Below are 57,671 nucleotides of genomic sequence, written 5' to 3' on the forward strand. Positions count from 1 at the left end.
CGATCACTTAGCGTAAAAAGAGGGTTATGAAAAAGAACGGCTAACAGGTGATCGGATAACTCCGGAATCGCTGTTCGGAATCACCGAAATACGCAATTATAAGAGCCTCCTGAAGAATGAATTGAGCTGTTCAGTTTTCCATGGATGCTACTGGCTCCTAAACTGAGACATCCTTAATTAGAGATTTCTTCAATTATTAATACAGTAAGTGACGATGAAAAAATCATGTTTTACTCCGATAATGTCGTACATCTAGTATCCTTATTGATGAATCCAACCAAGTCCGTATAGTAAAAAGTAACTTAAACGTATTTATCTACCAGCAAGTTAACCCATGACTTATTACAACAAAAAAATCATCTTTACGGCTGCGAAGTTATCATTTATCAACCTGCTTTGGTTAATGGTGGTGATCGGTATTCCTATGCTTGTGTTCGCCGATGGGTTAAATTACGTCGAGCGAATATTGCTTTTTGTTTTGTTCACGCTCACTTTTTGGTCTTTGCTCTTCGGGTTCAGTCTTTTCTTCCACCGCTTGAGCCTCAGACATCCTAAGAATCGGCAGCTTTATTTAGCGCTAGGGGATGTCGATAAGGCAGAAAGTATCATAAACCACCTCAAGGCTTTTTAACCATGCCCCCAAAACACAAACACACCGAACGTGACATTATTCGTGTGCTGACCGAGGTCTGCGAGGATGCCAAAGTTGGGCATGAGGGTTTCGTATGGCTCACACACGAGGTGAACTATCAGCGCTTTCCACAGAGCTTAGTAGTGACCTTGGTGTTTGATGAGTATGTCAGTGAGTCGGCGATGTTGTCGGCTTTGGCCGCGTTAGTGCCCGAGGTGCAGCGCGCGTTGAAGCCCATCGTGGGTGTTGAGTTGCCTGCACGTCAGATAGAGGCGCGCTACGAACACACAATGCATTAAAACCGACTATACTCATCCCGGTTGGTGCCGCCGCCAGCGCAGTTGCGTTGACACCTCCTATTGTAAAGGTTATTAAGTTGTACAAACTTAAAGGAGAAAAACGATGTTCGAATATAAAAAAATCGCCTTAGCGGTGTCGGTGGTATTGATGACCACTGCGTGTTCTGACAACACAAATACCAGCACTCAGTCGACTTCGGCTGAGCAGCAAACGGCGTCGGCTGAATCGGCTCAACAAGAAACACAACAAACCGAGTCTGAAAAGGCGAATCAGCTGTTTGAAGATATCTTTATGGCGAATGTCATGCGCAGCCCGATGTATCAGTCTTACTTGGGTATTAAAGATGACCAAGATAAGTGGGACGACATCTCAGAGGAGCAGGCGCAAGAGGACTTGGCGCTCAACAAAAAGCATTTAGAACAAGTCAAAGCGATTGATGAATCGAAGCTCGATGAACAGACTAAAATCAGCTGGATGCTCATGAAGCAGCAGCTTGAAAATGATATTGCTGATTTTAAATGGCGTCATCATAACTATCCGGTTAACCAGATGTTTGGTTTGCACTCGAGCGTAGCTTCGTTGCTGATCAACCAGCATGGTATTAGCTCAGTGGACGACGCTGAGGATTACATCGCGCGTTTAAATGGTCTGCCGGCGCTGTTTGAACAGTTGGCTGAGAACCTCGAATTGCGTGCAGACAAAGGCATCATTGCGCCTAAGTTTGTGTACCCTTATGTGATTAGCGATAGCAAAAACATTATTACTGGTGCGCCGTTTGATGACGGCGAGGCAAGTGCGCTTTGGGCTGACTTTAATAAGAAGGTTGAAGGCTTAGAGATTTCGGATGAAGAGCGCGACCAGTTAATTGCTTCGGCTAAAACGGCGTTTTTAGAATCGGTGAAGCCAGCCTACGAAAATTTAATTGTTAAGCTGGAAGGTATTGAAGAGCAAGCGACGACCAAAGATGGCGCATGGAAGTTTCCTGATGGCGAGGCGTTCTTTAATAATGCCTTGCAACGCACGACAACAACGGATCTCACCGCAGATGAAATTCATGAAATTGGTTTGAGTGAAGTTGAGCGAATTCATGACGAGATGCGCGGTATTATTGAAAAGGTCGGTTTTGACGGCAGCTTGCAGGAGTTCTTCGTACACATGCGTAACAATGAGGACTTTATTTATCCGGATACGGAAGAAGGTCGTCAACGTTACTTAAGCGAGGCAAAAGCCATTATCGATGATATGCGCGGTCGCTTAGATGAGCTCTTTATTACTAAGCCAAAAGCCGATCTCATTGTTAAAGCGGTTGAACCGTTCCGCGAGAAATCGGCCGGTAAAGCGTTTTATCAACAGCCTTCGATGGATGGCTCGCGTCCGGGTACTTACTACGCGAACTTGTACGACATGGGCTCGATGCCAACGTATCAGATGGAGGCATTGGCTTACCACGAGGGGATTCCAGGCCACCACATGCAAATTGCTATTCAGCAAGAGCTTCAGGGGATTCCGAAGTTCCGTCGTTTTGGTCGCTATACCGCGTACAGCGAGGGCTGGGGCTTATACACTGAGAAACTACCGAAGGAAATCGGCCTGTATAAAGACCCATACTCTGACTTTGGTCGTCTAGCGATGGAGTTATGGCGTGCAGTGCGTTTGGTCGTAGATACAGGTATTCATGCGAAGCAATGGACGCGTGAAGAGGGTATCGATTTTTACGTAAACAACACGCCAAACGCGAAAGCGGATGCGGTGAAGATGGTTGAGCGTCATATTGTGATGCCAGGTCAGGCGACAGCGTACAAGATCGGCATGAACAAGATCTTGGAACTGCGTGAAAAAGCGAAGACCGAGCTAGGCGACAAGTTCGATATCCGTGAGTTTCACGATCGTGTACTCGGTAATGGTCCGGTGCCATTGAACGTGCTTGAACAGTTCATCAATGATTATATTGAAGAGAAGAAAAACGCTTAATTAAGCTCAATCAGCAGCGTTGCTGGCTATACAGCAACGCTGTTTCCTCCCCGCCGTTTGGCGTTATACATGGCTTGATCGGCGTGATGTAGCAGTTGCTCAATGCTGTGACCGTGCTCGGGCCACATGGCGACGCCAATACTGGCGGTAATTGGCAGCGATACGTGTTTCATGGTGTGAGGCGTTCGCAGCGCCGCCTGAATTTTATTGACTACCTTATCAATAGCGCGGTCAAGATGACGGGTGTGCGAAGCGTCAACCAATACAACAAATTCATCCCCACCGATGCGTGCCGCGGTGTCAGTATTGCGTATTGCTGATTGAATGCGGTTAGCCACTGCCTTTAACAATTCATCGCCTGCCGCATGACCGTATTGATCGTTTATATATTTGAACTTATCGAGGTCGATATACAGTACACCCAGTCCGCCGCCATCTCGTTCTGCACGCGCTTGAGCAGTACGAACACGATCATAAAACAACGCTCGGTTAGGTAGGTTTGTCAGTGAATCGGTGAGCGCCATATGCTCAAGGCGCTTAATGAGTGATTCGCGCTCGTGCTCTAAGGCACGTTGTGCGGTAATATCGCGTGCTACACCAATACGCATTTTGTCGCGCGCTGACCAACGCGCTGTCCAATGTAGGTGGATTACTGATCCATCTTTATGAATATAGCGATTTTCAAAGTGCAATACGTCGACACCCCTGTTAACTTGTTCGGCGCGCGCAAGTGTTTCTTCATGATGGTCAGGGTGCATAAAATCAAACATTGAGCGGCCAATCATTTCTTCGGGTTCGTAGCCGAATACTCGTTTTGCGCCAGGGCTTAGATAACTAAAGCGATGAGCCGGATCGACAACACAAATGGCATCTAGGAGTAGATCCATGTACTCGGCTAGGGCCGCAAATGCAGGTTTGTTCATAAGCCGCCTTAGGTTTTGTTAGTATGATTACTCTAAAACCTTATGTTTGCTTAGATTAGCTCGCCTGTCTATGTTTTCCAGTTTTTATTAATGAGTGACAAACGTTTATGAATATTTGGGTGGACGCCGATGCGTGTCCGACGGTAATAAAAGAGATTTTGTATCGCGCCGCTGAGCGCAAGCAGGTGCCGCTTATTTTGGTCGCTAACCAAGCGTTGCGCGTGCCGCCCTCTAAGTTCATTCGCTCAGTGCGCGTGGAGTCGGGTTTTGATGTGGCGGATAACGAAATTGCTGAACGCTGCGAGGCCGGTGATTTAGTGATCACCGCAGACATTCCGTTGGCTGCGGATGTGATCAAAAAGGGTGGGCAAGCGCTGAGCCCACGGGGCGAGCTTTACACCACAGAAAACATTGGCGGGCGTCTTAATATGCGTGATTTTATGGATACCATGCGCAGCAGTGGTGAACATACGGGAGGTCCTCCCCCTTTGCATGCCCGCGATAAAATGGCATTTGCGAATCAACTCGACCGGATTTTGACACAGCTCACTCGCTAATCTATTTCGACTGGCTTTAAAATACATTTTAAATGTATGATTACTCTATGGGGCTTAAGTAGCCAAACAAGGAGTAATCCATGCAAGTGACACACATGGAAGATGAAATGCGCCTAACGCCTTTGCTTCGTCAGGCGTTTCGACCGTTCTTTCTACTCGGCGCTAGCTTCAGTATCATCGCCGTTGGCTTATGGGTCGCTATGCTCGGTGGCTGGTTATCGCTTCCGGTCTACGGCAATATGTTATTTTGGCATGCACACGAAATGCTATTTGGCTTTGTCACGGCAATTATCCTCGGTTTTTTGCTAACCGCGGTGCAAAATTGGACGGGACAGCGAGCTACCCATGGTAAGACACTGTTGGTGCTCGTCATGCTTTGGAGTTTGGCGAGACTCGCGTTGCTGTTTGGTGCCTATTTGCCTGCACTTGCGGTCGTCATTATTGATTTAAGTGTATTGCCAGTAGCCGCACTGTTGTTTGCTCGTCTACTGCTTAAGGCGAATCAAACCCGTAATCTATTCTTTGTACCCATTCTGCTGTTGCTGACCGCAACGAATGCGATGATGCACGCCGGACTGTGGTTTGAGCATTATGCATGGCAGGTACAGGGCGCTTATGCTGCGATCTTTCTAATCACCCTGTTGATGAGTGTGATCGGCGGTCGCGTCATACCCATGTTTACCGCTAGTGGTATAGGTACTGCCCGAGTGAATTCGCTGCTTTGGTTAGAGCGCGCAGCACTGGGTTGTACGTGGTGTATCGCAGCGGTGTTTTTGTTCAGCCTAGATACCGTATTGCCGGGTTCTGTGCTGACGTTATTGTTTGCAGTCGCCTGTGTGTTCCACACTATCCGCTGGCTGCGCTGGCGCCCATGGATAACTTGGCGCGTGCCTCTGGTATGGTCTCTTCATGGAGCTTATGCGTTTATTCCTATTGGGTTGGGGTTGCTTGCTATCTATTACGCGCAAAGTGCAGGTTTATTGGTGACTCATATGCTTGTGGCGAAGAGCACAGCGCTTCACGCCTTAACTGTTGGTGCGATGGGCGGCTTGATCTTGGCGATGATGGCGCGGATTTCTCTAGGTCATAGCGGACATCCTTTAAAACCTAAACCGATGATGTCGCTTGCGTTCTTGGCGATTTTACTGGCTGCGTTAGCGCGTGTTGTTGGTATTGTATTGTTGCCTGAGGCAACGTTTAACTGGCTGCTCGTTGCGGCATTGGGGTGGGTGTTCAGCTATGGATTATTTGTGGGCGTTTATCAGAACATTTTACGAAGTCCCAGAGCGGATGGCCGCCCTGGGTAATCACTCTTAATTGGCTTGTTTAGCCGCGCGAGAGTGTTTTAATGAGGTGGTAACCAAATGCGGTTTTAACGGGGCCATGTACCTCAAGTGTTGGTTGACCAAATACGACTTTGTCAAAGGCGGGAACCATCTCACCGCGGCGGAACTCGCCTAAGTCACCACCATTTTTGCCCGACGGACAAAGTGAATGTTTACGGGCCAAGTCCGCAAACTTTGCACCGTTAGCGAGCTCTTTTTTTAGCCCCTCGGCTTCTGACTTTGTTTTAACCAAAATGTGTAATGCATGCGCGCGCGCCATGACTTTTCTCCTCTACTGATACTGTGATGAGTTTATCACATCTCATCAAAGTAGCCGCGAATCTTCATTTTACCTTCTTGCATGGCTAATTTGCCTTGATACCAGACGTGGCTTAACGCCAGTGTATCGGGGCAGAGCAAGTTAAGATCAGCATCCTTGCCAACAGCGATTGTGCCTTTAGTGCTAAGTTTTAAACGCTGCGCCGCGTTTTGGCTAGCAGCCATCAATACCTGATCGACGTCAACACCGTCACGAATCGCCTCTTGCACTGACTCAAGTAAACTGACCGCTCTGCCCACCTTTAGGCCGCGTAGTTTTCCGTGGCTATCAAAATCAGGCAAACTGGCATTGGCGTCGGTGCTGAGACTAATTTGTGTGGCTTGTACACCTTCACTCAGTAATTGAGCTAAGCATTTAGCTGCGGGAATCTCGCCCTCGGCAACTAATTCGGGGGTTGTCGAGCAGGTGAGATCGAGCATTAAACCGTGATTGGCGAGTTCAGCACCTTGTTCCATCAATGATTGATGCCGGTTCATGTGGGTAGGGTAAAACTGGTTTAAGTCGACATCATGATCGCGGCAACACTGCTCGATGATATTGAGCTGACTCGCTTCATCACCTACATGTAAAAAGGTGATGCCAGCTTTGCCACTAATCAGTCCACCCACTTTGGCCTCACTTGCGACACGAGCGAGTTCTGCGGCATTGAGCTGTGAGCCTCGCTTATCAGCAATCGCGAGCTCTCCGATACCAATGAATTTATCGATTAGAATAATATCGTCGCGCACAGTTCCCGTGACTGTGCGCACAGGGTATTCGTATGAGCCGGTGTAACAATAGGTGCTCAGCCCAAGGTTGGATAAGCCTCGGGCATTGGCAAGCATATCGCTGAGAGAACGCGTAGAGGCGTCTGTCCCAAGTCCGGATACCATGGTAGAGATACCTGCTTGGATCGCATCGGTTATCGGCATCACCGGTGTACGGGTGTGAAAGCCGCCTTCTCCGCCGCCACCATTGAAATGCGCGAGTGGATCGACAAAACCTGGCACTAACCAGCGTCCTTGAGCATCTATTTGGGTAACCGGTACAGCTCCAAATGAACCTTCGATCTGAGGTTCAATAGCGGCGATGCGTTTATCGGCTATTAGTACGTCACAGATGCCTAATTCTGATGGGCTCCATACGTGAGCGTTCTTTATCAACGTGAGCATGATTAGTTAAATCCTATTGATACAGCGGTAATAACGGTGATGAGCGCCAGTGTCATTATGACCAGTTGGAAGCGCCAAATGATTTTAATCCACTCACTCCAGTCGAGTTTTACGGCACCTAAACAGCCGATTAATGAGGCTGACGTGGGAATGATGATGTTAGTTAATCCATCACCCAACTGAAAGGTGAGTACGGCGACTTGCCGGCTAACTTCGACCAGATCCGAGAGTGGCGCCATCAGTGGCATGGTAAGAGCCGCTTGACCCGAGCCAGACGCGATGAAGAAGTTAAATACTGACTGAAACAGCAGCATTAAGCTGGCGCTCGTTGCGGCAGAGGCATCACCAATGAGTTCACTGGCATGGTAAAGCAGAGTATTGAGCGTAGAGGCTTGGCTCGGGTCATCGCCACCTAATAGCAATACTAGACCTTTAGCAAATCCAACGATTAGAGCCGCTGGCAGCAGATCTTGTGAGCCCTGATTAAAGGCGCGAGCCACGCCATTGGCACTCAGACGTCCTGCAATAATGGCGATGATGCCGACGCAAATGCCAATAACAAAAAATTGTGCGGCAATTTCTGGGATATAGTAGGCGCGCGCGGTTACGCCCCAAATGACCCAAATTAAGCCGATAAAAAACACGGATAAAATCGCACTATCGGTTTTGCCAAACTTTGATTCGATTAACGCGGCCTCAGACCGCGCTTGAGTATCTTTTGTGCGCTCAGCGTAGCGAAGCGTAAATATAAGCCCTACCAATGTGAAGATGAGCCAGGTGACCATGCGAAAGCTTGCCCCTGACATCAATGGTACCTCGGCGATACCCTGTGCGATGGCAACGCTGAATGGATTCATCCATGACGTAGCAAAGCCAATTTGTGTTGCAACATAGGTAATTAACACGGTTGTAGCGGCGTTATACCCGAGTGATCGCATCACCGGGTAGAGTACGAGGCAGAACGCGATGGCTTCTTCACCCATACCAAAGATAGCCCCCGCGAGGGAAAACATTAAAAACATCGTCACTAAAAACACGCGGTCAAAGCGTTGAGTTTTTTGTATTAAGTTAAGCACACCATGTTCGATAGCGGCTGTCTTTAGCACAATGCCAAAAGAACCACCAACGATTAAAATGAAGGCAATGACGCCAATTGCTGAGCCCCATTTAGTGCCCGAAACTAACCCTTCAAAAGCAACGTTTGCGAGACCGATTTCGCCCTTTTCAGCAAACAACGGAAGGTCTGTTTTCTCGCTTGTTTCATAACTAAAGCTGCCCGGTTCGATTGCTTGATTTTCGGGGTTTATCTGAAAACTCCCCGCAGGCACTAGCCATGCGGCTAGTGCTGCCAGTAAAGCGACGAAAAATAAGATGACCAAGGCATCGGGCATGGTCATCTTGATACGACGGTTCGACATAGTTTCGCCTATTAAAAGCTAACGGTATAGCGTAAACCGACCTCACGTCCCATCCAGTCATGGATTGACGAGGCGTAGCCGTTAGTGGGTGATGAAGCATAAGGTGGCTCCTCATCCAACAAATTACTGACCGTTAATAATAGCTTGTGATTCTCCATGACTTGGTAACCAAAACTGGCGTTCCATGTGAGCCATGAATCGACGGTATCGTTACCACCCCACTGAAAGTCGCCATCCCCCATACTGCTGACATAGTGACCGATCAGGCTGGCATCTATCGCGCCTTGATACCATTGAATGCCAAAGTCAGCGACAAAGTCGGGACGAGCGATTTCTGCGGCACCACTTAAGCGTCCTAGAAGATCTTCGGGCTCAGAGTCGGCAGTTGCCTTGCGCTCGTAGCTGAAGGTTTTGGTGGCGCTCACAAACAGCTTATACTGGCCCCAACGGTCGGTCTTTAGGTCGTAATCGGTGCTAATATCAACGCCGTCAGTGGTTTGTTCGCCAACGTTAAAGTACCCGGTACGCATATAGAATATGTCGCCATCCGCATCAACAACACAGCCAAATGCACCATTCAGCGCTTCGATGCTGTTGACGACTGGCGCACTTCCATTCACACAGGCATCGAGCGTTGTATTCGCATCGATATCAACAATATCCTCGTGGTCATAGCGCCAATAGTCGGCAGTAAACTGCCAGTTGTCCGTGATATTCCACGATACGCCCGTGTTATACGCAGTGGAGTTTTCGGCTTTGAGATTTGGGTTACCAATGGTTTCTTGATCGAGTTCAAGTTCACCCAAGGCTGCGCCGTTATCGCCGCACAAACTGGCGTATTGCGAACCCGGTTCGCAGTCAACATAAGCTGCTGACAGTGATGTACCTGCACCGAGCTGATTAAGCGATGGCGCTCTGAAACCGGTGCTCGCCGATGCTCTGAAAACGAGATCATCAGTTGCACGCCAGCGCACCGAGAGCTTCGGATTTACGTCGCCACCAAAGTCCGAGTAATGGTCATAGCGCAAGGCAAGGATAGTATCTATCGAGCTTGTGATAGGTACATGAAACTCACCATACACCGCATACTGATTACGATCGGCTTCGGCCTGACTTGCGCCGAGTGCGAAAACACCGTTGTTGGCGGCAATATCAGCAGGATTGTCGCTGATTTCCTCGGTACGGTATTCACCGCCGAATACAGACTTCACATAGCCAGCAGGCATTTCGAATAAGTCGCCGCTGAGGTTAAAGTCGATAGAAGCCAACGTCGATTCACCGCGGCGAGGTGCTAATGTGCGCAATGAAGCCAGTTGCTCTTCGCTATTATCGCGTCCTAGATTAAATGGATTGAACTGTCCCGCATTTGTCGCTGCTTCAACGGCCGCGACGGAATAAAATCCCGAGGTGTGTAAAATCTCATTCTCGGTTTTGCCGTAGGCTAAGGCTGTTTCCCACTGCCAATAACCGAGTTCACCACGCAAGCCTGTTAATACTCGATATGACTTGTCGGTGTAACTTTGAGTGCGTCTATCTGGGAAGCGAGAATCTACGTAAATTGGATCCGCGCTACCATCCTCTTGGTCTATTTCTTGTGCCCAAGCAGGAATCACCGATGAACCTGCCGGTACCGTTACGCTAAAGGCTGCGCCTGAATCATACGCATGGCCTTCGTTATGCTGATACATCGCTTCAGCAAAGAATTCTGTCATATCACCCAAGCGGTAGGTGTGGCTGACAGTCGCCCCCATATTATCGTAGTCGGGTTGAATCGCACGTTGGATTACGTAGTCGTAATCGCAGCGTTCCCCCGCTAAAGCCTCTCCGCCGTTGCAATAAGGTTCGGCGTACTCGGTGCCGTCGATATCCACAAAAGTGTTGGACTCATAAGTGACATCAATTGGTCTATCTGAATTGAATAATGCGTTTTGTTTTACCACGTCGAGAATGACAGTGGTGTTTGAGTTTTTGGTATTAAAGCCGCCGACATAGGTGGCGTTCACACGGCTAGCGTCTGAGCTTGCTGTGTCATCACCGTACATTAACGAGATTTCATGGCCCTCAAAATCATCACGTAAGATGAAGTTGATAACGCCGGCAATGGCATCAGAGCCGTAGATGCTTGATGCGCCGTCGGTAAGCACATCAACGCGCTCGATAGCAGCCATTGGAATATTGTTCACGTTAACAAATGAGTCTGAGCCATTGGCAAACGAACTGACGTTAACGCGACGACCGTTGACCAAGACCAGCGTTGAGCTGCTACCTAAGCCACGTAAACTCACGCCGGCTGAACCGGCCGGGGCGCCATCGGCACCGCCGACGTTGCCATTTGTCGTGAATGTGCCTGCAGTGGCTGCCTGAGGCAGATCGCGTAGGAATGAGCCTATGGTCAAATGACCGCGGTCAATGATGTCTTCTTGACTGAACATTTGGACAGGGTTTGCACCCTCCATATCAACGCCTTTCAAACGCGAGCCAGTCACTTCGATGGTTTCTAAATCTTGTTGTTCTGATTGCTGTGCCTGCTGCACAGCCGTAGCGACGGGTGATAGACAGAGTCCTGCACCGGCTAAGATTAAGCTCCACTTGGACATAAGAATCTCCTTTGTGGTTTTAATTATTGTTTTAGCCTGCCTGTTAGGCAGAAGAAATTTATGTCACGAGACCTGTCGATTGGACAGACTGCGGCTCATGAATAAGTTTACAGGGACCTTGAGTTAAGGTCAGATACGGAGGAGGTGATTTGACACACGCTCGCCGCAGTAACCGCTGGGGCTACCGTGGCCTACTCGTCAAACCATTCTGATAGGTAGAAACTATCGTAGTGATAGCTTGCTAGTTGATATGCTTTCTTTAACATAGTATTTATTATTTAGTCTTTTGTCGCAGTTGACGTTTACAGGGATAGCACCCGCAATCAGCGCTGTCAATTTTGCTAATTGTCATAGTGACTGTTCCAGAACGAGCTCATTATCTTATCGAGGCTGTGACATGAAGTTATCCAAGGCTTGCTTAAATTATCTCATAATCACTACGCTGACTGCGCTTTCTCTAAGTGGTTATGCAAGTGAAAAAAACGACGATTATCGCCATCTTCTACTGGCGGGTGGGGCGTTAAAAATTTGCTCCAATTATAGCCCTTCCAACTGCAAAGAAACCGACTGGATCGATACTCTTAGCAACAATAACCTGAAAGATGGCCGCGAGGTTGTGCGTGTTGATTTATCTAAAAGCGCGCAGTCGGTGGCGATATTTCAGCGTTTTATTACGATGGCGAAACAAACACATAATGCAGGTGAACAACCACTTATTTTATTTTCAACATCGGCTTCTGTTAACCCTTACGATGCCGTTATTTTTTACCAATCGGTCTTTCAACAACTCGGCGCAAAAAGTATGTGGTTGCCGTTAGATGTTGCTGTGGTAAAAGCGCGTTCGGAGGGGCGCTGTGAAGATTTAAGTCAGGTACAGTCAGAACTACTGAACAACAACGATCTTGATGAACGCTACCCCGAGTTATATCAGCAACAGGTCAATTTCTGTAAAAGTCCCCAACAAACCACTGATTTATTAGCGCAAGCTAATGGCCTATTTTTTAATGGCGGCGATCAAAATTTGACGCGCCAAGCTTGGGTTCGAGCTGATAATAGTCCTTCACATGCCTTAACTTTATTATCCGAACGCGTAGCGAACCGACAAACCGTTGTTGGTGGTACGAGTGCAGGAACCGCTGTACAAAGTGCAGGGCCTATGATCTCGAATGGCAGTAGTAAAGCAGCCATGCAGCAAGGGAGTTTTGCAGTAGAGCCTCCCCCGCGCGATTGTGATTTAAATAACCGTTGTCCGGCGGGTTTAAGTGTCGACTCACTGACTTACAATCCGGCCGGAGGCACCGGGTTATTTCGTTTTGGTACGCTCGATACGCATTTTTCTGAGCGTAGCCGGCAAGCGCGCTTGATGAGTTTAGCTGCGGATACATCGACTGCTTTAGCGGTGGGTGTCGATGAAACGACCGCGTTGGTCGTTAATTTGGACAATGGGGCGTTTGATGTCATCGGCGAACATGGTGTGTTTATTGTGCGTGACGCAACAGTACAAGACGATGGCGTCGCCGCGCAGGTGTCTTATCTTTGGTCGGGTGCACATGGCGACTTTAACATGCGCTAGCGAGCGGTTCGTTGCTTGTTACGGTTGAACAGTTGAGCGGGCGTAATGCCCGCATGGCTAATCAACGCGTACCAAAAATCTTATCACCCGCATCACCCAAGCCTGGGATGATATAGCCGTGTTCGTTGAGCTTTTCGTCCAGCGAGGCGGTAAAAATGCGTACGTCGGGATGCTGTGCCAGCACTGCTTCAACACCCTCGGGGGCGGCAACTAAAACGAGTACGCGAATGTCCTTACAACCTTGTTGTTTAAGCATATCGAGAGTGGCGATCATACTACCGCCGGTGGCGAGCATTGGGTCAATGACCAGGGCAATGCGCTGGTCGATGTCGTTAACGAATTTATCGAAATAGCTGACGGGCTCGAGCGTTTCCTCGTTGCGATATAAGCCGACAACACTGACTTTGGCACTGGGAATAAGTGTGGTAACCCCATCCAGCATACCCATGCCAGCCCGCAGAATCGGCACCACGGTCACCTTTTTACCGCGCAGTTGTTCCACTTCGATGGGTGTTTCGTTCCAACCCTCAATCGTATGGGATTCCAGCATAAAGTCGCTGGTGGCTTCGTAGGTAAGTAACGTACTTATTTCATTGGCGAGTTCGCGAAAACTTTTAGTTGAAATACCGTGCTTGCGCATTAACCCGAGTTTGTGTTGCACAAGCGGGTGCTTAATAACCTGTAATCCCATGGCGATGCCCCTTTGTTCATGTTCTTGGCGGCAAAGCATAGCAAATTTCGCTGTTTTTTACTTGCGGATATCAACCGCGTCGACAGGGCAAACGGCGTAACAACTCGGTTCTGGATAGAAGCCTTCGCATTCGACACACAGCGATTGATTAATTTGGTAATGCGCTTCACCCATGTCGATCGCCTCGACAGGGCATTCGGGCACGCACATGTCGCAATTAATACAGTCTTCGTTAATGCTGATCATCTGAGCTCCTTTTTATTAGAAAGCACATCGGCTTATCCGCTGAATCGATAGTGACGTCTGCAGGGACATAAACTTGATAGCCAGAGCCTGGCGCGCGCACAAGTGGCATACCTTGTTTATCCACAAGCTCGGTCACTTTAAGTGGATAATTTCCTTTGGGGGTTATCAGTAGCAACTCGTCGCCCACCGAAAACGCATTTTTAACATCGACAAGATAGGCATCTTGATGTTCGGTATCGAGTAATTGACCTACGAGTTGTTCTTGGCCTTCACTGTGCGCGCGTTCATAGTTTTGCAGTGACTGTGCACTGTGACGTTGCAAGAAGCCATGAGTAAAACCACGGTTTGCCATACCATCAAGCTCGTTAAGTAGTTTTGGGTTGAATGGCTTGCCCGCTACAGCATCATCAATGGCACGTCGATAGACTTGCGTTGTGCGAGCCACGTAATAGTCGGATTTGGTTCGGCCTTCAATCTTCAGTGAGTGAACTCCCATTTGCGTCAGTGGTTCGACTAAATCAACGGCACGGAGATCTTTGGAATTCATCAGATAACTGCCATGAATATCTTCATCCAGTAGCATGGGCTCATCGGGACGTTGTGGATCGGCGACTAAGATGGGGTCAGGAATATATTGTCCGACTTCGTCTTGCTGTGCAGGTTGTGTGTGGTACTTCCAGCGACATGCGTTGGTGCATGCGCCTTGGTTGGGATCACGTTTATTGGTGTAACCGGAGAGTAAACAGCGGCCCGAATAGGCCATACACAGTGCGCCGTGCACGAACACCTCAAGCTCCATATCAGGCACGTGCTCGCGCATTTCTTTGATCTCTTGCAAAGACAGTTCGCGTGAAAGGATAACCCGTTCGATACCTTGTTGTTGCCAAAACTTAAGCGCTGCCCAGTTAACGGTATTGGCTTGCACAGATAAGTGCAGTGCTTGCTTGGGGAAGTGCTGGCGCAGCAACATCACGATACCTGGATCCGAGACAATGAGTGCATCGGGCTGCAGCGCGACAACCTGTGCCATATGCTCAACAAAATGTGCGAGCTTAGCGTTGTGCGGTGCGATGTTAACCACGACGTAAAAGCGTTTACCCAACTGGTGGGCGTATTTGATAGACTCACCTAAATTTGCCAAGGTAAAGCTGTTGTTTCTTACCCGTAAGCTGTAGCGTGGCTCGCCCGCATAAACTGCATCTGCACCGTAAGCAAAAGCAATCTTCATGGCGGTGGGGTTACCGGCTGGCGCGAGTAGTTCGGGGCTTCTATACATCGACATAATTGAAGGTTCTGGTCCAGTTGCATGCGGAGCTGAATGCTCGCAGGTTACTGCTAAACGGCTTATCACGCGTTGACGTGAATCAATAAACTGCCGATGTGAAGTGCTTGAGGTGGGTTCAAAAGAGTGCTAATGATAAACAAAATAAATAAACTTTGGTTATTTGTAATGAGACGTTTTGTTCCGTTCTTATTGGTTGGTGTTTCGACAAAAGCTATGTTGAAGTGAATGTCGAGGGCTTATGCCCTCGACCTAACAACGCTGAAACTACCGACTAATCCGATAGGTAATACTCGACCGTTGAAACAACGCGCACTTTTTTCAGGTGTGGGTTATGACGATCACGTTCTTGAATACTGAATAGGCCTTGGCTGGCGTCTTTTATTTTTCCTAGTTCGCTGTTGCTGTCTGCGGCAAATTTCTCAGCCACTTCGCGTGCATTCTTAGTGGCTTCTTCTATCATTTCGGGCTTCACATCGTTTAAGCGAGTGAATAGATACTCGGGTTGCGCTTGGTAATCATCCGTTGATAGCACGATACCTTGCTTGCCCAATTCAGATACAGAACTCATCATATCGCGTATGGCTTTGACCCGTGTTGAGTATACGGTGATGGTTTGGGTTGCGGTATAGCGAAACTCAGCCGGCTGTCCAGAACCATAGCGTTGCGCAGACTTATCGGTGATAGACGGGGCTGCAACCGAGATCTCATCAGCTTTAACGCCTTTTTCTTGCAAAAACGCCGTGACCTGTTGTTTGCCTTGCTCAATGGTTTGATAAATATCCGAAAGTTCATTGCTGGCAGCGGTAAATTGAATCGGCCATATAACGGTGTCGGCAACATACTCGCGTTCAGAGAGCCCTTTCACAGTGACACTGCGATCCATCGACCGAAAGTCGGTTAAGCCTTTTGAAAAGAATGTTCCGAGTACCAAGCAACTGATGATCAGTCCGGTTGCGATGATAATACTATTCTTGGTCTGTGACATGAAGCCTCCGATTCGAGTTCCACCCAATTTCTACCTGCTTCCTTGCCACGATAGAGTGCGTCATCCGCACGTTTTATTAAAGTATTGACCGAGTCATCGGGTTTGAGTTCACTAACGCCGATGCTTGTTGTTAAGCGAATCTTCTCATTAAGCACGGTATGCCAGGGATATTTTGCGATAGCTTTACGAATGCGCTCAGCAACTTGGGCTGCGTGATTTAAGTTTGTTCGTGGTAAAAACACCAAAAACTCCTCACCCCCCCAACGAGAAACTTTGTCATGGTCGCGTACGGTGTCGCGAAGAATGTCCGCAGCTGCTTTTAGTACGGTATCTCCTACTTCGTGCCCATAAGTGTCATTAATTGACTTAAAGTGGTCGAGATCGAGTAGTAATACCGAGACCAGTCGCTGTTCTTTTTGATAGCTCTCCACGGCACGTTTCAGTAATTCCGACATATGTCGGCGGTTACGCAAACGAGTTAGAGGATCGGTAGTGGCAAAAAATCGTAACTTATCGTGCGTGATGTTGACCTTATTAAGATAATAGAGCGCAAGGTAGGCAAACATTGCAAAAACGACGGTTAAGTTAAACAGGTGCACAAGTACCAGCGCATCGCCGTCTATTGGTTGGAGTGGGGGGTAATACCAACCAAAAAGATCCAGTCCTACGTAGTAACTCCACAATCCGACTAATGAGGCTATCGCAGGCTTTAAACTCATACTGACAAAAATCGCAGGTACAAACATCAGTAAAAAATAATGAAATCCGCTGTCCCAACCCAATAGCAGCGTGCCTAACGCCGAGTGATAGAGTACTTCGGTCCAGATCAGGATGGTCGCTAGTTTATTCTTACGAGTTGAGTAGGCGACATAGGCGGTGAGGTACATCGCAATACTTAACAAATTCACCCATGCCAATATGGGCGAATCAAGCACCATAAAAATTGCAAAGAACGCAACATCGATGATGGCTGCTAATATGCAACACCGCTTGGCGACCTGCCAAAACTGTGGGCGCTTGGGTGAAAGCGCACTGAATGACGACAATTCCATATGTCGATCAACATCCTTTTATGCGTATGGTAATAATTTGATGTTTAATTATCTTAGTTGTAATAACATATTTCAATGCAAATTTTGTTATACATTATGTTGTCCAGCGCTTTAAATTAGCGCTCTATCGTAAAAACATCTGTTTATCGATGGTTATATTAAAAACCTGATGATCCGCTTATTGGCTTACCGGTTTTATGCTTTATAGTTTTTATAAAGCCATCATCTAGAACAACAATGCTAAGAGCGATTTCAAAACAGGAATTTATAGCCATTTTTTCTTGGGCACAGACGGCCCAAGATCGCCTTTTTTGGCTTGGGCCTCATGTTAATGCAGATAGTCCAACCGAAGATGTGTGGGCACGCTTAAAAGGGGAGGAACGCCCCTCACTTGGCTTCTGGCATAACAACAAACTGGTGGGCTTTGCGCAATGTTATGAGAAGCATGAAGGGGCAAGGCATATTGCATGCTTAATTGTGAACCCAGAATGTCGTGGTCAAGGCATAGGGCGTCGTCTAGTAAATGCACTGTTAGAGCACGCATGGCAATATGACGATGTTGCCTATGTTACATTAAATGTGTTGCCAGAAAATACGCGCGCGCTCAACCTGTATCGCAGTTTAGGCTTTGTGGAACAGTCGAATAATGACCCCAGTATGGTACCCATGACGTTGATGCGCGAGTAATCATTTATTAAACGCAGAGACGGATATGCATGTAGAACAATTTGAGTTAAACCTACCCGCGTTCACGCGTGGCTTTCATTTGATTACGGATCGTATTGAGCGCCTGCTCTCTGAGCGGTCTCAGTTAACGACAGGCTTAGTTCATGTGTTTATTCAACACACTTCTGCTTCGTTGACGTTAAACGAGAATGCTGACCCGACGGTACGTGGTGATTTCGAGCGGCATTTTAACGAAATGGTGCCTGAGAATGCGCCCTACTATGAGCATACCTATGAGGGGCCAGATGATATGCCAGCACACTTAAAATCGAGTATTTTAGGTGCTTCTGTGACTATTCCGCTGACTCACGGACGTTTAAATATGGGAACTTGGCAGGGTCTTTACTTATGTGAGCACCGCGACCACGCGGGTGGTCGCAAATTGGTGCTCACTGTACAAGGTATTTAACGGCTACAACACGATTTAGTAGCGCTCAAGCCAGTGCGCATAAGGTGCTGGTAATACCCAAGATGGCTTCTCAACACGCAACGCTTTAGCGGTATCGTAAGGCCAGTGTGGATTCGATAAATGTGCACGTCCAACCATCACTAAGTCTAACTGACCTTGCGCGACGGTATGCTCTGCCAACTGCGGTAAATCGATTCCCCAAGCCGATGCGACTGGAATATCGGCCGCGTTACGAATGCGCTCTGCGATAGGCGCCATAAAGCCCGGCCCCCATGGGATATTGGCCTGTGGGGTTGAGAAACTGATGCTGACGTTTAGAAAGTCCAACCCTTCGGCTTTGAGTAGTTCAGTTAATTTAATCGACTCTTGTAACTGCTCTTCGTCATTACCATCAAATTCGATAACGCCAAAACGCGCAGTTAACGGGAAGTTGTCTGGCCACACCGCTTTTACTGCGCGCACGGTTTCGACTAAAAAGCGTGCTCGGTTCTCGAATGACCCGCCGTATTCGTCGGTCCGTTGGTTAGCGTGCGGAGAAAAGAAACTTTGACCGAGGTAGCCATGAGCAAAGTGCAGTTCTAACCATTCAAACCCTAAGTCGCGAGCACGCTCTGCGGCAGCAACAAAGTCATTTTGCACACGCTGAATGTCGTCGAGAGTCATCTCTTTGGGCTGGCGCGGCAGATTAGCGCCGAACGCAATGGGTGATGGGGAAAGGGTTTCCCAGCCTCGGTCATCATCTTCGGCAATATGATCGTCACCGTCCCACGGACGATTAGCGCTGGCCTTGCGACCGGCATGACCAATTTGAATACCCGCTACCGCACCTGCGGCTTTGATGTTGTCGACAATCGGTTGCATGGCTTGTGCTTGCTCGTCATTCCATAATCCGGTGCAGTTAGGGGTGATCCGCCCCTCCGGTGATACGGCGGTGGCTTCAACAATAACAAGGCCTGCACCACCACGTGCTAAGCTGGTGTAGTGGCTGAGGTGCCAATCGTTTACCACGCCTTCCTCTGCCATGTACTGGCACATCGGAGGTACGGCAATACGATTACGTAAACGAACATCTTTTAACTCAAATGGTTGAAATAAAGCTGACACGCTAAGTACTCCTTGTTGATTACTGCGCTTGTTCTAGTTGCTTGATTAACGCTTCTGCTAGAACTTTGTCGGAAAATGGGTTCTGACCGGTAATAAGTTCGCGGTCGACAACGACATTGGGCTGCCACGCTTCGGCTTGTTCGAGATTCGCGCCCGCGGCCTGCATCGCAGCGGCTGGGTAGTAACGGATCTGTTTGCCATTAAGTGAGCCCTCGAAAACTTGCTCTTCTGGGGTCGAGAATATAGTCATCTGATAACCTTCGTAGATCCAGTCTTGCGCTTGTGATTGACCTTCTTGTGCAAACTGGTCAATAAACTGTGCCGGCATTTGCTGTGGTGACAGCAGCGCAATAGGACCGTGGCAAATTGCAGCGGTAGGCTTTTGTTGGTTGTGGAAATAGGTCAGTAGCTCACCGACTTCTGGATTACCGACCAAGTCAATCAGAGGTGCATGCCCGCCAGGTATGAATAGACCATCAAACTGGCTCAAATCACCTTTAAGTACGTCGGCTAATTTGTGGGTATCGTTGATACCATCGAGGTTAGCGATGACTTTTTGAATACGTTGCATTTCTTGCTCATCGCCGCCGAAATATTGTGTATCCACAGAACGTTGATCGACCCGGGGCGCGTTTCCCTTTGGTGTTACCAGAACCAGCTCGTAGCCCGCCTGCTGCAGCGCATCAGCAGGTACACCAAACTCGTTTAAGTAGTAACCGGTTGGATACTGACTGCCATCAGCAAGTTCCAGTTGTGTTTCACTGGAGAGTAAAACGAGCACCTTGCCCTTACTCGCAGCCGCTGCTTGGCTAAACAGCAATGCTGCGCCCAAGGTAGCGGTGATTATGAGTGACTTGATAAAACCTGTTGCCATGAAGCCTCCAATTAAGGCGTAAATTTTGATGCGCTTATAGTAGCGTGTGTACTATCATTCGATAATAAGAAAAAATCTATTTAACCCATCGAAAAAATGAATAACACATGAATTTATACACTAAGGATATTAACCTTCTGTTGGTTTTTTATACACTGTATGAAGAGTTAAATGCTACTCGGGCGGCGCAACGCATGTCACTGAGTCAGCCCGCGCTAAGTCACAAGTTAAATAAACTTCGCCACGAGATGGGCGATTCATTGTTTGTGCGTGCCGCGCGAGGTTTGACAGCGACACCGCGTGCCCATGAACTTGCGCGTCAGATGCAGCCGCTTATTCATCAGCTTCGAAATTTCTATGAACAAACCGAAGGGCATGATTATCTGAGCAGAACAGAGTCGATACGGATATATACAACAGATTATATGGAGCAGGCGCTATTGCCTCATTTACTGCCTGTAATACGGCAAGCCGCACCTAATGTCACCTTAGTGACGCAAAATACGCGAGGTCGTCTGCCACGTAACGAATTGGAAACGGGCGAATGCGATATTGCTATCGCAGGCTTTTACAATGACTTGCCTGATACGTTGCGTCAGCAACGCTTAATTGAGGAACCATTTAAAGTATTAGCGGCTAAGGATAACCCTCATATCATTGGCGGTTTGTCACTTGAAGATTATCTACAGTGTGAGCATTTACTTACAACCTTAACCGGCGATTTAAAAGGGTTGGTCGATCAAAAGCTGGCCGAGTTGGGACGTGAACGCAGTATCGTTGCAGGTTTATCCAGTTTTATTGTGCCAACTCGCTTATTAACGGGGACGCGGTGGTTGCTGACTTGTTTGCGATCAATAGCTGAGCAGGCGACCGCATTGGATGATAATTTAGTCATACTTGAACCACCGCTTGACCTTCCGCATGTGCAGGTGATGCAAATTTGGCATGAACGGACAGACGCTGATCCGTTGCGTCGATGGTTAAGAAACACAATACAAGAGGTACTCCAACGTGTCTGTAGAGAGCACTCAGGCTAACCAACTTTTTATGATTTATATTGGCGGCAGTGCGCCAGGCGCACATATCGAGCTGCATGATGTACGGTTTGTCGTCGCGCCAACGATTGAAGCCACTTTTCCGGCACTACGACAGCAGTGGTTCGGTTCGCAGAAGGGTATCCATTTGGACAGTTACGTTGCCTTACATCACGTCGATGGGTATCGCATCTCATTGACTCAGCAGGCGGTCGATAACCAGGGGTTATCCCTGTATTTTGTCAACTTTGGGGGTTATTTCCCTGGTCGTTTGGCGGAGTTCCATGACTTTACTGTCGTGGTTGCCAAGTCTGCTGCTGATGCTAAGCAACGTGCACGGAGTCAGGTGTCTGCGCGAGGACTCGCGGGCGCGGAGCAATTACACAAGGATGATTTGCTCGCAGTCGATGATTGTCTCAAGATTGATTTGCTTGATGGTTATGCAATTAAGCTCGATTACGATGGTATTAAGCAACCTTTAGCGCCCGACTGGATGGGCTATCACCCTTTACCTTAGGACTTTCCAATGGCCGATAAACACCCTTTGCACCAACGACACCATGCTTCGGCTAAGCAGTCAGAAGAGGCGATCGCACGGTTGCAAAATAATGACAGTTATAAACTAGCATTCGCTGACAATGACTTTTTGTTAGAGGACGATTTGCGTCATGTGCGGCTACAACTTGAGTATTTAAAGCCTGAGCGTGTGCTTGAGCAGCATCGTATTGATGCGACAGTGGTTGTGTTTGGCAGTGCCCGATTCTTATCACCCGAGCAAGCGCATTATAATCTAGATATTGCACAAGCTGAGCTGGATAAAAATCCCGAGGATGCAACCACCAAAGCGCACTGGATTAAGGCTAAGCGAGACTTAAAAAACAGTCGTTACTATGCTGAGGCGCAAAAATTTGCCCACTTAGTTACTGAGCATAGTCAAAACTATCCAGAGCACCGTGTTGTGGTGATGTCGGGCGGAGGTCCTGGGGTCATGGAGGCAGCTAATCGCGGTGCAACGGAAGCGGGGGGGGACAGTATTGGTCTTAATATTGTGCTACCCAAAGAGCAGTATCCAAACCCCTACATAACGCCTGAGTTTTGCTTTCAGTTTCATTATTTTGCGATTCGCAAAATGCATTTTTTAATGCGCGCACGTGCGCTTGTCGCATTGCCTGGCGGATTCGGAACTCTGGACGAGTTGTTCGAAACCTTGACCTTAATCCAGACAAAGAAGATCGACCCTGTCCCTATCGTGCTAATTGGTAAAGGCTTTTGGTCCAAATTAATCAATTTTGACTTGTTGATTGAGGAAGGTTTGATTGCACCTGAGGATGTGAAGCTCTTTACCTTAGTGAACACCGCTGAAGAGGCGTGGGCGCATATTTGTCGCTTTTATGAGTTAAGCGAGGGAGGTGAATAATGCCATGGAATGCAATTGAGACTCCGTATCTACGTGTTGATCAGCCTCGGTTTGATAACAATATTCAGCGTTTAAATTGTCACTTAAACGCTCTCAATACGCCGTTACGACCGCACGTAAAGACGGTAAAGTCATTGCCCGCCGTGAAAGCGATTTTCAACGGTGGCACCGGACCTATCACGGTATCGACGCTTAAAGAGGCGGACTTCTTCGCGCAGCATGGGTTTGATGACCAGATATACGCGGTCGGTATTGCGGAGAATAAGTTGCCGCATGTAAAGCGGTTGATTGAACAAGGTATCGATTTAAAAATCATCTTAGAAAGCGAAACACAAGCGTGTAACGTGGTCGAATTTTGTCGTTTACATGACGTTGTAATCCCTACACTGGTTGAAGTGGATTGTGATGGCAGCCGAGCAGGCTTAACGCCTGATAGCCAAGCATTAATGGCTGTCAGTCAACTACTCGCTGATGCGCAGTTATTCAAAGGTGTATTGCTCCACGCTGGGGGCTCATACGGGTGTAGCACGCGAGCAGAAAAAGTGGCAGCGGCTGAAAATGAGCGTGCCACCGCTGTGCGCGTGAAGGATCAGCTCGCCGGCGTCGATATAGCGTGCCCAATTGTGAGTATTGGCTCTACGCCGACGGCACACTTCGCGCAAGATCTCTCGGGTGTGACAGAGGTGCGAGCGGGTGTCTATGTGTTTTTTGACTTGGTGATGGCGAACATCAACGTGTGCTCACTTGATGATATTGCCTTATCGGTCGTAACGACGGTGATTGGTGTTAAGCCTGAGAAGGGCTGGATTTTAATCGATGCTGGTTGGATGGCGCTTTCGCGTGATCGGGGGACCGCTCACCAAGCGATTGACTATGGTTACGGTATGGTACTCGATGCTGCGGGACGTCCATTGGATGGCTGGGTTGTCGAGAGCACGAGTCAAGAGCATGGGATTATTAAGCATCGTGCTGGGCTAACCGATATTCCAAGCGATATACAGGTGGGTGATCAATTGCGGATTCTGCCAAACCATGCCTGTGCTACGGCATCGCAGTTTGATAAGTATTATGTCTCGAACGCAGAAGATGAGCTTATCGACGAGTGGCCGCGGTTTAACTATTGGACTTAATAAAAAAGGAGCCAGTTAGGCTCCTTTTTTTACACCCATGCGGTTTATACCATCGGCTTGGTTCCTTTACCGCTGGTACTATCGCGACGCCAGAGGCTAGTGATACGCGCTGAGCGTACGATTAACCATGTGAGCCCGAATAGTGCCACAGCAAGCCCGAAAGCAAGCAACCGACTATAGGTGCTTGAGGAATAGATACCGCCATTACCGACAGGCACGGCCTCAAGTGGTGCTATGGGAAGACCGTAGCGCTCCGCCATGTTCTTGATGCCGATAAAATGGATGCCCGGGATATTCTCTTGAAGGAAGTATCCCATCACGGTATCCACCGCGTAGGCGCGCGACGGTGCATCGTACTGTAGGCCTGACTTAAACATATCGTCGATACCGGGAGGCCCCACGATCGTTGCACCACCGCCTACGTTGATGAAGGCTTTATAATTACGATCCGAGGCGTACTCGCGGAAAATCGCAATACGATCGGCGACGGCTTCTTGGTAGTTGGCGGGTTCGATGATCGGCAAACCAGCACGTTCAATGGTTTGACGAATCGATTGAATACCCGCTTGTGGGATGCCAATGCCGCGGTCTTCGATACCACCAATTGAAGCGTATTTGGGTTCGAATGAAATCACATCGGCCTTTTCCAATGCTCGCGCCATGTCCAACCACAAGAAGCCGGGTACATTTGCACCCCATTGCGAAGAAGAGGCTGAAGCGATAATAATCGGCTCCGCTTCCATGGCTTCTAATGCCGAGTAAACCGCTAGGTTCAATGCTGGGAATGAACCAGAAACGGTCACAGCCACTAAATCACCCTTTTCGACACCCGCTTTAGCTAATAGCTTTACCGCTACGGCTGCCCAGTTTGGGTTTACAGTGGTTTGTTTAGACTCACGTCCACCATGGTTGGTTGTAACGATACTGTTGTCGAGCCCGATAAAGCCAGAGCGTTGTGGATCAAACTCAGGATTAATCGGTTCTTTCTCGGCGCGCAGTGGACGAATGACCTCCATACCTTGGCGCATGATTTTTGCCGCAGTCACCATGGTGGCATAGTTCTTATCCACGATAGGGTCGGTCTCTTTCACGTTCTCGGCGGCTAGTAAAGCCACTAACGCTGCGATAATCAGTACAATCAGTCCCCAGGCGGGCACACCTGAAGAACGCCAATAAATCTTAGTAAAACTACTCATTTGGAATTCTCCTTACCAGCCTGGCATTTGAAACGCGCTGCTTGCTTCGTACATTTGCAACGCTTCGGGCATGATGACGATAAGCGCGAGACGCACCAATACAGCGGTCACCGCTAAGCCACATAACGTCTGTAAAACGCCTTGGCGCTCAAACCAAATCGCTATCAGTCCGGGGATGATATAGCCGATGATATTGCTCGACATCACGGCCATCATGAAGGATGACTCCAGTGTTGCGACTTGCGCTTGGGCGTCATCACCACCTGCCACCATTTGTAAGTCGACCCAGTTCACTAAGCTACCGAGGAACAAATCCATTAAGCCAGCGATAAGGTAACCCGTTAGGATCATAATGATGGTCTGGCGACGGCCATAGATAATAGCAAAGCTCGATATGATGCGGACGATCAAGAATGTGAGTAAGGCAGCCACCAACGTGATCACCAAGCTCATGGGATCGGTCAGTTGCAATGCTACGTAACCTGGCACAACCAAGCCGCCTGCGGCGAGTCCGAGTGTTTGTGTGAGCAATAGGGTAAAGAACAATCCGATGCCAATGGCAACGGCTAGAATATTTAAAGCGATCACAGGTCTTCCTCCTTCAAGGAACGGTTTTGGAAGAACCGAGCGACTTCTTCGCCGCCACCATGAATATTACACATGCCGACAACAAGTGCACTGTTGCCAGCTTCTTCCAGCAAGGTTTCGGTAATGTCAGTAATGGCAGCGTTTTCCATTACAAGAATTTTTTCTGGGTCGAGACCATATTTAACGGCCGCGCGAACAAAGATAAAGGTGCCTGAACCCATCAAAATGTAGCGGTCTGCTTGGGTCCACTCGATCGCTGCCTCTGCCATTTGTTGAGAGCGATGCGGGCGGTCCGCACGACAGTTGATTAACACGATACGTTTGCGCTCTTTACCGTGCTTCTCCAACATGTTTTCCCAGATTTTGCCCGTTGACTCTGGGTCGTTGGCGGCAAATGCGTTTACGAAAACGATTTCGCGACGGAAATAGTTTACGTGGAGCACTTGCATCGCTCCCGCTTCGGGTTCAAGCCCTATCATGCCTTGCAATGCCTGTTCGCGATCGACACCGAGGTGTTCGCACACTTTTAGTGCAAGGGCAACATTCTCGGCGTGTTCCGAGTACTTGAATTGTTTCAGAATATCATCACCGATCGCATCGACTTCCTCTTCAGTCACCCCATGCAATTGACTGTTGCGATCTTTGGTCGAGTGCTCGAAAACACCCAGTAGATCGCGTTCTGCGGTAAACAGGTTACCTTTTACAGGTGTACTACCCGCTAATGCGAGTGCTACATCCTCTTCACCGGGTCCCATCACATCGAGGTGGTCCGCACGGGCATTGGTAATAACACCCACGTTAGAGCGCACCATGCGAAGTTCACTGAGCGATTGATAATGCGGTTGCAGTGCCATGCATTCCATAACAACAATCTCGGGCTTGAGTGCAGCCATGCGCTTGAGCGTACGCATTTGCTCGATAATGTTGGCACCGCTAATGCGGTAGATAGGAAACTCTCTTCCTTGAGGGTCAGTGATAGCGGCTGCAGAGCCGGTGGTTTTAGCGCAAATACGCTTGCCACCTGATCTTAAGCCCGCTGCGATAAGCCGGGTGACACTGGTTTTGCCGCGGGTCCCATTAACGTGCACTCGTACTGGAATTTTATCGACCAGTAATTTGTGCCGGAACGCTTCAAACGCCGCAGCAATAACCAGTAAAAGCCAGATCGCAGCGACAATTCCGAGCAGGGTAGGAATATCGTTCATCCAATATCCCTCGGCCCAATACTGTGACGAGAGTGTCTCTGCCATAATTTAAATAGCCTTTTAGGTTATGAATATACATACGAACGTGCATGTATATATTTAGCGAACTGCAAAGAAAAATACCAAGTATTTTAGTAATCTTTACAATTCGCTCGGCTATTTAAAACAGATCACTCGAAGGCGAATTAATTATTTAAAATAGGTTTTAAAACAGCTATTTCGCCATCAATTTTGGTCATTAATTTAAGATCTAAAATATCCGCCATTAGTGGATATATGTGAATATTTTCAAACCGATCGATAGTCATCCCGTTTTTAAACGCTGGACCCACTGCGATAAATAAACCGTCCATGTCACGATTGTTGTAATAGCCGTGCGTGCCACCGTCGGAGCGCTCTTCGATAGGTCGAGTTGCGAAACTCACCGGTGCATCCGTTGAGAGCACGATGGCGGGCTTACGTGGGCCATCACTGACATGTAATTGTTTAAGCTTGTCATCGGTTTCAACGCGATAGCCAAGGTCGCTACTGTCCTCTAGTTTTGTTCGAAGTGCCGCAATATCATCAGCGCTGGTGTCTTCGTTAGCATAAATGAGATAGCGTGTTTGCGAATTTACGGTGGTAAACTTTTCTTCATCAATGGCTAAGTCATCTGCGTCGATCATGGCATCTGCTTTAATCGGCGCCATGCCGTGATCGGAAACCACAATTAAGTTAACTGAACCTTCGGTTTCGTCCTGAATACGCTGCCACAGTTGTCCTATAAGCTTATCGACTGCTTGAACTGCGCCTTTCGTTTGCTTCGCATCCGGACCAAATCGGTGGCCCATCGAGTCAACAATTGAAAAGTAACCGGTGATCATCCGAGGGCGACTTTGTTCCGGTAGCTGCAGCCATTGAATAATTTGGTCAACACGCTGTTGATTGGGCGCAAAGTGGCTATAGGGATAATAATAGGTCGGTGTGCGACCGTTGATACGGGCGCTGGATTCAGGCCAAAAGAAGGTCGCTGACTTTACCCCTTGAAACTCAGCTAAATTCCAAATGGGTAAGGTATGTAACCAGGTACTATCTTCTGTGCCATCGGCCATTTTGTAATGTTCATTGCGCTCGGTATCGTAAAAGTTGTTATCAACGATACCGTGGTGTGACGGATATTGACCGGTCACAATCGACAAATGGTTCGGGAATGTTTTAGAAGGGTAAACAGGCATTAGACCTTTGGCGCGCACTCCGTGTTCGGCGATTTTTTTAAGATGTTCGGCTTGGTGTTGCTCGATATAGTTGTAACGAAAACCATCGATAGAAATCAGCACGATAGTTTGCTGTTCAGTCTTTGCGTGGGCTGACGTTGCGGCTACTAAACTGCTCAAAACCAATAGCAGAGAGGCAAGAAAACGTTGCATGGAAGATTCCTTTGTACGGTTTATCAGACCTTTTTAACAAACTCAGATTTCAATTTCATTGCGCCTACACCATCAATCTTGCAATCGATATCATGATCGCCATCGACTAGACGAATGTTTTTAACTTTTGTGCCGACCTTAACAACTAACGAAGATCCCTTTACTTTTAAGTCTTTAATAACGGTCACGGTATCGCCATCGTTGAGCTCATTGCCATTCGCATCGCGAATCACTTGACTGTCTTCATTGCTCTCGTCATGTGGTGACCACTCATGCCCGCATTCAGGGCAGATTAATACGTTACCGTCTTCGTATGCGTATTCGGACGAGCATTGGGGGCAAGCAGGCAATTGATCCATCGAGAGACTCCTGTCTAAAAAGCGCTAAGTTTACCTGAGTTTGCTTACCAGAACATTTGATTTAGACCAAAACCATGACAATTGCGGTCGTTACAAAGGCGAGCAAGATATTCAGCACAACCCCGGTGCGAGCCATGTCACGAATGGTGATGCGGTTGGATGCAAAAACAATCGAGTTGGGCGGTGTGGCTACGGGCATACAAAACGCACAGCTACATGCAATCACGGCTGGAATCATCAAAATCTCGATGGGCTGATTAATCGCTTGCGCGGTCGCCGCTAAAATAGGCATAAGCAATGTGGCGGTGGCGGTGTTTGAGGTAAATTCGGTCATAAATGAAACTGACAGTGTAAGTATCAGTATTAACAACCAAAGCGGCCACTCACCTAAAATTGTCAGTGATTCACCCATTAACGTCCCAAGACCACTTGCCATCACGCCCTTAGCTAAGCATATACCGCCCGCAAAGAGCAGCAGAATCCCCCAGGGGATATCCTTGGCGAGCGACCAATCCAGTAATGTGGGTTGTTGCTTTTGCCCGCTCGGTATAACAAACATCGCTAATGCACCGGCGAGTGCGACGGTCGCATCATTAAGTGCGGGTAGCCCGAGCAGCCCCGTCCAGCCACCCAAAGGGGTTGTGCGTGTTACCCAGAGTAATACAACCATGCCAAACACCATTAATACGCGCTTTTCATACGCTGACATTTGGTCCTGTGCAGGTAGTTGCAATGGCATGCTGAGCTGAATATTGCGTGTAAGGTACCAAGCCATTAACGGAATACTGATAACCATCATGGGTATACCAATCCCCAACCAGCGCGTGAAGTCGAAGCTTTGCCCAGAAATATTCTCGTATATGGACGCAAAAATAAGGTTGGGTGGGGTACCGACCAAGGTAGCGATGCCGCCGACCGAACCCGAGTAGGCAAGGCCGAGTAAGAGTGCTTTTTGAAAGGGTTTGTTATCTGTTGCGTCGGCGAGCGCCAAAGCAACGGGCAATAAAGCAAGCACGCTGGCGGTATTGGATATCCACATCGAAAGAAAAGCAGTGGCGCACATAAAGGCAATCACAATGCGACGACCACTGTCGGGACCGATAAACGCAATTAACGACAACGCCAGCCGCTTATGCACCCCGCTCGCTTCAATCGCTTTTGCCATCATAAAGGCAGCCATAAACAGTAGGATAATATTGTCACCGAGTGCAGTGGCGGCCTCATTGGGACTGAGCACCCCAATCAACGGCAATAAAATAAAGGGTAGTAACGCGGTCATTGCCAGTGGAATGCACTCCGAAACCCACCACCAAGCGACCCAGACGACGGTTGCCAAGGTGAGCGCCGCATCCAACGGCATGCCCAAATTTCGTGTTACTATAGCGCTTAATAGGGCGGCAATCGGGCCGAGAATTTTATGGGACATGAGCAATCTTCTCGTCGTGTTCTTGTGATTTTAAGGAAGTGTAGCATGCGCGATATCGTAATCTTACACGAAAATGAAGAGTGGTTGAAGCCCCTTTATCAAGCATTTGAAGAGCGGGGTGTGACGCCTAAAAGTTGGTTTTTAGATGAGGGGGTTGTGCCTTTTCATAATCAACCGGATGATGCGGTTTACTATAACCGTATGAGCGCATCATCACACACGCGTGGTCATCGTTTTGCGCCTGAGCTCACTAAATTGGCTCTGACATGGCTAGAGAGTCAGAACCGTACTGTCGTTAATGGCTCACAAGTACTTGCGCTCGAAATATGTAAGTTATCGCAATACGCAGCCTTACAACGTTCTGGTCTGGCTGTGCCACGTACTTTTGCAGCGGTTGGTAAAGCACAACTTATCGAGGCGGCGAAGCAGTTTAATGATTGGCCGTTGATCGTTAAACCGAATCGCGGTGGTAAAGGTTTGGGTGTGCAAAAGTTCGATGATGTTGACGAACTCACTGCTTACACTGAAGGCGACGAGTATGAGGAGCCCTTAGATGGTACCTGGCTGGTGCAACAGTATATTAAGGCGAAGTCGCCTTGTATAACGCGCGCCGAGTTCGTGGGGCAAAAATTTGTTTACGCGGTGCAGGTGAATACCGAACAAGGCTTTGAACTATGCCCTGCGGATGCTTGCGAGATTGCGGAAAAGTTTAAAGTAACGACCCGTTTCAATGATCATCCGATCATTCGCCAACTGGAAACCTTCTTACGCAGCAATGATATCGATGTCGCGGGCATTGAATTTATCGAGAATAGTCAGGGTGAATTGTTTGTCTACGATGTGAACACCAACACGAATTACAACCAAGATGCTGAGCAACGGGCAGATGTCGAGCGCACAGGTATGGGGGCACTCGCTGATTATTTAATCGCCTTGGCAGGCTAAACTAAAAAAACCGGGCTCGATGTGAGCCCGGTCCGTTTTACCTGATGACTAGAATTTATAGTCGATACCCATCCATACCGTCTGTGGCTTGTTCGGGCGAGCGCCATCTGGCGTACGAGCAACAATTGCTTGCTGGTCGAAAATGTTCTCAACTTTCACATACACCGACGTTTGTGTGTTGAGTTCATAACGGCTGACCGCATCGGTAACGAACAATGACTCGGTTTCGTCAAAAGCGGCTGAGCTGTTGTTACAACCGACATTCACGCACATCGAGTCAATGTACTTGAAGTTTAGGTAGTTAATCCAACCCGCGTTGTTGTCGAGACTAATACGGACGTTAGCCGTGTGCTCTGGAATATCGTTCAAACGGTCACCATCCATCAACCCAGACACGGCGTTGTCTTTACTGATCTCACCTTGTGTATAAGTGTATGCGATATCCACAGGAATCAAGAATTTGCCCGCAGCAAACGTGTGTTGTGCTTGGAGTTCTAAACCTTGTACAACCGACTCACCGAGAACATAGGTGCCGGATTCCGCGCCATTGTCGCAAGGTGTAGCGATCGAGCACAATTGAGTGGTGTCGCTGAAGTCACTATAGAACGCAATCGCCTCAACAAAGGTATTTTGTTGCTGATAACGCAGGCCAGCCTCGTAATTGATACTGGTTTCAGGTTCTTGGTTCTCGGTTGCGCCACCACCGAGTGGTGAGAAGCCTTTATGAACACCTGCGAGCACCTGCCACGCATCGTTTAAGTTATAGGTAAAGGATGCGCCCGGTAGCCACTCATCACTTGAGTTTGAACGAAATGCTGGGGTGCTGGTACGTGCTGCTTCGCTGTACTGGTTACGGAACGAGGATACATCCTCGTAGCGCAATGCCAAATTCACTTTAAGCGCTTCGTTTACTTGCCAGTTATCAGTAATCCAGAGGCTGGTTGCATCAGCGCCTTCAATACGGTTATCGCCACCTGAAGGGCTTACCGTCGATTGATACACTAAACTTCCATTCACCTGGTCAAAAATTTCTACTGGTTGAAAGCGGTCCATCTCGTCCGTGTGGTCACGACCACCGAACTCAAGCGCATGTGCACCCAGTTGCCACTGAGCACTTAATTCAAGTCCGTAGCTTTCGTAAGCACGGCTGTTATGCTTATAGGCAAGACCTTGAGCATCTTGGGTACCATCTAGGATCCCTTGTGCTTGCAGATCGCCTTGGTTCGCTGCGCTGACTAAAGAGCCTCCGCCACTGAGCTTAAACCAGTCACGTTTGAATTCGTTGCGATAAGCGACAGCGTTTAACTTAATATCATCACTTACATCAAAGCCGTAAGCTAAGCTAAAGCCATTGTGGCTGTTATCCATCTGGTCAATGGACGAGATGCCGTAACGACGGTTCGAAGCCTCAGCAAAATCTGCATCAGTCAAACCCAGATAGGTTTCGTTTGAGATTTCCTCTGAGTATTGCGCCTTAAATAAAACGTGATGTGGTCCTTGGTCAAAACTCAGCTTTGCTGTGTAGTCTTGAATGTCATAGCCGCTATCACGGTTACTGCGGTCAATCTCTTTAAAGCCGTTGCTCTCACGTTGCACGGTCTCGAGTAAAAAGCCCCAAGCACCTTGTGTGCCGCCGACGTAGGCATGGATATCGTTGCTGCTGAACTCGCCCCACTGTGCCAATACCTGGCCTGAGACGGCCTGTTCAGGAATTGGTGTTGATACTAGGTTGAGCACGCCGCCTGTTGTTTGAGGGCCATAGCGCAATAATGGCGCGCCTTTGAGTACCTCAATCGATGACATGCGCATGGTGGTTGGGAAGTAGTACGCAGCAGGGTTTGAATAGGGCGCCGGTGCCATCATGACACCATCCTCTAGCAATGTTACCTTGCTTACACGACCCGCGTTCGCCGCACGAATACCAATGTTAGGGCGTAGACCAAAGCCGTCTTCTTCAAGCACATAAACGCCAGGGAGCGTTTTCATCAACTGGTTGATGTCGGTGGGTACTTCCACACGCATTTGCTCTTCATCGATTAGCGCCGATGAGCCTGCAACTTGGCGTGCCTCTTCGGTGGAACCAATGATTTTAATGGTTTCGATATCTGTATTATTTTCTGCTGCCACTACCGGGCTGCTAAGAAAGCTTGCGATGGCTAATGCGATCGGTGCTTTTTTCATGGTTTTTCTCCAGGTGATTTTAGTGTGCCAGATAGTAATTAAAATGATAACAATTCGCAATTAAAAATTAAGGTTTTATGAATAGTTTTTTAAGCAAAGGGTGAGGTACTGTAAACGCTCGTTTAATTGCTTGAGCTTTTGATGAGTGGCGGTATGCTGAAACTTAAAGGCGTGTATTCATCAAATTAGGTGACTTATGTTTAGATTAGGTTGTGTTGTACTGCTCGTAAGTTTGGTCGTTGTTGGCTGTTCATCGTTGCCATCGCAACGCGATATGAGTAAAGAGCAGGTATTTATTTGTGGTGCCTACACGGTTAAAACCGAGTTTAAAAATGAACAACTCGTCGTGCGGTTTGACGACCGCCAGGATACCTTAAATCAGCAACCGGTCGCATCGGGTGCTAAATTTGTGTCTGAAGATGGCGAGAGCACATTTTGGAATAAAGGCGATACGGCGAACTTTATTTGGCGCGGAGAATCTTTGCCCGATTGTCGAGCGGCGGACTCGTTACCCAAAGCTTTTTCGGCATCGGGTAATGAGCCGTTTTGGGCTTTGTCGATGAACGCTCAGCAGGTTGAAGTGAGCACACCTGAAAAAGAGTGGATGGCTACGGTAACTGAGATTGAATCGGTCGGTGATGATAGCAGTGTGCCAAGCTGGCGAGTGAATACTGCTAATGGCGATCAACTGGATATTCGCGCGAAGGTTTGCCGAGATTCCATGAGTGGCATGATTTATCCCTTTACGGTGAATTACTCGGGCGACTTCAATGCCACAGGGTGTGGTGGTGAAACCATTGATCTTTTACAAGGACCTAAGTGGATTTTGACTGAGGCTAATGCATCAATGACACCGTCGTCTAACATGTACATTCAGTTTTTAGCGGACGGCAAGCTGGTGGGGTCAGACGGCTGTAATCAGCGCTTTGGCCAATATCAGTTTGGTAGTGAAATGGTGCACTTAAAGTGGATGGGGAGTACACGCCGTGCCTGCTCAGCGACAGTGATGGAGGACGCTCGCAGCTTTGCCGAGGCAGTCAATAACGTCAGAGCCATTGATTTCGACCAGAATACACTCATTATAGAAAGCCGTACTGGAACCCGATTAAAATTAAAGCATGAGAAAACCTAGGAACCCGCGTGCAATTAAAGAAATATACAGATTATGGTCTAAGAGTACTTATCTACCTCGCTGCATCGGACCGCGATAAGCGCGCAACGATTAATGATTTGAGTGATGTATTTTCGGTGCCAAAGAATCATCTAAATAAAGTGGTGCATCATCTGGGAAAGTTAGGCTTTATTGAAACGTGGCGTGGCAAAGGTGGTGGCTTTTCACTTGCGGTTGATGCAAGTGACATGCGGCTTGATAACGTCATCCGACAGTTGGAAGGTGATGAAGACTGGATTGATTGTTTGAACCCAAAGTGTAAGATTTATCCAGTATGTGGTTTAAAAGGAATTATCCACGCAGGTAAAGAGCAGTTTTATAGTTACCTCGCTGAATACACCATAGCTTCGTTGGTTGAACGACCGGAAGCGATTCAAGTGCTTTGGCACATAAATACCCAGGAGTTGAATAATGAAACATAAAATAGCTCTTAGTTTGGTGTTGGCGGTCTGTAGTTCTGCAGCTCAAGCAGAAGGCTGGTTACATTGCGGAAATGTATTTGATAGTGAACGCGGTGAGCTGATCGGTGCACGTTATATTCAGTTCGATAATGACAAAATTATTGATGTGACTTCAGAGCAGCCCAATGCCGATGTTGTCGATCTGAGCGATAAGACCTGTCTTCCCGGATTAACAGATTTGCACGTCCATTTAGATGGTCAATCGGGTCCTGCGGCTTACCTCAATCGTTTCACCGAGGGACCTGCTGATCTTGCTTACACCGCGCACAACTACGGTATGAAAACGTTGTTAGCCGGTTTCACTACTGTGCGTAACCCGGGAGATTCCTACAATGTGACGCTCGCATTGAGAGATGCGATTAAGGCGGGCAAAGTCAGTGGTCCACGTATTTATAGTGCCGGTAAATCACTTGCTACCACGGGTGGACATGCCGATCCAACCAACGGTGTGCGCCCAGACTTGATGGGTGAACCCGGTCCCAAGCAAGGCGTGGTAAACAGCCCCGCTGACGTTAAGGAAGCCATTCGTCAACATTACAAAGACGGTGCCGATTTTATTAAAATTACTGCGACAGGCGGTGTGTTGAGCATGGCATCAAGTGGTGAAAATCCACAATTTACTGATGATGAGCTCAAAGCACTGGTGGCGATCGCCGACGACTATAATTTTCACATTGCGGCCCATGCCCATGGGAAAAGTGGCATGTTACGGGCTGTGAATGCGGGCATTGATACGATTGAGCATGGCACGTACATGGACGACGAAGTGATTGCTGCAATGAAGTCGAATGGTACGTACCTCGTACCGACAATCATGGCAGGCAAGTTTGTTGCTGAGAAGGCGAAAATAGACGGTTATTTTCCCGCGGTTGTGAAGCCTAAGGCGTTGGCTATCGGTCCTAAAATCCAAGATACGTTCGCCACCGCTTATAAAGCGGGGGTAAAAATTGGTTTCGGGACAGATAGCGGTGTCTCAGCGCATGGCGACAATGCGAAAGAGTTCGAGTTTATGGTTGAAGCGGGAATGCCTGCAGTCGAGGCGATCCAAGCGGCAACTATCGCTGCCTCAGATATTTTACGAGACCCGCGTCTAGGACGCATCGAGCGTGGCGCCTATGCCGATGTAATTGCAGTAGATGGCAATCCGCTGCAAGACATTACTGAATTACAGCGGGTCACTTTTGTTATGAAAGACGGTGAAATCCACAAGCAATAACAACCAACAACTACGAAGGGAAACGGATTTTCCCTTCGAGTTGTACTTGAGTATTGTCGTTGTTTCGCACTTCATAGCCTTCTGGCGATTCTGTATTACGCCATAGCCGTATGCGCGCGGGTAAAATCACCGGACGCTTAAAGGTGACGTCGATATAGTTAGCGCTTTGCCCCTCGATTCGCTCAATATCGGCCTGCGCGCGTGCCATCATGTACATGCCGTGAATAATGGGTTTGTTAAAGCCAAACCAACGCGATGTATAGGGATGAAGGTGGATGGGGTTAAAATCACCCGACACACGTGCGTAGCGTCGGCCTAAACCCGAGCCGAGCTGCCAGTGATGTAAATATGTCCAGTTTGGCTTTTCAATTTTAGACTCTGGTTTCTTCGCTCGTGGCGCTTCGTTACCTTGGGCTTTCATCACTTGATATGTGCTGACACAGCGCACGACTTCCTTGTTATCTTGATAAAAACTCACTTCAAACTTGGGTCGTAATCGACGCGGAGACACTTGGGGACCGCGCGCGGGAACACTCACAGATGCTTTAATATAAAACGGTTGATCGGGTTGAATGCGCTCTAGTTGCTCGAGGCGGTTGTTTAAGTGAACCAATCCTGGAGCAGGCCAAGGAAAGCGTTTATCCAACATCTGTGCAAGATGAGTACGTTGCGCAAGGCAATAAAACAACGACAAGGGTATGTCACTGACAAAGCCACCAAACATGTTTTTGTAGGCGGCAATACGTTTCTCAGAGAGGGCTTCTAGACTATATTCGTGCTCTATCTTTTCAGCGTCGGCTTCGCTTTCGTCGTTACGCAAAAGCGTGAGTAACGAGCGTGCGAGCATGCCTGGCATTGCTGGAAGCGTTGTTGGTGAATGCATGACACCATCCATATTAGTTATTTACCCTCGTAGTGATGTGACTACCGTGTTGACCCTTATGAACATCAATGCGCGTATCAATGCGCTCTTTTAATTCTCGCACATGGGAGATGATTCCAACACTCCGACCACTGGCACGCAGGTTTGCAAGGACATCAATGGCCGCATCAAGCGCTTGTTCGTCTAGGCTGCCGAAGCCCTCATCAACAAATAGCATATCTAACTTAATACCACCCGAGTATTGCTGAACCACTTCTGATAAGCCGAGCGCTAATGCGAGCGCAGCTTGAAAGCTCTCGCCGCCGGATAGTGTCTTGGTTGAACGTTGAATTCCCGTGTAAGCATCAGTAACCGCGAGGTTCAATCCACTTGCTGAGCGCGCGTCGCTGACTTCATTTTCGCGTACCAACTGATAGCGATGGTGCGTCATCTTACCTAGATGTTGCGATGCAACAATTAGTATATCATCTAGTAGAACACTTAATATAAAACGGTGCAAACTTAAACGTTGGGGATTTTGCCCTGTGGCGAGGTGAGCCAGTGTACCAATATTGGCGTATTTCGCCTCAAGCTCCTGGTTCTGTATAGCGAGCTGCTGCAGGCGTTGCGCGGATTTTTCGCTGTTAAACAACACACTTTGCTGTTGGTTAAACAGGGTCTGTTCTGACTCATGCTCTTTACGTATCTTTTCAAGTGTAAGCGTCAACTGCTCGGTATTGGCTGGCGAGATGTCATCGACCTGTCGTTTCAGCTCGGTGATCGTTGAGCGCAGTTCAATAGACCGTTGGTTATATTCTGTGACCACTTGGTTTAGGCGTTCGAGGTCTGCTTCAGCGATCTGTGCCGACTTAAAGTCGTCAACTGTCTCAAAATTACTCGCTGCAAGCTGTCGCGCCCAGTCCTCATGCGCTTGCTTTAAGCTGTTGGCGAGGCGCTCGCCTTCTTCAATCTCAGAGTCTAACTGAGTCTGTGTCGCATAGAACTGCTCCGACTGCTTTTGTGCAGCTTTTTGTGCCTGTTCGAGCTGGGTTTCAAAGTGCGTTAACTGGTGTTTCAGTTGTTCTATTCGAGGTTTTACCTCATCAACTTGGATATCGCTTTGCTGCCAGCGAGCTTGCAGATGTTCTAATTCAGTTTGCGTACTGGCGTGCTTAGCCTTTAGTTCGGAGTATTGTGTACGACAGTGTTCGAGCTGCTGCTCAAGCTGTTCACGCTGTTGGTCAGCGCGCTCAAGTTGCTGTTGGAACGCGTCGCGACGGCTTAAGAGGGTATTGCGCAGATTTCTGTCATCGTTGAGGCGAGCCTCTTGCTGTTCAATTGCTTGTTGCGAGAGAGGGTTGAGTTCAGCTAATTGTTCGGTTAATTGGCGGTGTTGCTCGTTAGTTTTCGCTAATGAGGTTTGCTCATTATAAAACGCCTGCTCGGCATGGCGGTAACTGTCGCGTGCGCGCTCAAGTTCGTGTTGCTCAACCAGTGTTTCAGTGTCGGGCTGAGCGGGACTCGGGTGCTCCGTACTACCGCATACTGGACAGGGTTGTGCGGGTTGAAGTTGGCTTGCAAGTAAAGGCGCTTGGCTAGCGAGCCAGCGCTGCTCAAGCTCAGTCGCTTGATTGTAGGCGTGCTGCTTGTGTTGTAGTTTTGTCTCGAGTGAGCGTTGCAGCCGCGCTTGGTCACCTTGTAATGCAATCGCCTGTTGCTCTAACTGCTGCTTTTTGGTGAGTTGTTTACGTTGTTCTGCAAGGGCTAGCGAGCGGCTCTCTAACTCTGGTAGCTCATCTATTCGCGTTTGGACCTGACGTTGCTCAGTAAGGAGTGCTTGAATGTCCGACTGCGTTTTATCATAGGTGGCTCTGAGTTGTTTGCCCTCTTTTTCTTGTTGCTCAACTGAAGCTTTCTCTTGTTTGGTTTGCTTTGATAGCTGTTCAAGCTGCTCAACCGTGGGTAATAAGTCCTCGAGTTTCTGAAGCGTGGTTCTGAGGTGTTTGTTTTGCTCCAGATTGGCGCGCGCTGTATCGAGCTTAGCCTCAAGTGCTTTAAGCGCTGTCGCTTGCTGCTGTTTAGTCTCGGCAAGCTGATGCTGCTTTTGCTGGCTGAGTTGCAACTGCTTCTCGGTTTGTTGCCATTGATTAAACGCCGGTACCAAGCGTATGGCCGCTTGAGCGTCTTTAATCTGTTGCTGTTTGCGGTCGATCTCTGCCTGCTGTTCAGAGAGCGCGCTTTGTTGTTTTTTGGCGTTGTCGAGCTCGCTCAGTTTAGCGTCGCGCGTAAGCTGTTGCTTTAGCTGATAATCGGTGTCGTGAATCTGTTGCGCGAGTTGTTGTAAGCGCTGACGTTTAGTATCTAACTGCGGCTTAAGTTCACTCATATGTTGTTCAAGCTGTTCGAGACTTTCAGATTCGGTACCTTCGAGGATATGCGCTTTTTGTTGCTCCAGTTGCTCAAATGCTTTCTTCAGTTCACTCGCCTGTTGCTTGAACAATTCCTCGTAACGCTTAAACCGTTGTGTTTGAAAGAGTTGTGAGAGGATATTTTCACGTTCGTTGGCATCGGCGTTGAGTAGTTCGCGGAACTTACCTTGCGGCAATACGACGACCTGACGAAATTGCTCAGCTCGCAAGCCAATGAGTGTTTCTATGAACTTGTTGACCTCAGTCACTTTACGCGTCTCGATGGGCTGCCAATCCATCGCATCCAACGCTTGCGCGTTTTGCCACTCACTGCGTAACTGGTAAAGCGAGGCGGTGGTACGACGTTCTACAGTTGTATGTCCTCGTTGTCCGAGCACATGTTGTGTCGGTTGACGCGAAACACGATAGATTTTAGAGCCAATGGCAAAAACAAACTCAACCTCAGTAGCACAGTCATCCGCCGCGTGATCACAGCGCATTTGCTTACCTGCGCGGTCTTGTCCGGTGGTTTCGCCGTATAGGGCAAAACTTATCGCATCGAGCAGCGTTGTTTTGCCTGCGCCCGTTGCGCCATTAATCAAGAACAAGGGGTGTTCGCCTAATAACGTGAAGTTAATTGACTGTTGCGTAGGAAAAGGACCAAACGCCTGCATGTTGAGCACGAGTGGTTTCACGATTCTGACTCCTCTTGTTCAATCCGTTGAATAACCTGCGCAATGGCTGTTTTTTGGTCGTCAGTGAGCGGTTCGCCATGTACTTCCGAAAAGAAGTCTTGGATAAGTTCGCTGTCCGCTTTTTTAAGGTGCTCCTGAGCGTGTGCACCCGGTGCCGCGTTGTTTTGCTCCAACTGCTCTTTACGAAGCTGCATCAGATTGGGGTAATAGGCTCGTAATTTTGCCATGGGATGGAGTATGGCTTGCTTGTCCGTCAGTATCGCCTGAATAAAATCACTGCAGTGGGGATCGTTTTTAGCCTGTTCAATCAGCTCGGTTAACTGACCTTTAATAACGCGCATATCCTGATCAGGTTTGAGTGCTATTTGGGTAATATGCTTCAAACCGGTGTTATCGATATCCAGAAGTGTCACTGACTTCCGTTGATTTGCCTCAGAAAAGCTATATTTCATTAACGAACCACTGTAACGAATATGCTCCAAACCTTTGTACTGTGGTTGATGCAGATGACCGAGCGCGGCATAGTCGAAATCTGCAAACATCTGCCAATCCACCCGATCCGCGCCGCCAATAGATAGTGGCCGCTCTGATTCTGACTCAGACGCGCCATCTAAATAACAGTGGCTTACGATGATATTGCGGCGTGCTCCGTTACGCTCGGCGTTAATACGGTCAACAATTAATTGATGAGCTGTATTAAAATCTTTACATTCACTATTGAGCCAATGATTTACCTGCAAAGGATCGTGGAAAGGCACACACCAAACATTCACCTCGGTTTCTGAATCACGCAGCACGACGGGCTCGGTGCACTCTGGTAAGTCGGTGATTAAGTGTAGCTTCGCTTGTTTGAGAAGGTTCGTCGCGAACCCAAGACGCTCAGCGCCATCGTGATTGCCTGAGATCGCTACGATGGGTCGTTGACGCTGAACAGCCACTTGGTCAACAAAATCACTGAATGCTTTCACAGCGGCCGAAGGGGGCACTGAGCGATCATAGATGTCACCTGCGATAATGACCGCATCAACGGCGTGTTCGTCAATAACATCGACCAGCTGTTGGAGTAATGTCTGTTGCTGTTCAAGCAGCGACTGTTGGTGAAACAAACGGCCAAGGTGCCAATCTGAGGTGTGCAAAATCTTCATGATGGTTATCTGAACGCCAAACAAAAAACCAGTATATCAGATAAAAAAAGCCCCCATGACTGGGGGCTTGAATTGTTTACTTATTGGTTTCGATGTCTTGTAAATCTTCGTCGTGCTTTTCCATCTCCCACGGCAAGACGCCGGGGCTGTGGTGTCTGAAGTGCAAGTAATTCTCGAACTGATTAATGACATCGTTGATGATGTCGGTCATTTCGTAGCCATAAAGGTCGTAAGATTGACCACCTTGACGTAAGAATAACTCAGCACGATAGTACGACTCGTTGACATGACTCGGGCGCAATACGAACTGAGGCATCGAGTACTCTCGTAAGCGAATCTCGTAGGCAAAGTCGAGGTCACCCTCACGTTCCACGGTCAGCATAATACGGTCATGCTCTTCGTCTTTGGTAAATTGCGCGGGCCAGTCTTGAGATTGCAGCTCAGATTTCACTTTCTCTAGCGCCTCACTCGCGCGTCCGTAGATAAATTCCTTAACTTCATTTTGCTGCGGGAATTTGACGAGTCCGCGCAGGCGCTTCTTCCAATAGTCAGGACCTTCATTGACGCCACGACGGTGCGACTGACGGTGGCTTTTAAGGCTTGAGTACTGGTGGCCCTCGATAACTAACGCGCGCCACATACCGACCGCGGCAATCAAAATAATGATTGAGAACGGTAAGGCGCTTGTAATTGCTGCGGTTTGCAGCGCATTGAGTCCGCCTGCAACCAGCAAGACTGCGGCGATAAGCCCCTCGATTGACGCCCAAAAAACACGCTGCCATACCGGTGTTTCACCCACGCCGCCTGAGGCTAACGAATCGACGACCAAGGAACCGGAATCCGACGAGGTAACGAAGAATGTAATAATCAGAAGCACTGTTGCGAAACTCAGCACATTGGTGAGTGGTAAGTTTTCGAACAGTTTGAATAGCGCAATCGCCTGATTATTTTGTACTTCAGCTATCAGCGAGGTATAGCCTTCGTTCATGATCATATTCAGAGCGGTATCACCAAATACCGCAAACCAGAAGAAGGTAAAGAAAGTTGGTACCAACATAACACCCAGTACAAATTGGCGAATCGTGCGGCCACGGCTAATCTTGGCAATAAACAGACCGACGAACGGCGCCCAAGCGATGGTCCAGCCAAAGATAAAGAGTGTCCAGTTACCTATCCAGTCACTGCGAGTGTACGCTTGCAGATTAAAGGTACGTTCGACGATGCCACTTAGGTAGGCGCCTGTGTTCTGCAAGTAAGTTTCAAGGATATGTACTGTCGGACCCACTGCAAATACAAAGATGAGTAGAAACATCACCAGCGTCATATTGAGCAGTGACAGTCGTTTAATCCCTTTGTCCATGCCGGCAACGACCGAAGCAATCGCTGCTAAAGTAATCACGGCAATGGCGATGACTTGCACGGTGGTATCCACTGGAATGTCTTCCCACAGGTAGTTTAATCCCGTGTTAATTTGGATGACTGAGAGCCCCAGAGTGGTTGCGATACCAAACAACGTACTCAGGATAGCAAAGGTATCGATGGTATGGCCTGCAGGCCCGTGGATCCGATCACCGATAAGTGGATACAAGGTTGAACGCATCGATAGCGGTAAGCCGTGTCGGAATGAGAAGTACGCGAGTACTAGACCGACAAGCCCGTAAATGGCCCAAATGTGGAAGCCCCAGTGGAAGTATGCAATTTGCATGGCTTGCTTAGCGGCATCGACCGTTTCAGCTGCTCCAACGGGCGGTTCGGCAAAGTGCAATACCGGTTCGGCGACGCCGAAAAACAGTAATGCGATGCCGTAACCGGCAGAAAACAACATGGCAAACCACGATGTAAAACTGTACTCGGGTTCACAGTGGTCGGGACCTAACTTAATCCGCCCCCAGCGGGACAAAGCAACTCCGACAATAAAAATCAAGAATAATGCGACAGCCAGCATGTAGAACCAACCGAAGTGCTCGGTGATTCCGGCTAGAGTTGCACTAAAAAGGTTGCCAGCTAGCTCCGGTGCGCTTAAAGTGCCTATTACCAACAAGGCTATTACAATCACAGCAGGGAGGAAGACGGGAACCAAAATGGCATTGCGCCAATTTCCTTTGGCGTTGGACATAAAATGCTCCTGTTCTCTATAATTCTTGTTCGATTATATATAGCCTACTGTGTCTTTATGGAAAAAGCTCACAATTGGTGATTACAGTTTAATGGCAAATGAAATCATTCTTAGGGAAGGAAAATGGCTAGAACACCACAATTTGATAGGGATATTGCACTCAACAATGCCATGCTTTTGTTTTGGAAACAGGGATACCACGCAACATCAATGAAGGATATTGAATATGCGTTGGATATGCGTCCAGGTTCAATTTATGCAGCTTTTGGAAACAAAGAAGCTTTGTTTAACGAGGCTTTAAGAACTTACGGAGAGCGGCTCATCGACCAGTACACTGAACTATTGTTTGAAGGCTCCGACGTAATGGACGGCTTCCGCCAAGTCATGATTACTATGGTGGGCGAATGTGGTCAGGACAAGCCAAGCATGGCTTGCATGATCGTGAAAAGCTTGCTTGAGTTGCACACGCTGGATGACGCAGATGCGTCGACTGCGATTAATTATATCGATCGGTTCGAGAACCTGTTTAAAGAAGCATTTTTGCTAGCTAAAGAGCGTGGTCAGTTGAACGCTTCAGCTGATCCTGAACGCTTGGCGTTGTTATTCCAAGCAACGCTCGTAGGGGTTACGACATATGCTCATCGCGGTCTGGATAAGACAACGCTTGATCAATTAGTCGAAGATGCTTTGGCTCGCATCTTACCGCTTAACTGAGAAAGCGGAACGGTATTTTGCCGGACTAAAGCGCGTCGTCATTAGCAAAATGGCGACGCCTACCACAATATGAAAAGCCCATCCAAACTGATACTCACCACTTAAGTCTCTAAAAGCGCCGGTAACAAGCGGCATAATGCTGGCAAAGATGAAACCGATACCTTGCATAAACGAAACAAGCCTGCCCGATTGTACCGGATCATCAATGTGATCCAGTGCCATTACAATACACAATGGGAATGCGCCACCTAAGCCAAAGCCGCATAGTGCTGACCATAGCCAAGGTGCTTGTTCGGGTAACCAGCATAAGCCGGCAAAGCCGGCCATTTGTGTCACGACCGCGAGCGCTAACCAGGGTCGCCTATCCATGCTACGAGACAGTGTGGGTAGAATCAGTGCGCCCATCACTTGCACTAATGAGAACAATGCGAGTAAATTACCTGCCTGTTGTGTTGTCCAACCAAACTCACCATAAAAGGGCGCTATCCAAGCGATAAACCCTGCGTACCCTGCGTTGACCAATGCAAAGTAGGCTCCGAGTAACCAACTGCGACGAAATTTGAACGCTTTAAGCAGCTCATGACGGGGTGGAATATCAGCATGAGGCACTCGGTTGGCGGGAAGCAGCCAGAGACTCAGTGTCATGACGGCAAGCACCGACCAGCTGGCGAGTGCGATTGAATGCGAGCTAAATTGTGCATCAAGCCAAGGGGTTAAGACGGCACCGAGCGCGGCTCCACCCATCAGTGCAGCTGACCATAGTCCGGTCATCGCACCTAATCGATGTCGAAATTGTTGCTTGGTCAGTTCGGGAATGATGATGTGCAGTAACGCAATACCAAAGCCACCCACTACGGCACTTGTCAGGAGTGTTACTGTTGACGCAGGCCACGCTCTGATCGCCAAGCCGCCAATCAATACCAGCAAGCCGACGGCAATACCTCGTCGATAGCCGAGAGCGCGCGTCATGCGTCCAGCAAATAGCGCCAGAATGCCTATCATCATGATAGGGATCGTGGTGAGCAGGGAGAAGCTACTGTAAGGCATCCCAGAAGCCTCTTGAAGCGCTTGGGTAAGCGGACCTATTGAGGTAAGCAGTGGGCGTAAGTTAAGCCCGAGTAATATCAGTAGTAGTGTTGCAAACCATACTCGTGTGTTGCCCTGCTGGGTGATGCTCATAGCGTCCTTGGCATTGCCTAAAAAGGTCATGATACTGATTTACCCACAAAGAGTGAATGTTAACTTTTTCCAAAACCCGTCGCGCGTGTTATTCTTGCTACCCATATAAAGCAAGGTACCGTGTTTTCTATGGCAAATCACACTGGCAATTTATTTATCATTGCGGCTCCGAGTGGGGCAGGCAAATCGAGCCTTATTGGCGCATTGTTGAACAAATATAATGACGGCTCGATGCAGGTTTCTGTTTCTTGTACCACCCGTGCACCACGCCCAGGTGAGCATGACGGTGTTCATTACCACTTCCTGTCGGTCGAAGGGTTTGAAGAGCGGATCGAGAAAGGCGAGTTTTACGAGTGGGCAAAAGTTTTCGATAATTATTACGGCACATCTAAAAAAGTGATCGAAGAAGGCTTAGCTGCCGGGATCGATATCTTCCTTGATATTGACTGGCAAGGTGCGCAGCAAGTGCGTGAACACCACCCAGATACCTGTTCGATTTTTATTATGCCCCCTTGTTTGGCGACATTAGAACAGCGGCTCAGACGCCGCGGACAAGACAGTGATGAAGTGATTAGTAAGCGAATGGCGAAAGCCCAAGCGGAAATGTCGCATTATCATGAGTTTGATTACTTGCTGGTGAATGATAATTTTGACGATTCGCTCGCACAGCTCGAACACATTGTTTTAGCGCAACGAAATGCCATAGCGGTACAACAAGAACGCCATAAAGCGGTGATTAACGAATTACTTGGCTAATTGCGCTTATTTCCGTATAATTATTAGCCTTTCAAAAAATTTCACTCAGGTTGGATGGAGAGTAGAGCATGGCTCGCGTAACTGTAGAAGACGCTGTTGACCGCGTAGGTAACCGTTTTGATTTGATCTTGCTTGCTGCACGCCGAGCGCGTCAGCTGTCAGTCCAAGGCAAAGATCCATTGGTTGAAACTAAAAACGAGAAGCCCACGGTTATCGCTTTACGCGAGATCGAGCAGGGTAAAATTGATGCTGATCGCTTAGACGCCGAGGAGCGTGTGGCGCAGCAAGAAGCAGACGCAGAAGAAATGCGCGCAGTTGATGCGCTGCGTCGCGTTGAATAAATTTATTAACAGCTAAAGGGGTGACCCTTTAAGTTGCATGAGCTCGCACTCATACTAAAAGCCAACGGTGTATTCCGTTGGCTTTTTTGTCTTTTGCTCTTATGCTGTCAGAAAGCGTCGGTATTTTAACGCAGTAAACACGTTACCTAGTCGCCCACAAATGGAGTCATTCGGTGTATTTATTTGAAGGCCTGAAGAATCAAATAAGTGAGTACTTGCCAAGCGATCAAGTGGATCGTGTTGAACACGCCTTTAAAGTGGCCAAGGATGCCCACAGTAGCCAAAAGCGCAGTAGCGGTGAGCCCTATATAACGCACCCTGTTGCTGTTGCCAGTTTACTTGCGGATATGCGTCTTGATCACGAAACTTTGATGGCGGCATTGCTACACGATGTGATCGAAGATACTGAGATCAAAGAGGAAGACCTGGCCGAAATGTTTGGGTCCACGGTGGCTTCGTTGGTCGAAGGCGTCTCGAAACTGGATAAATTGCAGTTTAACTCAAAAGAAGAAGCGCAAGCTGAAAACTATCGCAAAATGATTATGGCGATGACGCAGGATATCCGCGTCATTCTTATCAAACTGGCCGATCGTACACACAACATGCGCACTATCCAGCATTTACGTCCCGACAAACGGCGTCGAATTGCTCGCGAGACGTTAGAGATATATGCGCCATTGGCTCATCGTTTGGGTATCCATGATGTAAAAAATGAGTTGGAGCGACTTGGGTTTTGGGCTTTGTTTCCTTGGCGTGCTCAGTTACTCGAATCTGAGGTTAAAAAAGCGCGCGGTAATCGCCGTGAGTTTATGGACCGTGTTCAACAAGAGATCCATGCGCGACTTGAGGGTAATCAAATCAGCGCGCGCGTGATGGGTCGTGAGAAGCATCTGCACAGTATTTATCGCAAGATGTTGAACAAAGAGCTGCGCTTTAATCAAGTCATGGATATTTACGCCTTTCGTGTGATTGTTGACTCCGTTGATACTTGTTATCGGGTACTTGGGGCGCTGCATAACTTGTATAAGCCGATTGAAACTCGATTTAAAGATTATATCGCTATCCCTAAGTCGAACGGTTACCAGTCATTGCACACGTCTTTAAAGGGGCCACACGGTGTACCGGTTGAGATTCAGATTCGTACAGAAGAGATGGATTTGATGGCGGATCGCGGTGTTGCAGCGCATTGGTTATACAAGAATAATGATGATTCGGGTACGACCGCGCAAGTGCGTGCGCGTAAGTGGATGCAAAGTTTATTGGAGCTGCAGCAAAGTGCTGGAAGCTCGTTTGAATTCATCGAAAATGTGAAGTCAGACTTATTTCCGGATGAGATTTACGTGTTTACTCCGGACGGACGCATTGTGGAGTTACCGCAAGGTGCCACCGCCGTCGACTTTGCTTATGCGGTGCATACTGATGTGGGTAATACCTGTGTTGGTGCGCGTGTTAATCATCGTACATATTCGCTCAGTAAACCGTTAGAGACAGGGCAAACCGTTGAAATTAAAACCGTACCTGGCTCACGTCCTAATATTGCTTGGCTGAACTTTGTGGTCACAGGTAAAGCACGCGCTAAGATCCGGCAGTTTTTGAAAGGTCAGCAAGCGTCAGAAGCAGAGCATTTAGGTGAACGTCTATTGCGCTCGGCATTGGGCTCGTTGAGCTATGATGAAATCCCTAATGCGGAATTTGAGCGGGTCATAGCCGAACTCAAACTCGAAACTCGTGCCGAGCTATTAAAGCAGATTGGTCTGGGCAACCTAATGTCCTTGGCGGTCGCTAAGCGCTTAATGGGTGAACTGCAGCCGTTAAAAGATGAGAGCTTAAGTCGTAAGAGCCTATCCATTAAAGGTGCTGAAGGGCTGCTAGTAAGTTTTGCCAAGTGCTGTCGCCCGATTCCAGGTGATGACATTATTGCGCATGTGAGTCCAGGTAAAGGTTTGGTCATTCATCGCCGTGAATGTAAGAACGTACGAGGTCACGAAGATGAGCCGGGTCGTTATTTCCCTGTCGAGTGGGACAACAACCCAGAAGCTGAATTTATTTCGGAGATTAGAATCGAGATTATTAACCACCAAGGCGCATTAGCGAAGCTGACTTCAGCTATTGCGACCACAGGGTGTAATATCGACGGTCTCAAAACTGAAGAAATCGATGCCAACATTTATTTTATTGATGTGGCACTGACCATTAAAAATAGAAAGCATCTCGCTGATGTGATTCGTCATATCCGTAAGATGCCTGATGTACAGCGCGTGACGCGCTTAAGGAAGTAAAATGTCTAAGGTAATTATTGCAACAGATAAAGCGCCTGCGGCCATTGGCACCTATTCGCAAGCGGTAAAAATTGGCACCACTGTTTATCTTTCCGGCCAAATCCCACTTGACCCAGAAACAATGGAACTGGTGTCAGAAGACTTTGAGCAGCAAGCTGAGCAAGTGTTTAAAAACCTAGCGGCTGTGTGTGAGGCTGCTGGCGGTGAGCTTCAAGATATGGTGAAAGTACAAATCTACTTAACGGATTTGGGCGAATTTGCCATTGTTAATGAAGTCATGGCTCGCCACTTTAGCAAGCCATACCCCGCGCGCGCAGCGATTGGTGTTAAACAATTGCCTAAAGGTGCGCAGATTGAGATTGATGGTATTCTCGAGCTGCCTAGCACCAATTAGTTCTCGATAGAAGCGGTCTAAGTGACCGCTTCTGTTTGTTCTGGCACGCGATCCTCAAGTGGTCTACGCCAGATAATAATCGCCAAGGCAACGGCTCCCAGAATAAAACAGTAACCGGTATGGATGCTGACCGATAAAGGCGAGATACCAAAGCTCGCGCCCATCAATAATGCCTGTGCGCCATACGGCAACGCACCTTGAACAACACATGCGAAGATATCCAATAAGCTGGCGCTTTGGCGCGCGGCAAGGTTACCTTTTTTAGCTAAACGTGAACTGACCTCGCCTGCTAAAAGAATGCTTACCGTGTTATTGGCAACGCACAAGTTCGTTAATGACGTAAGACCCGCAACCCCAAAGGCAGAAGACCGCTGCTTATGCTTGCTAATACGGCTCGTCACCGCTTCAACAGCTTTAGCGAGAAACGCTAAGCCACCTTGTTGGCGAATGAGGCCTGATAAGCCACCAATCAGTAACGAAAGCAAGAAGATTTCCTGCATCGACGAGAAACCATCATAAATATCTTGGCTGAACTTAACCCACTCGTAATCCACTGCAACCATGCCAAACGCCGCCGCGAGCACAATGCCTAAACCCAGTACCGCAAATACATTCAGTCCCATGACAGCGAGTACGATAATGGCAAAGTAAGGAATACACAGCCAAAGATTGGCTTCAGGGATATTCAGTGGCGCATTACTCGTGTCATAGCTGATTAACCAAATCAGAGTGATGACAGCGGCAGGAATCGCAATTTTTAAGTTTGCCTTAAACTTGTCTCGCATACTGCACCCTTGGGTGCGCGTAGCGGCAATGGTGGTGTCGGAAATAATAGAAAGGTTATCACCAAACATCGCGCCGCTGACCAACACGCCAGCTAATAACGGTAAGCTTATGTCGGTTGCCTCGCCGATACCGAGTGCGACCGGTGCAAGCGCGGCAAGCGTCCCCATTGAGGTACCCATGGCGGTCGAGATTACGCCTGCGATGATGAACAGACCGGGCAACAAAAATGAGGCGGGAATAATACCTAACCCCAGTGCGACCATGGCATCAACACCGCCTGTCGCCTCGGCAACAGTCGAGAATGCACCCGCCAGCAGGTAGATCATACACATGGTGACAATGTTACTGTCGCCGACACCGGCTACGAATGTCGCAATGCGTTCTTCAAATGCTTGTTTACTCAGCAGAATACCCAAAGCAATCGCGGGTAAGATGGCTACCGGGCTCGGTAACTGATAAAACGCGTACTCAACACCTTCCGACTGAAAGTAAATACCAGTTCCTAAAAATAGCGCGAGGAACAAGGCAAGCGGCAATAATGCCTTAGCGCTAGCAGGTTGCGCGGGAATTTGTGACGACATAAGTGACCTTTAAGGTAATTCAATTGTTTTGTTTAGACGTCCAGAAGTTTATATAGCTAATTGATGTGATGCAACCTTTATTAAAAACCGTGTACACTACTCGTATAGTAATTGGCGTAAAGAGGCAAGTATGAGCCCAGAAGAATTGCATCTGCAAATACGTAATCTCCGATTAGATGATTACGAGCAGTTAAAAGAGTTAATGGATGCCATCTACACCGATATCGGTGGTGCGTGGAGTCGTTTTACCATCGAGAAGTTAATTAAAGACTTCGCGGAGGGACAGTTTTGCCTCGAAGATAATGGTCGCATCATTGGTGTCGCGTTGACCGTTAAAGTGGCTTATAACAAGTTCTCGAACCCGCATACCTATGATGATCTGATTGGTCATCGCGAGGCGATCCTGAATGATAAAAAAGGCGATGCTTTGTATGGTTTGGATGTATTGATTCATCCTGACTACCGTGGCTATCGTTTAGGTCGTCGGTTGTATGACGCGCGTAAAGAACTGTGTCGTCAGAAAAACCTGCGCGCGATATTGGCGGGTGGGCGTATCGTGAACTATCACAAGTATTCGAACGACTTGTCGCCGTCACAGTATTTAGACAAAGTACAACGTCGCGAAATTTATGATCCTATCCTTACCTTCCAACTCGCAAACGACTTTAGTGTGAAGCGTTTACTGGGTAAATATTTGCCTGAGGACGAGCGCTCGCGTGGTTTTGCGACATTGTTGGAGTGGAACAACTTTTTATACGATCCCTCAACCAATATGCTGAACACGCGCGTCCAGAATGTGCGTGTGGGTGCAGTTCAGTGGCAAATGCGTTCGGTTGAGTCGGTGGATGAGTTGTTGCAGCAGGTCGAGTACTTTGTCGATGCCTTGTCGAGCTATCAAAGTGACTTTGCTGTGTTGCCGGAATTCTTTAATGCGCCACTCATGGGGCTTACGGATCAAAGCCAGCAAATGAATGCGATTCGCTTCTTAGCGGGCTTCACCGAGCGGTTTAAGCGCGAAATGTCGCAAATGGCAGTCAGTTATAACGTGAACATCATTACGGGCTCGATGCCACTGCAAGAGGGGGATAGTATCTATAACGTATCTTACCTCTGTCGTCGCGATGGTTCTGTCGAAGAACAGCGTAAACTGCATATTACTCCGCACGAAAAGCGCGACTGGGTCATCGAAGGTGGTGACGATGTGCGTGTGTTCGACACGGATGCCGGACGTGTCGGTATTTTGATTTGTTATGATGTAGAGTTCCCTGAGCTGGGTCGCATCATGGCTGAAGAAGGTCTTGAGATCCTGTTCGTGCCGTTCTGGACAGACACGCGTAATGCATACCTGCGTGTTCGCCATTGTGCTCAAGCACGTGCGGTTGAGAATGAGTGTTACGTGGTTATCTGCGGTAGCGTAGGCAACTTGCCAGAAGTCGAAAGCTTAGACGTACAGTATGCTCAGTCAGCGGTATTCTCGCCATCAGATTTCGCTTTCCCGCATGATGCGGTGATGTCTGAGACCACACCAAACACTGAAATGTTGATGTTCTCGGATTTGAACTTGGACGAGCTGCGCTATCTGCATCATGAGGGCTCGGTGACCAACAAGAAAGATCGTCGTACTGATATTTACGACGTGGTTCGAAAGCATAGAAGTTAAAGGCTATCGATGAGTCCAAAACGTTATCAACGTATTACAGAGATGCTGGCGCTTCGCCAGCCTGATCTAACGGTCATCATGGAAGGTGTGCACAAACAGCATAATTTGTCGGCTGTGGTGCGCACGGCGGATGCGGTTGGTGTACACGAAATGCATGCCATTTGGCTGAGTAGCAAAATGCGTATCTCAGGTGGCACCGCGTTAGGGAGTCAAAATTGGGTTAATGTTCACCATCATAGCCAGCTTACACCCGCAATTGAGCAAATTAAGCAACAGGGCATGCAAGTGGTGGTGACGCACCTGTCTGACCAGGCTGTGGACTTCAGAGAAGTGGATTATACCCAGCCGACGGCGATTTTGTTGGGTCAGGAAAAACATGGAGCAACTGAAGAGGCGCTGCAGGTTGCTGATCATCATGTAAAAATTCCGATGGTGGGTATGGTGCAGTCATTGAACGTATCGGTGGCAGGCGCTGTGATGCTGTATGAGGCACAACGACAGCGTCAGCAAGCGGGTATGTATGACGCGATGCGACTCAGTGATACTGAGCGGCACCGTGTTCTGTTCGAGGGCGGTCACCCGATTTACGCTAAAGCGTGCAAACGTAAAGGTCTGCCTTATCCGCCGTTAGATGATCAGGGTCAAATCATTGCGGATGATGAGTGGTGGCTTGCCATGCGTGCAGCAAAAAAGCGAGCGTAACCGATGCAGCCTCTCAGCAAAATTCCGCTCACCACGCTTAAAGGCGTTGGCGAAAAAGTCGCCAAAAAGTTGGAAAAGCTGGGTTTAGTAACGGTCAATGATGCGATCTTTCATTTACCTGCACGGTATGAAGATCGCACGCAAATTTATCGTATTGCACATGTACGCCCTGGTATTTCTGGCCACTTTCAGGTCACTGTAGACAACGCCGATATTAAGTACGGGCGTAAACGCATGTTGGTCTGCCGTGTACGTGATGAAACAGGCACCATGACGTTGCGCTTCTTTCAGTTCAGTGCGGCGCAGTTAAAGCAGTTTAGTGCCGGCACCTCGCTATTGGTATTTGGTGAGTTACGTGCTGGACTTAGCGGGTTTGAGATTATTCACCCGGAGTACCGGGTATTGTCCTCATCGGATGCGATTGAGTTACCTGATACGTTGACGCCTATTTACCCGACCACGGAAGGCGTCTATCAAGCATCACTTCGTAAGATTATCGATCAGGCGCTATCATACGTTACGACGCAGGCATTACCTGAGTTGCTGCCTGAAGCCCTGCAACCCCATGATTTATCATTAGTGGAAGCGCTAAGAACCTTACATCATCCGCCTAAAGATGTTGGTTTGGCACAGTTAGAGCAAGGCTCCCATCCAGCGCAGCAGCGGCTCGCGATGGAAGAATTGATTGCCCACCAAGTGAGCTTGTTGCAGTTGCGCGAAAAACGACAGAGTGAGCGTGCCTATGCATTAACTGCCGACCCTACACTGCGACAGGCATTTTTAAAACAATTGCCGTTCTCGCCGACGAACGCGCAACAACGTGTTTTAAGTGAAATCCATGCCGATTTGGCAAAGCCCCAGCCGATGATGCGTTTAGTTCAAGGTGATGTGGGTTCGGGGAAAACACTGGTGGCTGCGCTCGCGTCATTAGCGGCAATTGAGCAAGGTTATCAGGTCGCGATAATGGCACCGACCGAAATATTATCCGAACAGCACGCGCTGACGTTTGAGCAATGGTTTGCACCGCTTGGTATTGAAGTGGCTTGGCTCAGCGGGCGTAGCAAAGGCAAAGCGCGACAGCAGACCCTGGAACGACTCGCAAACGGCACAGTGCAACTCATTGTGGGAACACACGCATTATTTCAAGCGGATGTACATTACCATTCGTTGGCACTTGTGATTATTGACGAACAGCACCGTTTTGGTGTGCATCAACGATTACAATTACGCGAGAAGGGCGTACAAGCGGGATTTCAACCGCATCAGTTGATTATGACGGCTACGCCGATTCCGCGTACCTTAGCGATGACCGCCTATGCTGACTTGGCGACCTCAGTGATTGATGAGTTACCGCCAGGGCGCACACCGATTACCACCGTCGCCATTCCCGATACGCGTCGGGAGCAGGTGATTGAGCGGGTACGTGAAGTCTGTACTCGCGAGGGGCGACAGGCGTACTGGGTATGCACATTGATCGAAGAGTCGGAGGTACTCGAGTGCCAAGCAGCAGAAGATACCGCGACCGAATTACAAGAACAGTTACAAGGTCTCAGTGTTGGATTAGTGCATGGACGGATGAAGGCTGACCAAAAGGAAGCGGTGATGTCACGCTTTAAAAGTGGTGAGGTCGATTTATTGGTCGCCACAACGGTGATTGAGGTGGGCGTTGATGTGCCCAACGCATCCTTGATGATTATTGAGAACCCAGAGCGGCTTGGATTAGCCCAGTTGCATCAATTACGGGGACGAGTCGGACGGGGTTCGGTCGCCAGTCATTGCGTTTTATTATACAAAACGCCGTTATCGAAAACCGCAACAGAGCGTTTATCCGTACTTAGAGACAGTAATGATGGTTTTGTTATCGCACAGCGTGATATGGAGATCCGCGGATATGGCGAATTACTTGGGCAGCGTCAAACCGGACTGACTCAGATGAAAGTCGCCGACATTGAACGTGATGAAGTATTGATCCCCGAAGCGCAGGCAGTTGCCGAGTCGCTCATAACAGACTATCCGAATACCGTAGATGCGCTGATTGCGCGCTGGTTACCGCGGCGAGATCATTACGCTCAGGTGTAGTATTACAGCATTGACGCCCGTACAATAGGGTAAAAAGTAGTTAGGAAACATTATGTCAGATAAGCACGAAGATGGAATCGATTTTGGCTACCAGCGTGTGCCGAAAGATGCAAAAAAAGGCCTCGTTGCCAATGTCTTTAACTCAGTGGCAGCCAAGTATGACGTGATGAATGATCTCATGTCGATGGGTATTCACCGTGTTTGGAAACGTTACACGATTGACTGCAGTGGCGTGCGCAAAGGCATGAAGGTGCTGGATATTGCGGGTGGAACGGGCGATCTGACCGCACAGTTTTCGCGCCGTGTCGGTGATACCGGTGAAGTGGTGCTGGCGGATATCAATGACGCGATGCTTAAAGTGGGTCGTGATAAGCTGCGTGACAAAGGCATCGTGGGTAACGTGAATTGTGTACAAGCAGATGCTGAAAACTTACCGTTTGCGGATAATAGCTTTGATATCGTCACAATTGCGTTTGGTTTGCGGAATGTGACGGATAAGCCGGCAGCGTTACGCTCGATGCTACGTGTACTAAAGCCAGGTGGTCGTCTACTGATATTAGAGTTCTCGAAGCCCACCACCGCAACGCTGAATCAACTTTACGATTTTTATTCGTTTAATATTCTGCCGAAAATGGGGCAATTGGTGGCAAATGATGCCGACAGCTACCAGTATTTGGCCGAGTCTATTCGTATGCACCCCGATCAAGAGACACTGAAAAATATGATGGTCGAAGCGGGCTATGAAAACGTCGATTATCAAAACTTGACGGGTGGTATTGTCGCACTTCATCGAGGATACAAATTTTAATGATTTGGCACTTGATTCCGTGGATGGTGCTTGAACGCACTGTCAACGCATTATTGCAGCACGATCCGAACTCATCAGAGCGGTTACAGCAATTGGCTGGGAAGCACTTTCGATTCAGCTTTAAAGAGCTTCCTTTCGATATTAATATTGCTGTACATACCGATGGCATTGCCCTGAGCTCTGTCGACGATGGCGGTCCGTTAGACTGTCATGTGCGAACGGAACTCGGTGTATTGCCAGAACTCAGCGACACGGCCAATCTCACCCGTTTAATTAAAGCTGACCAGCTTGATATTGATGGCGACCCGATGCTGGCGCAGCAGTTGGTTAACCTATTTAAAGCGCTTGATATTGATTGGGAAGCCAAACTGGCAGAAAAACTGGGCGATGGAATGGCGCACCGTGTCAGTACTCTGTTTAAACAAAGCCGCGAGCGCTTCAAGCAACACAGTGAAGTGCGTCAGCGTTGGCTCAAGGGCGTACTGACCGAAGAAAAACAAGTGCTGCCAAACCGCCTTGAATTTGAGTTATTTAAAGACGATGTGCAGGCTTTGCGTGCGCAAATCGAGCGACTTCAGCGAAAACTTAAGTAGAGACCCAGCATGCGCAGTCAACGTATTTATCGCATTGCAAAAACCTTTTTAAATTACGGTTTGGATGATCTGATTCCAACGCGTTGGTTACCTTGGTATCTGCGTTTTGGGCGTCATATGATGTTTTGGTGGCCGAATCAGCATAAAGACAAGCCGGCCGGTGAGCGTTTACGCTTAGCGCTAGAAGCGTTGGGCCCTGTTTGGGTTAAGTTTGGTCAAATGCTATCGACGCGTCGTGACTTATTGCCGCCCGACATTGCGCTGGAACTTGCCTATTTACAAGATCGTGTCGCGCCGTTCGATGGTCATGCGGCACAGCGTATTATAGAGAAGTCGCTCGAGATTGAGCATATTGATCATCTATTCCAAGACTTTGCCGTTAAGCCGCTGGCGTCAGCCTCGATTGCACAGGTACACACCGCCAAACTTAAACAGAAAGACGGTGAGTTAAAGGATATTGTCATTAAGGTGATTCGTCCTGACATACGTGCCACCATTAACGCTGACCTGGAGCTAATGGAATCCTTGGCCTCGGTGCTAGCGCGTCATCTGCCCGATGGTCGCCGATTAAAGCCGAAAGAAGTGGTACGGGAATACCGTAAGACATTATTAGACGAGTTGGACTTGTTGCGCGAAGCAGCAAACGCCATTCAGTTAAAGCGTAACTTCGAGAATTCTGAACTGCTTTACATTCCGACGGTTTACAGCGACTTAAGCCGTAAAAATGTCATGGTGATGGAGCGGATTGATGGTATCCCTGTCAGCGAAGTGGAGATGCTTAAAGCGCGTGGCGTGGATATGCAGAAGTTGGCTGAGCGCGGTGTTGAGGTGTTTTTCACACAAGTGTTCCGCGATAGCTTTTTTCACGCGGATATGCACCCGGGCAATATATTTGTCGCGAAGGATGACCCGACCTACCCTCGCTACATCGGCATTGATTTTGGTATCGTCGGTACCCTTAATCGCGAAGATAAGCGTTACCTAGCCGAGAACTTTCTTGCGTTCTTTAATCGCGACTATCGTAAAGTGGCGGAGCTTCATGTGGATTCGGGTTGGGTCCCGCGTGAAACCAATATCGAAGAGTTTGAATCAGCGATTCGGACGGTATGCGAACCTATATTTGAAAAGCCGCTTGCTGAAATTTCGTTTGGCCATGTGTTAGTTAATTTGTTTAACACAGCCCGTCGCTTTCAGATGGAAGTACAACCGCAGTTGGTCTTATTACAAAAAACCTTACTGTATATCGAGGGCTTAGGTCGCCAGTTGTATCCAGAGTTGGATCTATGGAAAACAGCCAAGCCGTTTTTAGAACGCTGGATGAACGAGCAACTGGGCTGGCGAGCGGTGGTGCGATCGGTGAAAGAAAACGCACCGTATTGGGCCGAGAAACTGCCCGAACTACCGAATTTGTTGTACGATGGTCTGCGCTCGCAACAACGTATCCAAGAGCAGCTCGAGCGGCATCGTGTGGAGCAGTTGATGACACAACAGCAGGCCGCTACCAGTCAATTTTGGACTATTTTAACGGCAAGCGGCGTTGTCAGTTCGGTCTGGCTATTTAGCCAAGGTGATACTGCGTGGGCGCTTGGTTCTGGTATACTGACAGTGTTGATCGGATTAAAAGCGTGGCGTGCGCGTCCTCAAGCTAAGATAAAGGAATAGGTGAGATATGAGTCCAGG

Annotated in this window: 53 protein-coding genes (1 of these 53 running past the window's edge); 28 read left to right on the forward strand and 25 right to left on the reverse strand. The window is 48.4% G+C overall.

Annotated features, from left to right (window positions below):
- The first annotated feature begins 334 nt into the window (after positions 1-334).
- The 3 genes from DFP83_RS07485 (at position 335) to DFP83_RS07495 (ending at position 2,902) form a co-directional block, all read left to right on the forward strand.
- On the forward strand, positions 335-631 hold the full coding sequence (locus DFP83_RS07485; protein ID WP_110574429.1) for a hypothetical protein: 297 nt from the start codon (positions 335-337) through the stop codon (positions 629-631).
- A 2-nt stretch (positions 632-633) separates the two neighbouring features.
- Positions 634-930, forward strand: a complete 297-nt coding sequence (locus tag DFP83_RS07490; protein ID WP_110574431.1) for a hypothetical protein — start codon at positions 634-636, stop codon at positions 928-930.
- Positions 931-1,033: 103 nt separating this feature from the next.
- Complete coding sequence (locus DFP83_RS07495) at positions 1,034-2,902, forward strand: DUF885 domain-containing protein (RefSeq protein WP_110574433.1); 1,869 nt, start codon at positions 1,034-1,036, stop codon at positions 2,900-2,902.
- A 26-nt stretch (positions 2,903-2,928) separates the two neighbouring features.
- Here the strand turns inward: DFP83_RS07495 and DFP83_RS07500 are convergent, their stop codons facing one another.
- Positions 2,929-3,825, reverse strand: coding sequence for a sensor domain-containing diguanylate cyclase (locus DFP83_RS07500; RefSeq protein ID WP_110574435.1), 897 nt, complete (start codon positions 3,823-3,825; stop codon positions 2,929-2,931).
- 107 nt (positions 3,826-3,932) lie between these two features.
- Between DFP83_RS07500 and DFP83_RS07505 the strand changes: the two genes are divergently transcribed.
- Together DFP83_RS07505 and DFP83_RS07510 are read left to right on the forward strand one after the other, a co-directional pair.
- Positions 3,933-4,382 carry a YaiI/YqxD family protein gene (locus DFP83_RS07505; protein ID WP_110574436.1) on the forward strand — a complete coding sequence of 150 codons (450 nt, stop codon included), beginning with the start codon at positions 3,933-3,935 and terminating at the stop codon, positions 4,380-4,382.
- An 80-nt stretch (positions 4,383-4,462) separates the two neighbouring features.
- The gene (locus DFP83_RS07510) at positions 4,463-5,689 is read left to right on the forward strand and encodes an NnrS family protein (RefSeq protein WP_110574438.1); all 1,227 of its coding nucleotides are present in this window, start codon (positions 4,463-4,465) and stop codon (positions 5,687-5,689) included.
- Positions 5,690-5,708: 19 nt separating this feature from the next.
- Here DFP83_RS07510 and DFP83_RS07515 read toward each other — a convergent pair whose 3' ends face one another.
- From DFP83_RS07515 to DFP83_RS07530, 4 genes are read right to left on the reverse strand one after another with little or no spacing between them, the layout of a single operon-like run.
- Positions 5,709-5,987, reverse strand: a complete 279-nt coding sequence (locus DFP83_RS07515) for a peptidylprolyl isomerase (protein ID WP_110574440.1) — start codon at positions 5,985-5,987, stop codon at positions 5,709-5,711.
- Positions 5,988-6,022: 35 nt separating this feature from the next.
- Positions 6,023-7,198 carry a beta-aspartyl-peptidase gene (gene iadA, locus DFP83_RS07520; RefSeq protein WP_110574442.1) on the reverse strand — a complete coding sequence of 392 codons (1,176 nt, stop codon included), beginning with the start codon at positions 7,196-7,198 and terminating at the stop codon, positions 6,023-6,025.
- Between the two features lie 2 nt (positions 7,199-7,200).
- On the reverse strand, positions 7,201-8,616 hold the full coding sequence (gene yfcC, locus DFP83_RS07525; protein WP_110574444.1) for a putative basic amino acid antiporter YfcC: 1,416 nt from the start codon (positions 8,614-8,616) through the stop codon (positions 7,201-7,203).
- 11 nt (positions 8,617-8,627) lie between these two features.
- The gene (locus tag DFP83_RS07530) at positions 8,628-11,213 is read right to left on the reverse strand and encodes a TonB-dependent receptor (RefSeq protein ID WP_110574446.1); all 2,586 of its coding nucleotides are present in this window, start codon (positions 11,211-11,213) and stop codon (positions 8,628-8,630) included.
- 397 nt (positions 11,214-11,610) lie between these two features.
- Between DFP83_RS07530 and DFP83_RS07535 the strand changes: the two genes are divergently transcribed.
- On the forward strand, positions 11,611-12,786 hold the full coding sequence (locus DFP83_RS07535) for a cyanophycinase (protein ID WP_110574448.1): 1,176 nt from the start codon (positions 11,611-11,613) through the stop codon (positions 12,784-12,786).
- Positions 12,787-12,847: 61 nt separating this feature from the next.
- Here the strand turns inward: DFP83_RS07535 and upp are convergent, their stop codons facing one another.
- The 5 genes from upp to DFP83_RS07560 all read right to left on the reverse strand — a co-directional run bounded on the left by upp (position 12,848) and on the right by DFP83_RS07560 (position 17,045).
- Positions 12,848-13,477, reverse strand: coding sequence for a uracil phosphoribosyltransferase (gene upp, locus DFP83_RS07540; RefSeq protein ID WP_110574450.1), 630 nt, complete (start codon positions 13,475-13,477; stop codon positions 12,848-12,850).
- Positions 13,478-13,534: 57 nt separating this feature from the next.
- On the reverse strand, positions 13,535-13,723 hold the full coding sequence (locus DFP83_RS07545) for a 4Fe-4S binding protein (protein WP_110574452.1): 189 nt from the start codon (positions 13,721-13,723) through the stop codon (positions 13,535-13,537).
- Positions 13,710-14,999: a prephenate-dependent tRNA uridine(34) hydroxylase TrhP gene (gene trhP, locus DFP83_RS07550; protein ID WP_110574681.1), complete on the reverse strand. Its 1,290-nt coding sequence runs from the start codon at positions 14,997-14,999 to the stop codon at positions 13,710-13,712. The genes DFP83_RS07545 and trhP overlap by 14 nt, the downstream gene beginning before the upstream one ends.
- Positions 15,000-15,279: 280 nt before the next feature.
- Positions 15,280-15,993: an SIMPL domain-containing protein gene (locus tag DFP83_RS07555; protein ID WP_110574454.1), complete on the reverse strand. Its 714-nt coding sequence runs from the start codon at positions 15,991-15,993 to the stop codon at positions 15,280-15,282.
- Complete coding sequence (locus DFP83_RS07560; protein ID WP_110574456.1) at positions 15,951-17,045, reverse strand: GGDEF domain-containing protein; 1,095 nt, start codon at positions 17,043-17,045, stop codon at positions 15,951-15,953. Before DFP83_RS07560 ends, DFP83_RS07555 begins: the two co-directional genes overlap by 43 nt.
- A gap of 237 nt (positions 17,046-17,282) precedes the next feature.
- Between DFP83_RS07560 and DFP83_RS07565 the strand changes: the two genes are divergently transcribed.
- Together DFP83_RS07565 and DFP83_RS07570 are read left to right on the forward strand one after the other, a co-directional pair.
- Entirely contained in the window at positions 17,283-17,732 is a 450-nt protein-coding gene (locus DFP83_RS07565; RefSeq protein WP_110574458.1) for a GNAT family N-acetyltransferase, read from the forward strand.
- Between the two features lie 25 nt (positions 17,733-17,757).
- Complete coding sequence (locus DFP83_RS07570; protein WP_110574460.1) at positions 17,758-18,180, forward strand: secondary thiamine-phosphate synthase enzyme YjbQ; 423 nt, start codon at positions 17,758-17,760, stop codon at positions 18,178-18,180.
- 15 nt (positions 18,181-18,195) lie between these two features.
- On the opposite strand, the gene DFP83_RS07575 is transcribed toward DFP83_RS07570, so the two are convergent.
- Both DFP83_RS07575 and DFP83_RS07580 read right to left on the reverse strand, forming a co-directional pair.
- Positions 18,196-19,284 (reverse strand): NADH:flavin oxidoreductase/NADH oxidase, encoded by a 1,089-nt coding sequence (locus DFP83_RS07575; RefSeq protein ID WP_110574462.1) that lies wholly within the window; start codon positions 19,282-19,284, stop codon positions 18,196-18,198.
- A 19-nt stretch (positions 19,285-19,303) separates the two neighbouring features.
- The gene (locus DFP83_RS07580) at positions 19,304-20,158 is read right to left on the reverse strand and encodes a type 1 glutamine amidotransferase domain-containing protein (RefSeq protein ID WP_110574464.1); all 855 of its coding nucleotides are present in this window, start codon (positions 20,156-20,158) and stop codon (positions 19,304-19,306) included.
- 107 nt (positions 20,159-20,265) lie between these two features.
- On the opposite strand from DFP83_RS07580, the gene DFP83_RS07585 reads away from it, so the two are divergent.
- Genes DFP83_RS07585 through DFP83_RS07600 form a run of 4 tightly spaced genes read left to right on the forward strand, consistent with a single transcriptional unit; the run spans position 20,266 to position 23,739 of the window.
- On the forward strand, positions 20,266-21,195 hold the full coding sequence (locus DFP83_RS07585; RefSeq protein ID WP_110574467.1) for a LysR family transcriptional regulator: 930 nt from the start codon (positions 20,266-20,268) through the stop codon (positions 21,193-21,195).
- A 10-nt stretch (positions 21,196-21,205) separates the two neighbouring features.
- Positions 21,206-21,709 carry a DUF1543 domain-containing protein gene (locus DFP83_RS07590; protein ID WP_110574682.1) on the forward strand — a complete coding sequence of 168 codons (504 nt, stop codon included), beginning with the start codon at positions 21,206-21,208 and terminating at the stop codon, positions 21,707-21,709.
- A 9-nt stretch (positions 21,710-21,718) separates the two neighbouring features.
- A complete protein-coding gene (locus DFP83_RS07595; RefSeq protein ID WP_110574468.1) occupies positions 21,719-22,609 on the forward strand; it encodes an LOG family protein in 891 nt (296 codons plus the stop codon).
- On the forward strand, positions 22,609-23,739 hold the full coding sequence (locus DFP83_RS07600) for a DSD1 family PLP-dependent enzyme (RefSeq protein ID WP_110574470.1): 1,131 nt from the start codon (positions 22,609-22,611) through the stop codon (positions 23,737-23,739). Before DFP83_RS07595 ends, DFP83_RS07600 begins: the two co-directional genes overlap by 1 nt.
- A gap of 44 nt (positions 23,740-23,783) precedes the next feature.
- Here DFP83_RS07600 and pgsW read toward each other — a convergent pair whose 3' ends face one another.
- The 6 genes from pgsW to DFP83_RS07630 form a co-directional block, all read right to left on the reverse strand.
- Positions 23,784-24,935 (reverse strand): poly-gamma-glutamate system protein, encoded by a 1,152-nt coding sequence (pgsW, locus tag DFP83_RS07605; RefSeq protein WP_110574472.1) that lies wholly within the window; start codon positions 24,933-24,935, stop codon positions 23,784-23,786.
- Between the two features lie 12 nt (positions 24,936-24,947).
- Positions 24,948-25,523, reverse strand: coding sequence for a poly-gamma-glutamate biosynthesis protein PgsC (gene pgsC, locus DFP83_RS07610; protein WP_110574474.1), 576 nt, complete (start codon positions 25,521-25,523; stop codon positions 24,948-24,950).
- Entirely contained in the window at positions 25,520-26,773 is a 1,254-nt protein-coding gene (gene pgsB, locus DFP83_RS07615; protein ID WP_181416389.1) for a poly-gamma-glutamate synthase PgsB, read from the reverse strand. Before pgsB ends, pgsC begins: the two co-directional genes overlap by 4 nt.
- Positions 26,774-26,913: 140 nt before the next feature.
- On the reverse strand, positions 26,914-28,134 hold the full coding sequence (locus tag DFP83_RS07620; RefSeq protein WP_110574478.1) for an alkaline phosphatase family protein: 1,221 nt from the start codon (positions 28,132-28,134) through the stop codon (positions 26,914-26,916).
- Positions 28,135-28,157: 23 nt separating this feature from the next.
- Entirely contained in the window at positions 28,158-28,493 is a 336-nt protein-coding gene (locus DFP83_RS07625) for a zinc ribbon domain-containing protein YjdM (protein WP_110574480.1), read from the reverse strand.
- Positions 28,494-28,554: 61 nt separating this feature from the next.
- Positions 28,555-29,919: an SLC13 family permease gene (locus DFP83_RS07630; RefSeq protein ID WP_110574481.1), complete on the reverse strand. Its 1,365-nt coding sequence runs from the start codon at positions 29,917-29,919 to the stop codon at positions 28,555-28,557.
- A 45-nt stretch (positions 29,920-29,964) separates the two neighbouring features.
- Between DFP83_RS07630 and DFP83_RS07635 the strand changes: the two genes are divergently transcribed.
- Positions 29,965-30,864, forward strand: coding sequence for an ATP-grasp domain-containing protein (locus DFP83_RS07635; RefSeq protein ID WP_110574483.1), 900 nt, complete (start codon positions 29,965-29,967; stop codon positions 30,862-30,864).
- Positions 30,865-30,912: 48 nt separating this feature from the next.
- Here the strand turns inward: DFP83_RS07635 and DFP83_RS07640 are convergent, their stop codons facing one another.
- A complete protein-coding gene (locus DFP83_RS07640) occupies positions 30,913-33,045 on the reverse strand; it encodes a TonB-dependent receptor family protein (protein ID WP_110574485.1) in 2,133 nt (710 codons plus the stop codon).
- A 196-nt stretch (positions 33,046-33,241) separates the two neighbouring features.
- Here DFP83_RS07640 and DFP83_RS07645 point away from each other — a divergent pair, with 196 nt between their 5' ends.
- Genes DFP83_RS07645 through DFP83_RS07655 form a run of 3 tightly spaced genes read left to right on the forward strand, consistent with a single transcriptional unit; the run spans position 33,242 to position 35,893 of the window.
- On the forward strand, positions 33,242-34,177 hold the full coding sequence (locus DFP83_RS07645) for an META domain-containing protein (RefSeq protein WP_110574486.1): 936 nt from the start codon (positions 33,242-33,244) through the stop codon (positions 34,175-34,177).
- Positions 34,178-34,185: 8 nt separating this feature from the next.
- Positions 34,186-34,638, forward strand: a complete 453-nt coding sequence (locus DFP83_RS07650; protein WP_110574487.1) for an RrF2 family transcriptional regulator — start codon at positions 34,186-34,188, stop codon at positions 34,636-34,638.
- Positions 34,628-35,893 carry a metal-dependent hydrolase family protein gene (locus DFP83_RS07655; RefSeq protein WP_110574488.1) on the forward strand — a complete coding sequence of 422 codons (1,266 nt, stop codon included), beginning with the start codon at positions 34,628-34,630 and terminating at the stop codon, positions 35,891-35,893. Before DFP83_RS07650 ends, DFP83_RS07655 begins: the two co-directional genes overlap by 11 nt.
- A 10-nt stretch (positions 35,894-35,903) precedes the next feature.
- On the opposite strand, the gene DFP83_RS07660 is transcribed toward DFP83_RS07655, so the two are convergent.
- From DFP83_RS07660 to DFP83_RS07675, 4 genes are all read right to left on the reverse strand, one after another.
- Entirely contained in the window at positions 35,904-36,776 is an 873-nt protein-coding gene (locus tag DFP83_RS07660; protein ID WP_241971586.1) for a MaoC/PaaZ C-terminal domain-containing protein, read from the reverse strand.
- Between the two features lie 13 nt (positions 36,777-36,789).
- Entirely contained in the window at positions 36,790-39,858 is a 3,069-nt protein-coding gene (locus DFP83_RS07665; RefSeq protein ID WP_110574492.1) for an AAA family ATPase, read from the reverse strand.
- Positions 39,855-41,003: an exonuclease SbcCD subunit D gene (locus tag DFP83_RS07670; protein ID WP_110574494.1), complete on the reverse strand. Its 1,149-nt coding sequence runs from the start codon at positions 41,001-41,003 to the stop codon at positions 39,855-39,857. The genes DFP83_RS07665 and DFP83_RS07670 overlap by 4 nt, the downstream gene beginning before the upstream one ends.
- A 76-nt stretch (positions 41,004-41,079) precedes the next feature.
- A complete protein-coding gene (locus tag DFP83_RS07675) occupies positions 41,080-43,119 on the reverse strand; it encodes a BCCT family transporter (RefSeq protein WP_110574496.1) in 2,040 nt (679 codons plus the stop codon).
- A 123-nt stretch (positions 43,120-43,242) separates the two neighbouring features.
- Here DFP83_RS07675 and DFP83_RS07680 point away from each other — a divergent pair, with 123 nt between their 5' ends.
- Positions 43,243-43,833: a TetR/AcrR family transcriptional regulator gene (locus tag DFP83_RS07680; RefSeq protein WP_110574498.1), complete on the forward strand. Its 591-nt coding sequence runs from the start codon at positions 43,243-43,245 to the stop codon at positions 43,831-43,833.
- Here DFP83_RS07680 and DFP83_RS07685 read toward each other — a convergent pair.
- Entirely contained in the window at positions 43,819-45,042 is a 1,224-nt protein-coding gene (locus tag DFP83_RS07685; protein ID WP_241971587.1) for a cyanate transporter, read from the reverse strand. The two genes, DFP83_RS07680 and DFP83_RS07685, sit on opposite strands and share 15 nt — an antisense overlap.
- Before the next feature lie 99 nt (positions 45,043-45,141).
- Here DFP83_RS07685 and gmk point away from each other — a divergent pair, with 99 nt between their 5' ends.
- The 4 genes from gmk to DFP83_RS07705 all read left to right on the forward strand — a co-directional run bounded on the left by gmk (position 45,142) and on the right by DFP83_RS07705 (position 48,782).
- The gene (gmk, locus tag DFP83_RS07690; RefSeq protein WP_110574500.1) at positions 45,142-45,768 is read left to right on the forward strand and encodes a guanylate kinase; all 627 of its coding nucleotides are present in this window, start codon (positions 45,142-45,144) and stop codon (positions 45,766-45,768) included.
- A gap of 68 nt (positions 45,769-45,836) precedes the next feature.
- Positions 45,837-46,109 carry a DNA-directed RNA polymerase subunit omega gene (gene rpoZ, locus DFP83_RS07695; RefSeq protein ID WP_110574502.1) on the forward strand — a complete coding sequence of 91 codons (273 nt, stop codon included), beginning with the start codon at positions 45,837-45,839 and terminating at the stop codon, positions 46,107-46,109.
- A gap of 173 nt (positions 46,110-46,282) precedes the next feature.
- Positions 46,283-48,388, forward strand: coding sequence for a bifunctional GTP diphosphokinase/guanosine-3',5'-bis pyrophosphate 3'-pyrophosphohydrolase (gene spoT / locus DFP83_RS07700; RefSeq protein WP_110574504.1), 2,106 nt, complete (start codon positions 46,283-46,285; stop codon positions 48,386-48,388).
- A 1-nt stretch (position 48,389) separates the two neighbouring features.
- Entirely contained in the window at positions 48,390-48,782 is a 393-nt protein-coding gene (locus DFP83_RS07705) for a RidA family protein (protein WP_110574506.1), read from the forward strand.
- 17 nt (positions 48,783-48,799) lie between these two features.
- On the opposite strand, the gene DFP83_RS07710 is transcribed toward DFP83_RS07705, so the two are convergent.
- Entirely contained in the window at positions 48,800-50,149 is a 1,350-nt protein-coding gene (locus DFP83_RS07710; RefSeq protein WP_110574509.1) for a Na+/H+ antiporter NhaC family protein, read from the reverse strand.
- Between the two features lie 130 nt (positions 50,150-50,279).
- Here DFP83_RS07710 and DFP83_RS07715 point away from each other — a divergent pair, with 130 nt between their 5' ends.
- The 7 genes in view from DFP83_RS07715 to tatA are tightly spaced (at most 52 nt apart) and all read left to right on the forward strand, a layout consistent with a single transcriptional unit that may run on beyond the window.
- A complete protein-coding gene (locus DFP83_RS07715; protein ID WP_110574511.1) occupies positions 50,280-51,809 on the forward strand; it encodes a bifunctional GNAT family N-acetyltransferase/carbon-nitrogen hydrolase family protein in 1,530 nt (509 codons plus the stop codon).
- A 9-nt stretch (positions 51,810-51,818) separates the two neighbouring features.
- Positions 51,819-52,511, forward strand: a complete 693-nt coding sequence (trmH, locus tag DFP83_RS07720; protein WP_110574513.1) for a tRNA (guanosine(18)-2'-O)-methyltransferase TrmH — start codon at positions 51,819-51,821, stop codon at positions 52,509-52,511.
- A gap of 3 nt (positions 52,512-52,514) precedes the next feature.
- Complete coding sequence (gene recG / locus DFP83_RS07725; RefSeq protein WP_110574515.1) at positions 52,515-54,590, forward strand: ATP-dependent DNA helicase RecG; 2,076 nt, start codon at positions 52,515-52,517, stop codon at positions 54,588-54,590.
- A gap of 52 nt (positions 54,591-54,642) precedes the next feature.
- Entirely contained in the window at positions 54,643-55,398 is a 756-nt protein-coding gene (ubiE, locus tag DFP83_RS07730; protein ID WP_110574517.1) for a bifunctional demethylmenaquinone methyltransferase/2-methoxy-6-polyprenyl-1,4-benzoquinol methylase UbiE, read from the forward strand.
- The gene (locus tag DFP83_RS07735; protein WP_110574519.1) at positions 55,398-55,991 is read left to right on the forward strand and encodes a ubiquinone biosynthesis accessory factor UbiJ; all 594 of its coding nucleotides are present in this window, start codon (positions 55,398-55,400) and stop codon (positions 55,989-55,991) included. Before ubiE ends, DFP83_RS07735 begins: the two co-directional genes overlap by 1 nt.
- A 9-nt stretch (positions 55,992-56,000) precedes the next feature.
- Positions 56,001-57,653, forward strand: coding sequence for a ubiquinone biosynthesis regulatory protein kinase UbiB (gene ubiB, locus DFP83_RS07740; protein ID WP_110574521.1), 1,653 nt, complete (start codon positions 56,001-56,003; stop codon positions 57,651-57,653).
- 7 nt (positions 57,654-57,660) lie between these two features.
- A protein-coding gene (gene tatA / locus DFP83_RS07745; RefSeq protein ID WP_110574523.1) for a twin-arginine translocase TatA/TatE family subunit crosses the window boundary here: on the forward strand, positions 57,661-57,671 show its 5' end (the start). 229 nt of this gene lie beyond the right edge of the window; 11 of the gene's 240 nt are visible here — the first part of the coding sequence; the start codon lies at positions 57,661-57,663; the stop codon falls past the right edge of the window.

This window comes from Idiomarina fontislapidosi, assembly GCF_003226255.1.
GTDB lineage: Bacteria > Pseudomonadota > Gammaproteobacteria > Enterobacterales > Alteromonadaceae > Idiomarina > Idiomarina fontislapidosi.

Excerpts from the sequence above, each read along its gene's own strand:
- DFP83_RS07485 (WP_110574429.1), top strand. The coding sequence starts at position 335 with ATGACTTATTACAACAAAAAAATCATCTTTACGGCTGCGAAGTTATCA.
- DFP83_RS07490 (WP_110574431.1), top strand. The coding sequence starts at position 634 with ATGCCCCCAAAACACAAACACACCGAACGTGACATTATTCGTGTGCTG.
- DFP83_RS07495 (WP_110574433.1), top strand. The coding sequence starts at position 1,034 with ATGTTCGAATATAAAAAAATCGCCTTAGCGGTGTCGGTGGTATTGATG.
- DFP83_RS07500 (WP_110574435.1), bottom strand. The coding sequence starts at position 3,825 with ATGAACAAACCTGCATTTGCGGCCCTAGCCGAGTACATGGATCTACTC.
- DFP83_RS07505 (WP_110574436.1), top strand. The coding sequence starts at position 3,933 with ATGAATATTTGGGTGGACGCCGATGCGTGTCCGACGGTAATAAAAGAG.
- DFP83_RS07510 (WP_110574438.1), top strand. The coding sequence starts at position 4,463 with ATGCAAGTGACACACATGGAAGATGAAATGCGCCTAACGCCTTTGCTT.
- DFP83_RS07515 (WP_110574440.1), bottom strand. The coding sequence starts at position 5,987 with ATGGCGCGCGCGCATGCATTACACATTTTGGTTAAAACAAAGTCAGAA.
- iadA (WP_110574442.1), bottom strand. The coding sequence starts at position 7,198 with ATGCTCACGTTGATAAAGAACGCTCACGTATGGAGCCCATCAGAATTA.
- yfcC (WP_110574444.1), bottom strand. The coding sequence starts at position 8,616 with ATGTCGAACCGTCGTATCAAGATGACCATGCCCGATGCCTTGGTCATC.
- DFP83_RS07530 (WP_110574446.1), bottom strand. The coding sequence starts at position 11,213 with ATGTCCAAGTGGAGCTTAATCTTAGCCGGTGCAGGACTCTGTCTATCA.
- DFP83_RS07535 (WP_110574448.1), top strand. The coding sequence starts at position 11,611 with ATGAAGTTATCCAAGGCTTGCTTAAATTATCTCATAATCACTACGCTG.
- upp (WP_110574450.1), bottom strand. The coding sequence starts at position 13,477 with ATGGGATTACAGGTTATTAAGCACCCGCTTGTGCAACACAAACTCGGG.
- DFP83_RS07545 (WP_110574452.1), bottom strand. The coding sequence starts at position 13,723 with ATGATCAGCATTAACGAAGACTGTATTAATTGCGACATGTGCGTGCCC.
- trhP (WP_110574681.1), bottom strand. The coding sequence starts at position 14,999 with ATGTATAGAAGCCCCGAACTACTCGCGCCAGCCGGTAACCCCACCGCC.
- DFP83_RS07555 (WP_110574454.1), bottom strand. The coding sequence starts at position 15,993 with ATGTCACAGACCAAGAATAGTATTATCATCGCAACCGGACTGATCATC.
- DFP83_RS07560 (WP_110574456.1), bottom strand. The coding sequence starts at position 17,045 with ATGGAATTGTCGTCATTCAGTGCGCTTTCACCCAAGCGCCCACAGTTT.
- DFP83_RS07565 (WP_110574458.1), top strand. The coding sequence starts at position 17,283 with ATGCTAAGAGCGATTTCAAAACAGGAATTTATAGCCATTTTTTCTTGG.
- DFP83_RS07570 (WP_110574460.1), top strand. The coding sequence starts at position 17,758 with ATGCATGTAGAACAATTTGAGTTAAACCTACCCGCGTTCACGCGTGGC.
- DFP83_RS07580 (WP_110574464.1), bottom strand. The coding sequence starts at position 20,158 with ATGGCAACAGGTTTTATCAAGTCACTCATAATCACCGCTACCTTGGGC.
- DFP83_RS07585 (WP_110574467.1), top strand. The coding sequence starts at position 20,266 with ATGAATTTATACACTAAGGATATTAACCTTCTGTTGGTTTTTTATACA.
- DFP83_RS07590 (WP_110574682.1), top strand. The coding sequence starts at position 21,206 with ATGATTTATATTGGCGGCAGTGCGCCAGGCGCACATATCGAGCTGCAT.
- DFP83_RS07595 (WP_110574468.1), top strand. The coding sequence starts at position 21,719 with ATGGCCGATAAACACCCTTTGCACCAACGACACCATGCTTCGGCTAAG.
- DFP83_RS07600 (WP_110574470.1), top strand. The coding sequence starts at position 22,609 with ATGCCATGGAATGCAATTGAGACTCCGTATCTACGTGTTGATCAGCCT.
- pgsW (WP_110574472.1), bottom strand. The coding sequence starts at position 24,935 with ATGAGTAGTTTTACTAAGATTTATTGGCGTTCTTCAGGTGTGCCCGCC.
- pgsB (WP_181416389.1), bottom strand. The coding sequence starts at position 26,773 with ATGGCAGAGACACTCTCGTCACAGTATTGGGCCGAGGGATATTGGATG.
- DFP83_RS07620 (WP_110574478.1), bottom strand. The coding sequence starts at position 28,134 with ATGCAACGTTTTCTTGCCTCTCTGCTATTGGTTTTGAGCAGTTTAGTA.
- DFP83_RS07625 (WP_110574480.1), bottom strand. The coding sequence starts at position 28,493 with ATGGATCAATTGCCTGCTTGCCCCCAATGCTCGTCCGAATACGCATAC.
- DFP83_RS07630 (WP_110574481.1), bottom strand. The coding sequence starts at position 29,919 with ATGTCCCATAAAATTCTCGGCCCGATTGCCGCCCTATTAAGCGCTATA.
- DFP83_RS07635 (WP_110574483.1), top strand. The coding sequence starts at position 29,965 with ATGCGCGATATCGTAATCTTACACGAAAATGAAGAGTGGTTGAAGCCC.
- DFP83_RS07640 (WP_110574485.1), bottom strand. The coding sequence starts at position 33,045 with ATGAAAAAAGCACCGATCGCATTAGCCATCGCAAGCTTTCTTAGCAGC.
- DFP83_RS07645 (WP_110574486.1), top strand. The coding sequence starts at position 33,242 with ATGTTTAGATTAGGTTGTGTTGTACTGCTCGTAAGTTTGGTCGTTGTT.
- DFP83_RS07655 (WP_110574488.1), top strand. The coding sequence starts at position 34,628 with ATGAAACATAAAATAGCTCTTAGTTTGGTGTTGGCGGTCTGTAGTTCT.
- DFP83_RS07660 (WP_241971586.1), bottom strand. The coding sequence starts at position 36,776 with ATGCATTCACCAACAACGCTTCCAGCAATGCCAGGCATGCTCGCACGC.
- DFP83_RS07670 (WP_110574494.1), bottom strand. The coding sequence starts at position 41,003 with ATGAAGATTTTGCACACCTCAGATTGGCACCTTGGCCGTTTGTTTCAC.
- DFP83_RS07675 (WP_110574496.1), bottom strand. The coding sequence starts at position 43,119 with ATGTCCAACGCCAAAGGAAATTGGCGCAATGCCATTTTGGTTCCCGTC.
- DFP83_RS07680 (WP_110574498.1), top strand. The coding sequence starts at position 43,243 with ATGGCTAGAACACCACAATTTGATAGGGATATTGCACTCAACAATGCC.
- DFP83_RS07685 (WP_241971587.1), bottom strand. The coding sequence starts at position 45,042 with ATGACCTTTTTAGGCAATGCCAAGGACGCTATGAGCATCACCCAGCAG.
- gmk (WP_110574500.1), top strand. The coding sequence starts at position 45,142 with ATGGCAAATCACACTGGCAATTTATTTATCATTGCGGCTCCGAGTGGG.
- rpoZ (WP_110574502.1), top strand. The coding sequence starts at position 45,837 with ATGGCTCGCGTAACTGTAGAAGACGCTGTTGACCGCGTAGGTAACCGT.
- DFP83_RS07705 (WP_110574506.1), top strand. The coding sequence starts at position 48,390 with ATGTCTAAGGTAATTATTGCAACAGATAAAGCGCCTGCGGCCATTGGC.
- DFP83_RS07710 (WP_110574509.1), bottom strand. The coding sequence starts at position 50,149 with ATGTCGTCACAAATTCCCGCGCAACCTGCTAGCGCTAAGGCATTATTG.
- DFP83_RS07715 (WP_110574511.1), top strand. The coding sequence starts at position 50,280 with ATGAGCCCAGAAGAATTGCATCTGCAAATACGTAATCTCCGATTAGAT.
- trmH (WP_110574513.1), top strand. The coding sequence starts at position 51,819 with ATGAGTCCAAAACGTTATCAACGTATTACAGAGATGCTGGCGCTTCGC.
- recG (WP_110574515.1), top strand. The coding sequence starts at position 52,515 with ATGCAGCCTCTCAGCAAAATTCCGCTCACCACGCTTAAAGGCGTTGGC.
- ubiE (WP_110574517.1), top strand. The coding sequence starts at position 54,643 with ATGTCAGATAAGCACGAAGATGGAATCGATTTTGGCTACCAGCGTGTG.
- DFP83_RS07735 (WP_110574519.1), top strand. The coding sequence starts at position 55,398 with ATGATTTGGCACTTGATTCCGTGGATGGTGCTTGAACGCACTGTCAAC.
- ubiB (WP_110574521.1), top strand. The coding sequence starts at position 56,001 with ATGCGCAGTCAACGTATTTATCGCATTGCAAAAACCTTTTTAAATTAC.